This window comes from Halorarum halophilum (assembly GCF_013401515.1).
Classification (GTDB): domain Archaea; phylum Halobacteriota; class Halobacteria; order Halobacteriales; family Haloferacaceae; genus Halorarum; species Halorarum halophilum.
Genome location: NZ_CP058529.1, coordinates 1,828,580 through 1,882,921, shown reverse-complemented (window position 1 = coordinate 1,882,921; position 54,342 = coordinate 1,828,580). Strand labels below are relative to the sequence as shown.

General features: G+C 69.5%; 59 protein-coding genes and 1 tRNA gene (2 of these 60 only partly in view). 46 read left to right on the top strand and 14 right to left on the bottom strand.

Going from position 1 to position 54,342, the window contains the following annotated elements; translation table 11 throughout:
• Positions 1 to 91 carry the 5' end (the start) of an anthranilate phosphoribosyltransferase gene (locus HUG10_RS09630; RefSeq protein WP_179169370.1) on the bottom strand. Its footprint begins 986 nt before the window's first position, so only the first 91 of its 1,077 coding nucleotides appear in the window; it begins with the start codon at positions 89 to 91; its stop codon lies beyond the left edge, outside the window.
• Positions 92 to 207: 116 nt separating this feature from the next.
• Here HUG10_RS09630 and ahbB point away from each other — a divergent pair, with 116 nt between their 5' ends.
• The 6 genes from ahbB (at position 208) to HUG10_RS09600 (ending at position 3,929) form a co-directional block, all read left to right on the top strand.
• Positions 208 to 1,251 carry a siroheme decarboxylase subunit beta gene (gene ahbB / locus HUG10_RS09625; RefSeq protein WP_179169369.1) on the top strand — a complete coding sequence of 348 codons (1,044 nt, stop codon included), beginning with the start codon at positions 208 to 210 and terminating at the stop codon, positions 1,249 to 1,251.
• Positions 1,252 to 1,406: 155 nt separating this feature from the next.
• Complete coding sequence (locus tag HUG10_RS09620; RefSeq protein WP_179169368.1) at positions 1,407 to 2,006, top strand: DUF5789 family protein; 600 nt, start codon at positions 1,407 to 1,409, stop codon at positions 2,004 to 2,006.
• A 290-nt stretch (positions 2,007 to 2,296) separates the two neighbouring features.
• The gene (locus HUG10_RS09615; protein ID WP_179169367.1) at positions 2,297 to 2,638 is read left to right on the top strand and encodes a ferredoxin; all 342 of its coding nucleotides are present in this window, start codon (positions 2,297 to 2,299) and stop codon (positions 2,636 to 2,638) included.
• Positions 2,639 to 2,679: 41 nt separating this feature from the next.
• Positions 2,680 to 2,764 (top strand) — tRNA-Leu (locus tag HUG10_RS09610).
• A 255-nt stretch (positions 2,765 to 3,019) separates the two neighbouring features.
• Positions 3,020 to 3,673: a hypothetical protein gene (locus HUG10_RS09605; protein WP_218780582.1), complete on the top strand. Its 654-nt coding sequence runs from the start codon at positions 3,020 to 3,022 to the stop codon at positions 3,671 to 3,673.
• 67 nt (positions 3,674 to 3,740) lie between these two features.
• Positions 3,741 to 3,929, top strand: a complete 189-nt coding sequence (locus HUG10_RS09600) for a hypothetical protein (RefSeq protein WP_179169366.1) — start codon at positions 3,741 to 3,743, stop codon at positions 3,927 to 3,929.
• 313 nt (positions 3,930 to 4,242) lie between these two features.
• Here the strand turns inward: HUG10_RS09600 and HUG10_RS09595 are convergent, their stop codons facing one another.
• Complete coding sequence (locus HUG10_RS09595; RefSeq protein WP_246310123.1) at positions 4,243 to 5,616, bottom strand: LLM class flavin-dependent oxidoreductase; 1,374 nt, start codon at positions 5,614 to 5,616, stop codon at positions 4,243 to 4,245.
• Between the two features lie 161 nt (positions 5,617 to 5,777).
• Here HUG10_RS09595 and HUG10_RS09590 point away from each other — a divergent pair, with 161 nt between their 5' ends.
• Positions 5,778 to 6,278: an AAA family ATPase gene (locus HUG10_RS09590; protein ID WP_179169365.1), complete on the top strand. Its 501-nt coding sequence runs from the start codon at positions 5,778 to 5,780 to the stop codon at positions 6,276 to 6,278.
• Between the two features lie 128 nt (positions 6,279 to 6,406).
• Here the strand turns inward: HUG10_RS09590 and katG are convergent, their stop codons facing one another.
• Complete coding sequence (gene katG / locus HUG10_RS09585; RefSeq protein WP_179171039.1) at positions 6,407 to 8,590, bottom strand: catalase/peroxidase HPI; 2,184 nt, start codon at positions 8,588 to 8,590, stop codon at positions 6,407 to 6,409.
• A 337-nt stretch (positions 8,591 to 8,927) separates the two neighbouring features.
• Here katG and HUG10_RS09580 point away from each other — a divergent pair, with 337 nt between their 5' ends.
• The 14 genes from HUG10_RS09580 to yqeC all read left to right on the top strand — a co-directional run bounded on the left by HUG10_RS09580 (position 8,928) and on the right by yqeC (position 23,291).
• Entirely contained in the window at positions 8,928 to 10,268 is a 1,341-nt protein-coding gene (locus HUG10_RS09580; RefSeq protein ID WP_179169364.1) for an arylsulfotransferase family protein, read from the top strand.
• Positions 10,269 to 10,358: 90 nt separating this feature from the next.
• Complete coding sequence (locus HUG10_RS09575; protein ID WP_179169363.1) at positions 10,359 to 10,991, top strand: NUDIX hydrolase; 633 nt, start codon at positions 10,359 to 10,361, stop codon at positions 10,989 to 10,991.
• A gap of 105 nt (positions 10,992 to 11,096) precedes the next feature.
• Positions 11,097 to 11,879: a type II CAAX endopeptidase family protein gene (locus HUG10_RS09570; protein WP_179169362.1), complete on the top strand. Its 783-nt coding sequence runs from the start codon at positions 11,097 to 11,099 to the stop codon at positions 11,877 to 11,879.
• Between the two features lie 256 nt (positions 11,880 to 12,135).
• Entirely contained in the window at positions 12,136 to 13,632 is a 1,497-nt protein-coding gene (gene tgtA / locus HUG10_RS09565; RefSeq protein ID WP_179169361.1) for a tRNA guanosine(15) transglycosylase TgtA, read from the top strand.
• 24 nt (positions 13,633 to 13,656) lie between these two features.
• The gene (arcS, locus tag HUG10_RS09560) at positions 13,657 to 15,465 is read left to right on the top strand and encodes an archaeosine synthase subunit alpha (RefSeq protein WP_179169360.1); all 1,809 of its coding nucleotides are present in this window, start codon (positions 13,657 to 13,659) and stop codon (positions 15,463 to 15,465) included.
• A 94-nt stretch (positions 15,466 to 15,559) separates the two neighbouring features.
• Positions 15,560 to 15,835 (top strand): hypothetical protein, encoded by a 276-nt coding sequence (locus HUG10_RS09555; protein ID WP_179169359.1) that lies wholly within the window; start codon positions 15,560 to 15,562, stop codon positions 15,833 to 15,835.
• 120 nt (positions 15,836 to 15,955) lie between these two features.
• Complete coding sequence (locus HUG10_RS09550; RefSeq protein ID WP_179169358.1) at positions 15,956 to 16,249, top strand: winged helix-turn-helix domain-containing protein; 294 nt, start codon at positions 15,956 to 15,958, stop codon at positions 16,247 to 16,249.
• A gap of 334 nt (positions 16,250 to 16,583) precedes the next feature.
• Positions 16,584 to 16,856, top strand: coding sequence for an SHOCT domain-containing protein (locus HUG10_RS22170; RefSeq protein WP_179169357.1), 273 nt, complete (start codon positions 16,584 to 16,586; stop codon positions 16,854 to 16,856).
• Positions 16,857 to 16,880: 24 nt separating this feature from the next.
• Positions 16,881 to 17,306, top strand: coding sequence for a hypothetical protein (locus tag HUG10_RS09540; RefSeq protein ID WP_179169356.1), 426 nt, complete (start codon positions 16,881 to 16,883; stop codon positions 17,304 to 17,306).
• Between the two features lie 81 nt (positions 17,307 to 17,387).
• Entirely contained in the window at positions 17,388 to 19,424 is a 2,037-nt protein-coding gene (locus HUG10_RS09535; protein WP_179169355.1) for a hydantoinase/oxoprolinase family protein, read from the top strand.
• Positions 19,421 to 21,220 carry a hydantoinase B/oxoprolinase family protein gene (locus HUG10_RS09530; protein ID WP_281375632.1) on the top strand — a complete coding sequence of 600 codons (1,800 nt, stop codon included), beginning with the start codon at positions 19,421 to 19,423 and terminating at the stop codon, positions 21,218 to 21,220. The genes HUG10_RS09535 and HUG10_RS09530 overlap by 4 nt, the downstream gene beginning before the upstream one ends.
• Before the next feature lie 318 nt (positions 21,221 to 21,538).
• Positions 21,539 to 22,057: a redoxin domain-containing protein gene (locus tag HUG10_RS09525; protein ID WP_179169354.1), complete on the top strand. Its 519-nt coding sequence runs from the start codon at positions 21,539 to 21,541 to the stop codon at positions 22,055 to 22,057.
• A 196-nt stretch (positions 22,058 to 22,253) separates the two neighbouring features.
• On the top strand, positions 22,254 to 22,550 hold the full coding sequence (locus tag HUG10_RS09520; protein ID WP_179169353.1) for a hypothetical protein: 297 nt from the start codon (positions 22,254 to 22,256) through the stop codon (positions 22,548 to 22,550).
• 6 nt (positions 22,551 to 22,556) lie between these two features.
• Positions 22,557 to 23,291, top strand: a complete 735-nt coding sequence (gene yqeC, locus HUG10_RS09515; protein ID WP_179169352.1) for a selenium cofactor biosynthesis protein YqeC — start codon at positions 22,557 to 22,559, stop codon at positions 23,289 to 23,291.
• 181 nt (positions 23,292 to 23,472) lie between these two features.
• On the opposite strand, the gene HUG10_RS09510 is transcribed toward yqeC, so the two are convergent.
• On the bottom strand, positions 23,473 to 24,117 hold the full coding sequence (locus HUG10_RS09510) for a molybdenum cofactor guanylyltransferase (RefSeq protein ID WP_179169351.1): 645 nt from the start codon (positions 24,115 to 24,117) through the stop codon (positions 23,473 to 23,475).
• 107 nt (positions 24,118 to 24,224) lie between these two features.
• Here HUG10_RS09510 and HUG10_RS09505 point away from each other — a divergent pair, with 107 nt between their 5' ends.
• The 6 genes from HUG10_RS09505 (at position 24,225) to HUG10_RS09480 (ending at position 27,967) form a co-directional block, all read left to right on the top strand.
• The gene (locus HUG10_RS09505; RefSeq protein WP_179169350.1) at positions 24,225 to 25,991 is read left to right on the top strand and encodes an aldehyde ferredoxin oxidoreductase family protein; all 1,767 of its coding nucleotides are present in this window, start codon (positions 24,225 to 24,227) and stop codon (positions 25,989 to 25,991) included.
• Between the two features lie 39 nt (positions 25,992 to 26,030).
• Positions 26,031 to 26,792: a DUF7124 domain-containing protein gene (locus HUG10_RS09500; RefSeq protein ID WP_179169349.1), complete on the top strand. Its 762-nt coding sequence runs from the start codon at positions 26,031 to 26,033 to the stop codon at positions 26,790 to 26,792.
• A gap of 123 nt (positions 26,793 to 26,915) precedes the next feature.
• The gene (locus HUG10_RS09495; protein ID WP_179169348.1) at positions 26,916 to 27,185 is read left to right on the top strand and encodes a hypothetical protein; all 270 of its coding nucleotides are present in this window, start codon (positions 26,916 to 26,918) and stop codon (positions 27,183 to 27,185) included.
• A gap of 28 nt (positions 27,186 to 27,213) precedes the next feature.
• Positions 27,214 to 27,351: a hypothetical protein gene (locus HUG10_RS09490; protein ID WP_179169347.1), complete on the top strand. Its 138-nt coding sequence runs from the start codon at positions 27,214 to 27,216 to the stop codon at positions 27,349 to 27,351.
• A complete protein-coding gene (locus tag HUG10_RS09485; protein ID WP_179169346.1) occupies positions 27,351 to 27,695 on the top strand; it encodes a hypothetical protein in 345 nt (114 codons plus the stop codon). The genes HUG10_RS09490 and HUG10_RS09485 overlap by 1 nt, the downstream gene beginning before the upstream one ends.
• Before the next feature lie 95 nt (positions 27,696 to 27,790).
• Positions 27,791 to 27,967, top strand: coding sequence for a hypothetical protein (locus HUG10_RS09480; protein WP_179169345.1), 177 nt, complete (start codon positions 27,791 to 27,793; stop codon positions 27,965 to 27,967).
• Positions 27,968 to 28,049: 82 nt separating this feature from the next.
• On the opposite strand, the gene HUG10_RS09475 is transcribed toward HUG10_RS09480, so the two are convergent.
• Entirely contained in the window at positions 28,050 to 29,261 is a 1,212-nt protein-coding gene (locus HUG10_RS09475) for a DUF7405 family protein (RefSeq protein WP_179169344.1), read from the bottom strand.
• Between the two features lie 246 nt (positions 29,262 to 29,507).
• Here HUG10_RS09475 and HUG10_RS09470 point away from each other — a divergent pair, with 246 nt between their 5' ends.
• The 3 genes from HUG10_RS09470 to HUG10_RS09460 are packed head-to-tail and all read left to right on the top strand — an operon-like array spanning position 29,508 to position 30,194.
• Positions 29,508 to 29,663 carry a hypothetical protein gene (locus HUG10_RS09470; protein ID WP_179169343.1) on the top strand — a complete coding sequence of 52 codons (156 nt, stop codon included), beginning with the start codon at positions 29,508 to 29,510 and terminating at the stop codon, positions 29,661 to 29,663.
• A complete protein-coding gene (locus HUG10_RS09465; RefSeq protein ID WP_218780581.1) occupies positions 29,660 to 29,950 on the top strand; it encodes a hypothetical protein in 291 nt (96 codons plus the stop codon). Before HUG10_RS09470 ends, HUG10_RS09465 begins: the two co-directional genes overlap by 4 nt.
• Positions 29,943 to 30,194, top strand: coding sequence for a hypothetical protein (locus tag HUG10_RS09460; protein WP_179169342.1), 252 nt, complete (start codon positions 29,943 to 29,945; stop codon positions 30,192 to 30,194). The genes HUG10_RS09465 and HUG10_RS09460 overlap by 8 nt, the downstream gene beginning before the upstream one ends.
• A gap of 47 nt (positions 30,195 to 30,241) precedes the next feature.
• Here HUG10_RS09460 and HUG10_RS09455 read toward each other — a convergent pair whose 3' ends face one another.
• The gene (locus HUG10_RS09455) at positions 30,242 to 30,880 is read right to left on the bottom strand and encodes a TorD/DmsD family molecular chaperone (RefSeq protein ID WP_179169341.1); all 639 of its coding nucleotides are present in this window, start codon (positions 30,878 to 30,880) and stop codon (positions 30,242 to 30,244) included.
• Positions 30,877 to 32,994 carry a hydrogenase iron-sulfur subunit gene (locus HUG10_RS09450; RefSeq protein WP_179169340.1) on the bottom strand — a complete coding sequence of 706 codons (2,118 nt, stop codon included), beginning with the start codon at positions 32,992 to 32,994 and terminating at the stop codon, positions 30,877 to 30,879. Before HUG10_RS09450 ends, HUG10_RS09455 begins: the two co-directional genes overlap by 4 nt.
• Before the next feature lie 209 nt (positions 32,995 to 33,203).
• On the opposite strand from HUG10_RS09450, the gene HUG10_RS09445 reads away from it, so the two are divergent.
• From HUG10_RS09445 to HUG10_RS09430, 4 genes are read left to right on the top strand one after another with little or no spacing between them, the layout of a single operon-like run.
• On the top strand, positions 33,204 to 36,488 hold the full coding sequence (locus HUG10_RS09445) for a molybdopterin-dependent oxidoreductase (RefSeq protein WP_179169339.1): 3,285 nt from the start codon (positions 33,204 to 33,206) through the stop codon (positions 36,486 to 36,488).
• A 2-nt stretch (positions 36,489 to 36,490) separates the two neighbouring features.
• Entirely contained in the window at positions 36,491 to 37,171 is a 681-nt protein-coding gene (locus HUG10_RS09440; protein ID WP_218780580.1) for a 4Fe-4S dicluster domain-containing protein, read from the top strand.
• Entirely contained in the window at positions 37,168 to 37,641 is a 474-nt protein-coding gene (locus HUG10_RS09435; protein ID WP_179169338.1) for a hypothetical protein, read from the top strand. The genes HUG10_RS09440 and HUG10_RS09435 overlap by 4 nt, the downstream gene beginning before the upstream one ends.
• Positions 37,638 to 38,657 carry a cytochrome b/b6 domain-containing protein gene (locus tag HUG10_RS09430; protein ID WP_179169337.1) on the top strand — a complete coding sequence of 340 codons (1,020 nt, stop codon included), beginning with the start codon at positions 37,638 to 37,640 and terminating at the stop codon, positions 38,655 to 38,657. Before HUG10_RS09435 ends, HUG10_RS09430 begins: the two co-directional genes overlap by 4 nt.
• A 104-nt stretch (positions 38,658 to 38,761) precedes the next feature.
• Here the strand turns inward: HUG10_RS09430 and HUG10_RS09425 are convergent, their stop codons facing one another.
• Positions 38,762 to 39,166: a hypothetical protein gene (locus HUG10_RS09425; protein ID WP_179169336.1), complete on the bottom strand. Its 405-nt coding sequence runs from the start codon at positions 39,164 to 39,166 to the stop codon at positions 38,762 to 38,764.
• Between the two features lie 143 nt (positions 39,167 to 39,309).
• On the opposite strand from HUG10_RS09425, the gene HUG10_RS09420 reads away from it, so the two are divergent.
• Genes HUG10_RS09420 through HUG10_RS09410 form a run of 3 tightly spaced genes read left to right on the top strand, consistent with a single transcriptional unit; the run spans position 39,310 to position 40,070 of the window.
• A complete protein-coding gene (locus HUG10_RS09420; protein ID WP_179169335.1) occupies positions 39,310 to 39,498 on the top strand; it encodes a hypothetical protein in 189 nt (62 codons plus the stop codon).
• A gap of 3 nt (positions 39,499 to 39,501) precedes the next feature.
• On the top strand, positions 39,502 to 39,666 hold the full coding sequence (locus tag HUG10_RS09415; RefSeq protein WP_179169334.1) for a hypothetical protein: 165 nt from the start codon (positions 39,502 to 39,504) through the stop codon (positions 39,664 to 39,666).
• Positions 39,667 to 39,686: 20 nt separating this feature from the next.
• Positions 39,687 to 40,070: a hypothetical protein gene (locus HUG10_RS09410; RefSeq protein ID WP_179169333.1), complete on the top strand. Its 384-nt coding sequence runs from the start codon at positions 39,687 to 39,689 to the stop codon at positions 40,068 to 40,070.
• A gap of 297 nt (positions 40,071 to 40,367) precedes the next feature.
• On the opposite strand, the gene cofH is transcribed toward HUG10_RS09410, so the two are convergent.
• A complete protein-coding gene (gene cofH / locus HUG10_RS09405) occupies positions 40,368 to 41,849 on the bottom strand; it encodes a 7,8-didemethyl-8-hydroxy-5-deazariboflavin synthase subunit CofH (protein WP_179169332.1) in 1,482 nt (493 codons plus the stop codon).
• Between the two features lie 249 nt (positions 41,850 to 42,098).
• Between cofH and HUG10_RS09400 the strand changes: the two genes are divergently transcribed.
• From HUG10_RS09400 to HUG10_RS09380, 5 genes are all read left to right on the top strand, one after another.
• Positions 42,099 to 43,493: an FAD-binding oxidoreductase gene (locus tag HUG10_RS09400; protein ID WP_179169331.1), complete on the top strand. Its 1,395-nt coding sequence runs from the start codon at positions 42,099 to 42,101 to the stop codon at positions 43,491 to 43,493.
• A gap of 142 nt (positions 43,494 to 43,635) precedes the next feature.
• The gene (locus tag HUG10_RS09395; RefSeq protein WP_179169330.1) at positions 43,636 to 44,325 is read left to right on the top strand and encodes a TIGR00266 family protein; all 690 of its coding nucleotides are present in this window, start codon (positions 43,636 to 43,638) and stop codon (positions 44,323 to 44,325) included.
• A gap of 157 nt (positions 44,326 to 44,482) precedes the next feature.
• Positions 44,483 to 45,574, top strand: a complete 1,092-nt coding sequence (locus HUG10_RS09390; protein ID WP_179169329.1) for a DUF2891 domain-containing protein — start codon at positions 44,483 to 44,485, stop codon at positions 45,572 to 45,574.
• A gap of 42 nt (positions 45,575 to 45,616) precedes the next feature.
• Positions 45,617 to 46,054 carry a hypothetical protein gene (locus HUG10_RS09385; RefSeq protein ID WP_179169328.1) on the top strand — a complete coding sequence of 146 codons (438 nt, stop codon included), beginning with the start codon at positions 45,617 to 45,619 and terminating at the stop codon, positions 46,052 to 46,054.
• Between the two features lie 144 nt (positions 46,055 to 46,198).
• Positions 46,199 to 47,212 carry a phosphoribosylaminoimidazolesuccinocarboxamide synthase gene (locus tag HUG10_RS09380; protein ID WP_179169327.1) on the top strand — a complete coding sequence of 338 codons (1,014 nt, stop codon included), beginning with the start codon at positions 46,199 to 46,201 and terminating at the stop codon, positions 47,210 to 47,212.
• 70 nt (positions 47,213 to 47,282) lie between these two features.
• On the opposite strand, the gene HUG10_RS09375 is transcribed toward HUG10_RS09380, so the two are convergent.
• The gene (locus HUG10_RS09375; protein ID WP_179169326.1) at positions 47,283 to 48,206 is read right to left on the bottom strand and encodes a formyltetrahydrofolate deformylase; all 924 of its coding nucleotides are present in this window, start codon (positions 48,204 to 48,206) and stop codon (positions 47,283 to 47,285) included.
• Between the two features lie 156 nt (positions 48,207 to 48,362).
• Here HUG10_RS09375 and purS point away from each other — a divergent pair, with 156 nt between their 5' ends.
• Both purS and purQ read left to right on the top strand, forming a co-directional pair.
• A complete protein-coding gene (gene purS / locus HUG10_RS09370) occupies positions 48,363 to 48,614 on the top strand; it encodes a phosphoribosylformylglycinamidine synthase subunit PurS (RefSeq protein ID WP_179169325.1) in 252 nt (83 codons plus the stop codon).
• Positions 48,611 to 49,282: a phosphoribosylformylglycinamidine synthase I gene (gene purQ, locus HUG10_RS09365; RefSeq protein ID WP_179169324.1), complete on the top strand. Its 672-nt coding sequence runs from the start codon at positions 48,611 to 48,613 to the stop codon at positions 49,280 to 49,282. The genes purS and purQ overlap by 4 nt, the downstream gene beginning before the upstream one ends.
• 282 nt (positions 49,283 to 49,564) lie before the next feature.
• Here the strand turns inward: purQ and HUG10_RS09360 are convergent, their stop codons facing one another.
• Together HUG10_RS09360 and HUG10_RS09355 are read right to left on the bottom strand one after the other, a co-directional pair.
• Positions 49,565 to 50,698, bottom strand: coding sequence for an archaeosine biosynthesis radical SAM protein RaSEA (locus HUG10_RS09360; protein ID WP_179169323.1), 1,134 nt, complete (start codon positions 50,696 to 50,698; stop codon positions 49,565 to 49,567).
• A 37-nt stretch (positions 50,699 to 50,735) separates the two neighbouring features.
• Positions 50,736 to 51,119, bottom strand: coding sequence for a VanZ family protein (locus tag HUG10_RS09355; RefSeq protein ID WP_179169322.1), 384 nt, complete (start codon positions 51,117 to 51,119; stop codon positions 50,736 to 50,738).
• A 145-nt stretch (positions 51,120 to 51,264) separates the two neighbouring features.
• On the opposite strand from HUG10_RS09355, the gene HUG10_RS09350 reads away from it, so the two are divergent.
• Positions 51,265 to 53,193, top strand: a complete 1,929-nt coding sequence (locus tag HUG10_RS09350) for an aldehyde ferredoxin oxidoreductase family protein (protein WP_179169321.1) — start codon at positions 51,265 to 51,267, stop codon at positions 53,191 to 53,193.
• A gap of 341 nt (positions 53,194 to 53,534) precedes the next feature.
• Entirely contained in the window at positions 53,535 to 53,849 is a 315-nt protein-coding gene (locus tag HUG10_RS09345) for a hypothetical protein (protein ID WP_179169320.1), read from the top strand.
• Here HUG10_RS09345 and HUG10_RS09340 read toward each other — a convergent pair.
• Positions 53,846 to 54,181: an AzlD domain-containing protein gene (locus HUG10_RS09340; protein WP_179169319.1), complete on the bottom strand. Its 336-nt coding sequence runs from the start codon at positions 54,179 to 54,181 to the stop codon at positions 53,846 to 53,848. The two genes, HUG10_RS09345 and HUG10_RS09340, sit on opposite strands and share 4 nt — an antisense overlap.
• On the bottom strand, positions 54,178 to 54,342 hold the 3' portion of the coding sequence (locus tag HUG10_RS09335; RefSeq protein WP_179169318.1) for an AzlC family ABC transporter permease. Its footprint extends 540 nt past the window's final position; only the last 165 of its 705 coding nucleotides appear in the window; its start codon lies beyond the right edge, outside the window; the stop codon is at positions 54,178 to 54,180. Before HUG10_RS09335 ends, HUG10_RS09340 begins: the two co-directional genes overlap by 4 nt.

Genomic DNA, 54,342 nt, shown 5'->3' with positions numbered 1-54,342 from the left:
TGTCGTCGGCCGACTTCGGACCCGAGCCGCAGACCTCCGTCATGAGGCGTTTGAGGGGCCACTCCCCGAACTCCTCGGTCGCTTGTTCCATGTCGCCGGCTTGGTCCTGTCGGCGCAAAAAGGGTCCCGTTCGGTCGCGCGACCTGGACGCCCGTCCACCCGGCCGACTCCGAAACCGGTAGATAGCCCGACACCCAATTCCCGCTAATGCGCGCACTGGAGGACGAGGGCTGGCGCGAGGGCCTCGACGAGATCGACGCCCGCCTCGTCGACGACTACCAGAGCGGCTTCCCCGTCGTCGAGCGGCCGTTCCGGGTCGTCGGCGAGGAGCTCGGCATCCCCGAGGAGGAGGCGGTCGAGCGCGTCCGCGTCCTGTACGACAGGGGCGTCTTCCGGCGCTTCGGCGCCGTCCTGAACCCGCCGGTCATCGGCTCCTCCACGCTGGCGGCCGTCCGAGCGCCCGAGGATCGGTTCGCCGAGATCGCGGCGGTGATCAACGGCTTCCGGCAGGTGAACCACAACTACCGGCGCGACCACGAGTGGAACATGTGGTTCGTCGTCACCGCGAGCACGCGGGAGCGGCGCGACGGGATCCTCGCGGAGATCGAGGAGCGGACCGGGTGTGACGTGCTGAACCTCCCGATGCTGACCGACTTCTACATCGACCTGGAGTTCCCCGTGTTCAACGACGACGCGTTCGCGCGGGAGTCCATCGAACACACCGAGGCGTCCGCGACGCGGATCTCGGAGGACGCGGTCGGCGGCCTGACGGACCTCGAAGCGAGGGTGCTGCTGGAGATCCAGGACGGGTTCCCGTTGTCGGCGACGCCGTACCGCGACGTCGCGAACGCGGTCGGCGCCGACGTGACCGACGTGCTCGCCGCCGTCGAGCGGCTTCGCGCCGGGGGCTGCATCAAGCGCATCGGCTGCGTGGTGAACCACGTCGTCACGGGCTTCCGGAACAACTGCATGGTCGTCTGGGACGTGCCGGACGACCGGCTGGACGAACTGGGCGAACGGGTCGGGGAGCTCCCGTTCGTCACGCTGTGCTACCACCGGCCGCGCCGGCCCGAACTGGGCTGGAACTACAGCCTGTTCACGATGGTCCACGGCCGGGAGGCGGAAGCGGTGGACGCGAAGATCGACGAACTCGCCGCGGAGTACCTCCCGTTCGACCACGAGCGACTGTACTCGACGGAGACCCTGAAGCAGACCGGCGCCCAGTACGAGGATCTGGTCGGCGCCGAGTGAGGCGATCTGACTCCGTTCCCCCGCGATAGTCGTATCGAACCAGTAACCGATCCGGTCGTGCGGCGTTCCTCGACCCGTTCCGGTATGGCTTTTCCGCTCGGAGAAAACACCGCTCCGGCCACAGGGTTATCCGGCCAGGCAGTCTACAGTCGGGGATGGCAGACGACAAACGCGGCCGGGACAAGCAAGCGCAGGACGCCGAGAGACGCCAGCGTGAGCGCGATATCGCCGCGGAGCTCGAACGCGGGGACGAGACGGAGCCGCCGACCGACGAGGCGGAGCTCGACGAGTTCGAGACGGAACTCGACTCCCTGACGTTCCCGGCGACGGGGAGCGAGGTCGTCGCTGCGGTCGGCGACCGGGAGGTCGAATCGGTCGAGGGGGCCTACACCGTCGAGGAACTCGTTCCGGACACGGACGAGGAGCGGTTCGACTCGCCCGCCGCCGTCCGCGTGCGGGTACAGCGGCCGACGATCGCCGCGGCCATGAAACGGATCGTGGAGGCGAGCGAGACGCTCCGGAACGAGGAGCTCGGCGGGTCACAGCGGGAGGCCTACGAGAAGACGCTCAGGGAACTCAAAGCGATCGACGCCGACGACGAGGACGAGGGGATCGCAGCCACCACCGACTGGATCGTAGAGCGGATCCGCGACAAAGAGAAGCTCCCGGGGTCCCGGGCGGTACGCCGGCAAGCGGCGAAGTTCTGCCGGTCGAACGGATACGAGGTCCGGAACGACGACTGGCTCGGCGTCTAGATCGAAGACCACGGCGACCCGTCGAGGTTTCTCCCCGCCGGAACCGGGTCGGGGGGCGGGTGGTGTGGCGCGATCGGGTATCCGGTGAGTCAGGGCGTCCGTTTGCCGATCCCCTGCCGGAGGCACGACGGTTCCGGGAGTGCGACGAACGGGAGATCGACATCACTCACCACCGACGCGAGGACCTCGTTCCGTCGTCAACGGGTCGTTTCGGAGAATCGGTTCTCCCGCCGAATCCAATGCACAGCGACCGACAGACGAAAGACGGCCCACCGACAACCCGCACACGAATGAGCGACCCGGACGCCAAGGTGCAGACCGCGAGCGACTACGGGGGGGACGGCCCCCCCGTCGAGGAGAAGCCGTACAAGATCATCTTCGAGGCGAACGCCTGCTTCGGCGCCGGCAAGTGCGCCGAAGTGGCGGACAACTGGGAGATGGACATCGCCTCCGGGATGGCCCGACCGAAGTCGTACTACGTCGGCGAGGACGACCTCGACGAGAACCTCCGCGCGGCCGAGGTGTGCCCCGCGAAGAAGGACGTCGGCTGCATCCACGTCGTCGACCGCCGGACCGACGAGGAACTCGCGCCGAACCCCCACGGCGACGGCACCCTGAGCGTCGACTGGTAACCGAAACCGACAAACGGCTCTCCCCGGAAGGGTCTATCCGCGCGAGGGTGGCTGAGCCAGGCCAAAAGCGGCGGACTTAAGATCCGCTCCCGTAGGGGTTCGAGGGTTCAAATCCCTTCCCTCGCAGATTTTCGAGCGGAGCGATAAAATCGAGAAGGAAGGGATTCGAACCAGGGAGGTCGCGCATAGGCGAGCGAAGCGAGCCGAGCACGTCCGACCATGGTTCAAATCCCTTCCCTCGCATGAGTGGGGCCGAAGGCCCCGAGTGCTTCCGGAAGGATTCCGGGTGAGCGATCTCTCGATGCTCGTGGACCCGATATCCACCCATAGACCTTGACACGCAGGCTCTGCCCTTTTCGGCCGCACGACGTAACGGGGGACATGACCACCCACGTCAGTGGCGAGCAGGTCCGACGCTGGATCGACGACAACGCCGTCCGGGAGGTGACGAACCACGACGACGAGGAGACGGAGTTCAACTACGAACTCCGGCTCTCACGGCTGCCGATCCACGTCATCAAGGAGGAGACGTGGGGACCGCTCCGTGTCGTCGGAAAGACCGCGTTCGACACGGACCGGTCGCGGGCGCTCCTGCGCGACGACCAGGACCGGCAGGTGCTGCTCCAGCGCATCGGCCCGATGCTCGCCGCGACGCCCGGCTTCTACACGTTCCTCGACGAGGAGGGGGCCGCCTGCGAGTTCAGGAACGCCGAGGTGATCCAGACGGAGTACCGGATCTACCCGGACGAGGCCAACCAGCAGGCGCTGATGGACGGCCTGATGGGCATCGCCTCCGGGATGCGGTACGTCCGTAACACCCTCGCGGCCATGGTTCCGAACCCGAAGCCGACAGGGGACGAAACGGACGACGATGGAACGGCCGAAGCGGGGCCGGCCGCTGACGGGACGAGCGACGAGACCGATGGCGCCACGGCCGACGACGATACGGAGGCCGCCGAGCCGTCGACGGACGACGGAGGAACGGCCGACGAAGCCGGGGTGGACGACGCCGGGACGGACGCGGAGGGCGGCTGAAACCCCCCGTTCGGATCGACACGTGCAGCCCCAAGATACACAAGCCTCCTAATTAGATATAATTACGATGCTCCCCAGGAACGCGCCGACCCGCGCGGACGCGTTGCTCGCGATCATCGGGGTCTCCCTGGTGGTCGCGCTCCTCGCCGCCAGCCTGGCGGCGCTTCCGTTCGCGGTCGGTTTCGGCGTCGCGGTCGCGATCGCGATCGCGGCGCTCGTGGACGGGATGGTCGTCAACCCGCCGAGCGACGGGTGAGCGGTGGCGCGGACGGTACTCGACGCTGAGTTCCGGTTCCCTCGTTACTACGTCGCCCGACGTCGCTGTCGCTCGGATGTGTCGAAACGAAGGGCGGCACGCACCGCGAAAGAGTAGTGCGGTGCGGGTGCCGCCCCGAATTGGTCCCCGCTGACGCTTCGGCCCTCCAGACGAAGCGTCACCTGAAGCCAGCACCCGGATGTACTTAACGATGGCGCCGCCGGCGGGAACCCCCGCGGTCAACTCTCCGCCGGTTGTGTGTTTCGGGCGCGAGACCGCGGTCGAAATCTGCACGCACCCGGTCGTCGATCCGTCACTGTCGCGCCGGATGGTCGGGCGGCAAGTGCGGCCCGGCGCCGAAGAGGCGTTCGCGCAGCGTCCCGCCGCGTGGCTCCTCCGGGAGCAGGCCGCGCTCGCGGAGCACGGGACAGACCAGGTCGACGAAATCGTCGAGGCTCCCGGTGCGGACGACCTCCTTGACGTTGAGGCCATCGGCGCCGACCTCCCGGTACCAGTGCTCGAGTTCGTCGGCGACCTCCTCGGGCGTGCCGACGACGACGGGGGACGTCGTGCCGAGTCCGGAGAACTCCGCCACCTCGCGGACGGTCCACTCGCGGTCCGGGTCCGACTTCGTGAAGGCGTTCATCGTCCCCTGGATGGCGTCGGTCTCGATGTGCTCGATCTTCCGGTCCGGGTCCAGTTCGGAGAGGTCCATGTCGATGAACCCCGAGAGGAGCGCGAGCGCGGCCTCGACGTCGACGTGCTCGACGAGCGCCTCGTACTTCGCCTCGGCCTGCGCCTCGGTCTCGCCGACCACGGGGACGATGCCGGGGAAGAACGCCAGCGAGTCGGGGTCGCGGCCGAGGGCGGCCGCGCGCTCCCGGAGGTCGTCCATGTACTCCACCACGCCGCGCTCGGTCGGCTGCGAGCAGAAGACGGCCTCGGCGTTGGCGGCCGCGAACTCCCGCCCGCGGTCGGACGAGCCGGCCTGGAAGATGACCGGCGTCCGCTGCGGGGAGGGCTCGCAGCCGTGGGGACCGGGTACGTCGAAGAACTCGCCCTCGTGGTCGATGGCGCGGACCCTCTCGGGCTCCGTGTAGACGCCGCGCTCGGCGTCGCGGACGACCGCGTCCTCGTCCCAGGAGTCCTCCCACAGCCGATAGCAGACCTCCAGGAACTCGTCGGCGCGGTCGTATCTGGTCGCCTTGTCCATGCGCCCGTCCAGCCCGAGGTTCGCCGCCGCGGACTCGAGGTAGGAGGTGACGACGTTGAACGCGACCCGGCCGTCCGTGAGGTGGTCGAGCGTGGAGAACTCGCGGGCGAGCTGGTACGGGTGGCTGTAGGTGGTCGAGCGCGTGACCGCGAACCCCAGGTCCTCGGTCACCTCGGCCATCGCGGGCACGAGGTAGCTCGGGTCGTTCGAGGGCGTCTGCACGCCCTTCCGGATCGCCGTCTCGCGGTCGCCGCCGAACACGTCGTAGACCCCGCGCACGTCTGCGAAGAACACCGCGTCGAAGCCGCCGCGCTCGGCGGTCCGGGCGACGTCGGTCCAGTACTCCTGGTCGGTGTATCGGTGCGACTGGTCACCCGGATACGTCCAGGATCCCGGCGAGACGTGCTCGACCGAGTTCATGGTGAAGAGGTTGAGGTGGAGGTGGTCGGTCCCCGCTCGGTCGTCCCCGTGCATACCCTCCCCTCGCACTCGCGGCCCGTAGGCCCGGCGAAATCGGCCGTCCGTGCCGGCTACCCGCCTCCCGATCTCGCGCTCCGCTGCTCGTTTCCCGCGGCCGGCGCCCGAAACGCAATCGACTATACCCCGCCGGGTCACCGTCCACCCGAGTCCGACCGATGTCACGACAGGAACGGCTCGTGGTGGTCTGCGGGTTGCCGGGCGCGGGGAAGACGACCGTGTCGAGGGAGATCGCGGAGCGGATCGACGCGGAACTCCTCCGTACCGACGTCGTTCGCGAGGACGTCGTGCCGGACCCCGACTACACCCCCGAGGAGACGCGCCGGGTGTACGACGAACTCCTCGACCGCGCCGCCGCGGGCGTAGACGAGCGCGGAGTCGTCGTCCTTGACGGCACCTTCCGCCGGAAGCGCCTCCGCGCGGCGGCCCGCGAGGTGGCCGCCGACGTCGGCGCGACGTTCGAACTCGTGAAGGTCGAGTGCAGCGCGGAGGTCGTCCGCGAACGGATCGCGGCCCGCGAGGGCGACGAGAGCGACGCGGACTTCGCCGTCCACGAACTCCTCGCGGAGGAGTTCGAGGCGGTGGGAACGCCGGACCTGAGGGTGGACAACTCCGGCGACCTCCCGCGGACCCGCGAGCAGGTGGCCGCGCACTACTGATCCGGACACGGATCACGGCGCTCGGCGCTGTCGAGGTCCGCGCTCGTGCGTTTCCGAGGGAAAAGGGTCGCGGGGGATACCGTGGTCGCCGAGGAGCCAGGTGACCTAGTGGAGGTTCACGGCCGAGCTCACTCGAGGTCGAAGCGATCGAGGCTCATCACTTTGCTCCACGCGTCGACGAAGTCGTGCATGAACTCCTCCTCGGCGTCCTCGGCCCCGTAGACCTCGGCGATGGCCCGGAGCCGGGCGTTCGAGCCGAAGACGAGGTCCACGCGGGTCGCCGCCCACTCGACCTCGCCCGTCCCGCGGTCGCGCACCTCGTAGATGTCGTGGTCGTCCGACGGCGACTCCCACTCCATGATGTCCTTGTCCTGGGAGTCCGATGCCGCCTCCCACTCGTAGTCCATGTCGAGCAGGTTCACGAAGAAGTCGTTGGTCAGCGTCCCCGGCTCGTCGGTGAAGACGCCGAGCTCGGTCTCCCCGTAGTTCGCGTTCAGCGCGCGCATGCCGCCGACCAGAACCGTCATCTCCTGGGCCGTCAGCGTCAGCAGGTCCGCCCTGTCCACCAGCAGCTCCTCGGCCGACTGCTCGTGCCCGTCACCGAGGTAGTTACGGAACCCGTCGGCCTGGGGTTCCAGCGCCTCGAACGACTCGACGTCGGTCTGCTCCTGGGAGGCGTCGGTCCGACCCGGCTCGAACGGGACGTCCACGTCGTAGCCGGCGTCCGCCGCGGCCTTCTCGACGGCCACGTTGCCGCCCAGAACGATCAGGTCGGCGAGCGAGACCCGCTTCCCGTCGGACCGCGAGCCGTTGAAGTCCTCCTGGATACCCTCCAGGGTCCCCAGGACCGTCTCCAGCTGCTCAGGCTCGTTCACCTCCCAGCTCCGCTGCGGTTCGAGGCGGATGCGACCCCCGTTCGCCCCGCCGCGCTTGTCGCTCTCGCGGTACGTCGACGCCGACGCCCAGGCTGTCTTGACCAGCTGGGAGACGGACAGGTCCGAGGCGAGGATCTCCTCCTCGAGCTCGGCGATCTCCTCGTCCCCGATCAGATCGTGGTCGACGTCGGGGATCGGGTCCTGCCAGAGCATCTCCTCGTTCGGAACCTCGGGGCCGAGGAACCGGGACGGCGGGCCCATGTCGCGGTGGATCAGCTTGTACCACGCCTTCGCGAAGGCCTCCTGGAACTCGCGGGGGTTCTCCTGGAAGCGCTCGATGATCTCCCGGTACTCCGGATCCCGCTTCAGGGCGACGTCGGTCGTCAACATCATCACGTCCTCCCGCTCCGACGGGTCCTCGGTGCCCGGCGCGACGCCGTCGAGCGAGCCGTCCTTCGTGGTCCACTGCCACGCACCGCCCGGACCCTTCTCGGGCTCCCACTCGTTGTCGAGCAGGTTGTCGAGGTAGCCCATGTCCCACTGGGTCGGCGTGGCGTTCCACGGCCCCTCGATCCCGCTGGTGATCGCATCGCTCCCTTTGCCGGAGCCGTGGCTGCTCTCCCAGCCGAGGCCCTGCTGGTCGATCGGGGCCGCCTCGGGCTCGGTGCCCATGTGCTCGTCGGGGTCGTCGGCGCCGTGGACCTTCCCGAACGTGTGCCCGCCGGCGATGAGCGCGGCCGTCTCCTCGTCGTTCATCGCCATCCGGCTAAACGACGTCCGGATGCGCTCGGCCGACCACTCCGGATCCGGCTCGCCGTTCGGCCCCTCCGGGTTCACGTAGATGAGCCCCATCACGGTGGCAGCGAGCGGTTCCTGGAGCGCGTCCTCGTCGTCGAAGCGCTCGGCGGTCTCCCACTCGGTTTCGGGGCCCCAGTCGACGGCCTCGTCGGGCTCGAACTCGTCCTCGCGCCCGCCGGCGAAGCCGAACGTCTCGAAGCCCATCGACTCCAGGGCGACGTTCCCGGCCAGGACGATCAGGTCGGCCCACGAGAGCTTGCGGCCGTACTTCTGCTTGACCGGCCAGAGCAGCCGGCGCGCCTTGTCGAGGTTCGCGTTGTCGGGCCAGCTGTTGAGGGGCGCGAAGCGCTGGGTACCGCCGGACGCGCCGCCGCGGCCGTCGCTGGTCCGGTACGTGCCGGCGCTGTGCCACGCCATCCGGATGAAGAGCGGCCCGTAGTGGCCGTAGTCGGCCGGCCACCAGTCCTGCGACGTCGTCATCACCTCCTCGATGTCCGCCTTCACGGCGTCGAGGTCGAGTTTCCGGAACTCCTCGGCGTAGTCGAACTCCTCGCCCATCGGATCGGTCCGACCGGCGTTCTGGTCGAGGATCTTCAGGTTCAACTGGTTCGGCCACCACTCGTGGCTGGACTCGCCCATATCGTGCTCGGGGGTTTCCTCGGACATCGCTGTGTACCTGTTCGTGGAAAGCTGCTCGACTCTCATATATTCACCGATACGTTTCCCGTTGACCGTCTTTTGATTGGCCCTCGGGAAGCCGGATGTCCCGGCAAATGAGGTATTTCTTTGCGGTTCGAACAACTTCCATCACGATTTCCAAAAACCCGCCCCTGCCGACGAGGGGGGTCACCCTTGGTCGTCCGCCAGTTCGACACTCCGAGCGATACCCTGCCACGCTCCCAGTCAGCGGCCGACCGCGTGCCCGCACTGCCGGCGATACCGAAAGTTTTTGCCGAAACCCGCGTTGGATTCGCCGATGACCGCAGACCGCGGGACGCGGCTGGTCCTCGCCGGCGTCCTCCTGTTCGTCCTCACCGTCGCCGTGAGCGGCGTCCTCGCGCCCGACCGCGCGGGGACGCCCGGGTTGCCGGGAGATCCGACGGCAGACGGCGCCCGCGAGACCCTCGTCGGGTCGCAGGGCGGGGGTCCCGGCTGGCACCAGTACGGGAGCGTCTACCTGCTGAACGGCGCCGACGTCGTCTGGCAGGAGGACAGCGCGGACAGCTACTTCGACGTCCAGCGGCTGGACGACGGTACCGTCCTCGCAGGGTTCATGCACTCCGGATACGAGGAGTGCGGCCCGTACGAGTCGCCCTGCGCCCGCACTGGGATCCGCATCATCGACCCCAGCGCCGACGGCGGGCCGGAGGTCGTCGAGGAGTACAGCTTCCCCGTCAGGTCCCAGTCCAACAGCGAGATCCACGACGCCGAACCGCTCCCCGACGGGGGGTACGCCATGACCGACATGGACCACGAGCGGGTCATCGTCGTCGAGGACGGCGAGATCACCTGGCAGTGGAACGCCTCGGAACTGTACGACGCGCCCGAGGACCCGACCCGGACCGACTGGCTCCACATCAACGACATCGACCGGATCGGCGAGGACAGATTCCTCGTCTCCGTCCGCAACGCGAACCAGCTCGTGATCGTCGAGCGAACCGACGACGGCGGGAGCGAGGTCGTCGAGATCATCAACGAGGACACGGGCGGGAGCGACGCGTCGTGCACCAAGAACGGCCAGCTCCGCGACACCGACGGCGACGTGCGCTGTGGCGACCCCGACGTCCTGAACCACCAGCACAACCCCCAGTGGCTTGACGACGGCGCCGTCCTCGTCGCGGACTCCGACAACGACCGCGTGGTCGAACTCCACCGGACTGACGACGGGACCTGGGAGCCCGCGTGGGTGCTCGACCGCGCCGAGGGGATGGACCTCCGCTGGCCCCGCGACGCGGACCGGTTACCGAACGGCCACACGGTCGTCACGGACACGCTGAACCGCCGCGTCTTCGAGATCGACGAGAACGGAACGGTGGTCTGGAGCTACGCCACCGACCGCATCCCCTACGAGGCCGACCGCGTGCCGCGAGAGCTGACGGGCGACGCGTCGGCCGACCTCCCGCGCTCGGACGGCGACGGGACCGGCGTCGAGCGCGCGGGGGGAATCCCGGTGCTCTCGACGCTCGTCGTCGGCCTCCGGGCGGTCGCTCCCTGGGCGCCCGTCTGGTTCGCCGAGACGCAGATCGGCCTGACGCTCGTCGCGCTCGCGCTGGTGCTCGCCGGCGCGGCCCTCCGCGCCCGTTCGTGGCTCGACTAGGCCGACTCGGGTCTCGAACGGATCGACTCGAATCTGTCTCGTCGCCGCGCCGACCCCCCGATTTTTCCCCGCCGCCGGCGACCGGGGCGCATGGACGCGGACGACCCCGATGACGACGACGGCCCCGCAAGCGATCCCGAGAACCCGGACGATACTCCCCTCGACTGGGAGACCCTCGGGTCCGAGGTGGACTACACCTGCCCGGGCTTCGACGTGCGCCGCGACGACGTGCGGCTCCCCGACGGCACCGAGACCGACTTCCACTACGTCGACGAGCCGCCCGCGGTCGTCGTGCTCCCGTTCACGCCCGAGGGCGACGTGGTGCTCGTCGAGGAGTGGCGCCAGGCGGTCGGCCGCGTGAACCGCGGGCTCCCCGCCGGAACGGTCGAGGCCGGCGACGACGTCGACCTGGAAGCGGCCGCTCGCAGGGAACTCCGCGAGGAGACCGGCCACAAGGCCGACTCGCTGACCCACCTCGTCACGGTCGAACCGGAGAACGGGATCGCGAACTCCATCCACCACCACTTCCTCGCGCGCGGCTGCCGCCCGACCGCCGAGCAGGACCTCGACTTCAACGAGAGCATCCGCCCGGTCGTCGCCGACTACGACGCGTTTCGGACGGCCGTGTTCGACGGCGAGATCCGCGACGGCAGGGCGATCCTCGCCGTCTCGCGCTACGAGGCCCACCCCGAGGAACTCGACGACGAACCGGCTGACGGGTAGCCGACCGCGCTCCTCCTCGTACTCCGGCTTCCGTTCAGGATACTCATCCGACTGCACGTCGTGGGAGTGGCAAGCGTCTTGGGCCGGGCCGTCGTGCCATCCGGTATGGTCACGCTCTCCCCCCGTTCACGCTCGCTCGCCGTGGGATACGGTCTGGGGATCGGCGGCGGTGTGCTCGCATTTCTGTTGACGCTCCCGGCTGCCCTCGGACTCGCGCTCGTCGGCGTCTCCTCGACGGCAGTCCTCCTCGTCGTCAGCTTCGTGTTCGGACAGTACCTCCCGTTCATGGGGCTTCCGCTCGTCTATTTCCGCCGAATTAGGGGAATGAGCTGGGTGCGGATTCGATCATACCTCGGGGTTCGCGTCCCGTCGCTCAGCGAACTCGGCGTCGTCGTGGCGGGATTCTTCACCATCCTCGGGCTCGCGCTCGGCACCATCTACCTCGTCACCCAAGTACTCGGGCTGACTCCGGCGGAGAACTCCGCCGGACAGCTCGCCCAGGAGCAGTCGCGACTCATCCCGCTGTTCATCGTCGCGTCCCTCGTCGTCATCGGTCCGTGCGAGGAGACGCTGTTCCGCGGTACGGTCCAGAACCGCCTTCGAGAGTCGTTCTCCGCGCCCGTCGCCATTACGCTCACTGCGATCCTGTTCGCCTCTATCCACGTAATGGCACTCGTCGGCGGGCTGGAGGCCATCGCAGTCAGTATCGGCATCCTCCTCGTTCCCAGCTTCGTCTTCGGGATCGTGTACGAGTACACCGAGAACCTCGTCGTCCCGGCGCTCATCCACGGAATCTGGAACGCGTTCATCTTCACCAGCCTGTACATCTCGATCGAGTTCGGCCAGGAGGGCGGCGCGGCGGCCGTCCTGCTCTCATTGCTGGGCTGACCTGAGGCCCCGAGAGTTCAAGTACGGGAACGAGACCACCCCGTGGCGTGACGTAACCGCCACCGCGCGACGTTCAGCGGTAGTGTCCTCGCGCCGTCGACCGTCTCGGCGCGGGGTGCGACACAGCGCCGCGCGTCCCGGCCGCCGCGGGCGTCCCCTCCCCGGTTCGGCCACCTCGTGTCGCCTGTCAACCCGACCGAGAGCGGACGCACCGCCGAACGCAACCCTTACCGACGGGCCAGCGGAACTCCCGGCCATGCGCGAGCACTTCGAGGTCCGGGCGGCCGACGTCGCGGGCCGCATCGGGGAACTGACCGTTCCCCGCGCGGGGGTCACCGTCGAGACGCCCGCGCTGCTGCCGGTCATCAACCCGAACCTCCTCACCGTCGAGCCCGAGCGCCTGGCGTCGGAGTTCGGCGCCGAGATCCTCATCACGAACTCCTACATCATCCGCAACGACGAGGACCTCCGCGAGCGGGCCGAGCGCGAGGGGCTCCACGAGCTGCTCGGCTTCGACGGCGCCATCATGACCGACTCGGGGAGCTTCCAGCTCGCGGAGTACGGCGAGATCGACACGACGACGCGCGAGATCCTCACCTTCCAGCGCGACATCGGGAGCGACATCGGCACGCCGGTCGACATCCCGACGCCGCCGGACGTCCCCCGCGAGGAGGCGGAGGCGGACCTCGAGACGACGGCCGAGGCGCTCGCCGACGCCGCCGCCGTCGACGTCGGCGACATGCTCGTGAACGCCCCCGTCCAGGGGGCGACGTATCCGGACCTCCGCGAGCGCGCCGGCCGCGCGGCCGCCGCGACCGGCCTCGACGTGTTCCCCGTCGGCGCGGTCGTGCCGATGATGAACGCCTACCGCTACGACGACATGGTCGACGCCGTCGCCGCCGCCAAGCGCGGGCTGGACGTCGACTGCCCGGTCCACCTGTTCGGCGCCGGCCACCCGATGATGTTCGCGGTCGCGGTCGCGCTCGGCTGCGACCTCTTCGACTCGGCGGCCTACGCGCTCTACGCCCGCGACGGGCGGTACCTGACGGTGTCCGGGACCGAGCACCTGGAGGACCTCGAGTACCTCCCCTGTTCGTGCCCGATCTGTCACGAACACTCCGCCGAGGCGCTTCGCGCGGCGGGCACCGCGGACCGGGAGCGGCTGCTCGCCGAGCACAACCTCCACGTCACCTTCGAGGAGATCAGGCGCGTGAAGCAGTCGATCCGCGACGGCGACCTGCTGGAACTGGTCGACCAGCGCGCCCGCGCCCACCCGGCGATGCTCGACGGCTACCGCGCGCTCCTCGATCACGCCGACCAGCTCGAGCGGGAAGACCACGCCAGCAAGGGGTCGTTCTTCGCCGTCTCCCACGAGTCGGCCCGACGACCCGAAGTCCTCCGACACCACGAGCGACTGGACCGGCTCGCCGTCCCCGACCGCCTCCTCCTCTCGGAGTACGGCGCCCCCTCGAACCACGAGTACGACGAGGTGTGGCGCGTGGTCCCGCCACTGGGCCCGTTCCCCCGGTCGCTCTCGGAGACCTACCCGCTGACCGCGGAGACTCCCGAGCGAACCGACGAGGCAGCCGAACGATCGGCCGCCGACGGCGTGGCCGCGCTCGCGGCCGCCAACCCGGACGCCGAGATCACGCTCGCACACGACGGCTGGCACGCGGCCGCGCTCTCGCGGGTGCCCGAGTCGGTGACGCTGGAGGACCTCTCCGGGCTGGGCGGCGGGAACGAAAGCGCCTAACCCGTCCCCCTCGCACGCTCGGCCATGACCGACTACTTCGAGGTCCACGAGCGGGACGCGGCTGCCCGCCTCGCGGAGCTCCGTCTCTCCTCGCCGGTAATCACGCCGGCACTGGTGGGCGGGGAGGCGCACAGCGCCTCCGAGAGCGGGTCGGAGTCCCGCGTTCAGCTCCGGGACTCGGGCTCGCTCTGGAGCGCCGACCGAGAGATCCCCGACGGCGACTCGAACGCGCTGACGGTGCTTCCCCACCGAGCGTTCCCGAGCGGTACCAGGGACCCCGTCGTGGAGTCGTTCGCCGCCGAGTACCCGGACGTGGACGCGCCGACCGCGGCGGTCGTCAAGAGCGACGCCGCCGACGCGGCGGGCGCCGCCTCGGCACCCGTCGACGCCTACGCCCTCTCGGACGCCCAGGGGTTCGTCGGCCACGCGTCGGCGTTCGTCGACGCCGTCGTCGAGGTCCGCGAAACCGTGCCGGCCGACACCGCGCTGTACCTCCCCGGCGTCGCCACGCCCGCGAACGTCGCGACGCTCGTCTACGCCGGCGTCGACCTCCTCGACGCCAAGCGGGCGCGGATCAGGGGCTCGCAGGGGAAGTACCTCACCACGGACGGCGAGCGGTTCCTCGAGGACCTGGACGAACTCCCGTGCTCCTGCCCGGTGTGTCAGGTTCCACGGGCGGAGTTCGACCGGGTCGACTGCGAGGAGCACAACGTCAACGCCCTCGCTGCCGAACTCCGGCGGGTCCGCCAGCGGATCCGCGAGGGCCGCCTGCGCGACTACATCGAGGGACAGGCCCGCCACGAGCAGTGGCTCACCGCGACGTTCCGCGAACTGGACCAGCAGTACGGCTACCTGGAGGAGCGGACGCCGCTCGTCCGCGACTCCGAGGTGACGGCGGCCACGGAGGACACGCTCCGCCGCGTCGAGATCCAGCGGTTCGCCGAGCGCGTGACGAACAGGTACGTCAACCGATTCCGGAACCCGCTGGTGCTGGTTCCCTGCTCGGCCGTGAAACCGTACTCCGAGAGCCAGAGCCACTCGCAGTTCCACGACGCGATCCAGTACCGCGCCCACCTCGCGTCGATGACCTCGCCAATCGGCGTCGTCCCGCAGGAACTCGAACTCACCTACCCCGCCCAGCACTACGACACCGTCGTCACGGGGCGCTGGAGCGAGGACGAGAAGGCGTTCGTCGCCGCGGTGCTCCGGCGCTACCTCGAGCGGAACAAGTACCCCCGCGTGATCGCGCACGTCCCCGGCGAGGGCTACCGCGACATCTGCGAACGCGTCGAGGGGGAGGTGGACGTGCCGTTCGAGTACACAGTCGAGGAGCACCCGACGACGACCGACTCCATCGCGAACCTGATGTCCACGCTCGACGGCGAACTGAAGTACGGCAAGCGCGAGCGCCAGCACAACACCGTCCGGGCGCTGGCGGACTACATGCTCGGCGACGGCGCCGGCGACGATCTGTTCGACGAACTGAACACGACCAGCCGGTACCCCAAGCTCCAGGTCCGCGACGACGAGGGGGAGCAACTGGCGACGATGGTGCCGAACTACGGCGTGCTCGCGTTCACGCTCGCCGGCGCCCGGCGATGGGTCGAGAGCGATGCCCCGACCAAGCGGGTGGAGATCGACGGCTTCGTCCCGCGCGGGAGCGTCCTCGCCCCGGGGGTCCTCGACGCGGACGACGACATCCGCGTCGGCGACGAGGTCGTCGTCGAGGGGCCGAAGGCGTTCGCGGTCGGGCGAGCGACGATGTCGGGACCGGAGATGCGCTCCTCGACGCGTGGCGAATCCGTGCAGGTCCGCCACTCCGAGGAGCGCTGAGCGCCCTTTCTTTCACCGAGATCGGGATCCGCCGAGCCGGACGGAGTTGACAGGCATCCAAGGTTTAAGTCTCACCAACAGGTTTCAACTACCAATGGTAGGTTCCCGGATCGGTTCCGAGGCTCAGGAGGGGCCGGGAGCCTCCGACGAGATGGACTGGGCCGTGATCAACTCCCTGATCCAGGCGCAGGACTACACGTCGCGTGCGCTCCAGGCGTACCTCCTCAGGACGCGGTATCGGGAGGGGTCGGCGCCGGAGAACGCGGCCCAGCACATTGAGGAGGCGATCGAACGCCACCGGAAGATCATCGAGGACCTCTCCCTGGCGCGGGACTGCGTCGAGGAGATCGTCGAGGAACCCGACGAATAGTTCCAAAACTCGGCACACGAGGGGCCGTTCCCCGTTTTATCCGCCGTAATCGTTCGCCTATCTTATATTTGATTTCCCAACCGTCGGTATTTTAGTTGGTACGGTTCGTTTACACCGACAATGAAGCTCACGTCCCCGACGGATTTCGAGATCCTGGAGGCGCTCGCGGACGGGAATCGGAACAACGCGGCGAACCTCTCGTACGAACTCGACAAGAACCGCTCGTACATCAACACGCGCCTCCCCATCCTGGCCGACTACGGGCTGGTCGAGCGGGTCGGCCCGGCGCCGAACAGCGGCCTCTACGAGATCACCGACCGGGGAGCGGCGGCCGCCGAACTCCGGGAGGAGTACGGCGAGCGCGACTTCGACGAGCAGATCGACGACCACCTCGACGGCGTCGTCGAGGCCTGAACGGGACCGAACCCACGGAACGGGGCGAGCTTCTCGGCGGCAGTTCATTCGCTCGTGAGATTACCGGGGACCGCCGGCGTCTCCACGTTCCGCCTTCATCCGGGGACTCTCCTTCCTCGTGCTTTCCCGTACTCCCGCTCCTCCTTCTGACCTCTTCATCGCACTCGTGCGCCCATGCGGCAGTGACAAATCGATGCCGTACGTGCGCCGAGAGGGCCGCGACGTCCGGGAATGTTCGGTGTCGGAACGGGCGGCCCCGACTCCGGAACACCGCGCGTAGCAACGTTTTCATACCATTAGTATATGCTGTTGGCTATGGAACTGGCGAGTGGGCATGGAAGCAGGGGTCGGGGAGCGCGACGTCGCCGATGGCGACGGAGCGGACGGGGACCGGCCGGTCGACGTGCCAAACCCGTGGTGGGGGACCTGGGAGACGCGGGAACCCGACCCGAGCGACCCCCTCGATCGCCTCTGCGAGCGCTACGCCGAGGGCGAGATCGACGAGGCCGAGTTCGAACGCAGGCTCGGCCTCCTGCTCGACACCGAGGACACGGACCCGGCGACCGCCCGCGAGCGGTTGCGCGAGCACACCGGTCGAAACGACTAACGGGCTCGCTCCGACCTATCGGGCATGGTTCCCACCAGATACCCCGCGCTCGCCGGCCTGCTGGCCGGACTCGTCACGCTCGGAAACCTGGTCGTCACCTACGTCCACGCTTGGGTCGACGGCGGAGTGACCGTCGTCGCCGGCTACTACACCGCGACGGCGTGGCTCTCGCTCTTCCTCGTCCCCCTCGGCACGGCAGTCGTCGGCTACGCGGGCGGTCGTGCGTCGATCGGCGAACCCGACCTCGAACGGACGGGGCTCGTCTGCCTCGCGGTCGGCGTCGGTGCGAGCCTGGCCGCGGTGGGTATCGCCCTCGCCGTGAGGCCCGACTCCGTCGGCACCGGTGCAAGTTCGCTGATGGAACTCGCCGGCTTCATGCTGACCGTGATCCGTCCGGTCGTCGTCGCCACGGTCGCGGCCGTGGCGGGGGCGGCGCTCGTCCGGAACTGACCGCCGGTCCTCCGCCCCCGACCTCTCGCCCCGACCGTCCGCGAAGCGAACGCATACAGTCCTCCCGGCTGACCCTCGGACATGGACGACACCGGAACCCGCGTCGGCGTCGACGTCGGCGGCACGTTCACGGACCTCGTGACGGTCCGGGACGGCCGCGTCCGCGTCGACAAGACGCCATCCACCCCGTCGGCGCCCGAGGAGGGCGTGCTGGCCGGCCTCGGCGATCTCGACGCCCCGCTCGCGGACGTGGGATTTCTCGGTCACGGGACGACCGTCGCGACGAACGCGGTCCTGGAGGGAGAGTGGGCCGACACGGCGCTGCTCACGACGGCCGGCTTCCGCGACGCGCTCGAGATCGGCCGGCAGAATCGCCCCGACATCTACGACTTCGCCGCCGAGAAGCAGACGCCGGTGGTCGAGCGCGACCGCCGCTACGGCGTCCCCGAGCGCGTGGACGAGCGCGGTGAGGTGCTGACGCCCCTCGATGAGGACGCCGTCCGCGGCGTCGCCGCCGAACTCAAGGAGACAGGCGTCGAGAGCGTCGCCGTCTCCCTGCTGTTCTCCTTCGAGCGTCCCGACCACGAGCGCCGGGTACGCGACCTCCTGCGGGACGCGGGAGTAAACGCCTCAATCTCGCTCTCCTCTGACGTGCTGCCCGAGATCCGCGAGTACGAGCGAACGCTCGCGACGAGCCTGAACGCCGCGCTGAAGCCGGTGATGGACGACTACCTCGGCGCGCTCTCGGACGGCGCGGCAGAAATGGGACTCGACGCGCCGCTCCGCGTGATGGGCTCGAACGGGGGGCTGATGGCCGCCCCCGCCGCGCGTGAACGCCCCGTGAACACCCTGCTCTCCGGCCCCGCGGCGGGCGTCCGCGGGGCGACCCACGTCGCCGGCCGACGCGGGGTCTCCGACCTGATCACCATGGACATGGGCGGCACCTCCTGCGACGTCTCGCTCGTCCGTGACGGCGACCCGCTGGTGACGACCGACACCGAGGTCGGCGACTACCCCGTGTCCGTCCCGACGGTCGACATCCACACGGTCGGCGCCGGCGGGGGCTCCATCGCCTCCCTCGACGCCGGCGGCGCGCTCCGCGTCGGCCCCCGGTCCGCCGGCGCACAGCCCGGACCCATCTGCTACGGCCGGGGCGGCACCGACCCGACGATCACGGACGCGCACCTGCTCCTCGGCCGCATCGACCCGACCGGGTTCCTCCCTGACGCGCTCTCCCGCGAGGCGGCGGCGGTGCAGGAGGCGTTCGAATCGCTCGCCGACGCCGTCGGCGGGAGCGTCGAGGACGCCGCGGCCGGCGTGCTGGACGTCGCCAACGCGAACATGGAGCGGGCCCTCCGCGTCGTCTCCGTCGAGCGCGGGTACGACCCGCGGGAGTTCGCCCTCGTCGCGTTCGGCGGGGCGGGGCCGCTCCACGCGACCGCGCTCGCCGAGGCGCTGGACATCCCCGAGGTGGTCGTGCCCCGCGCGGCGGGCGTGCTCTCCGCGCTGGGGCTGCTCATCAGCGACGTCACCTACGACTACTCGACATCGATGGTCCGCCGGTGGGAGGAGGTGTCCCCCGGCAACCTCGAATCGACCTTCGCCGAGTTCGAGGCCGAGGGCCGGGAGGAACTCGCGGCCGCGGGCCACGACGAGGCGGACCGGCGGTTCGAGCGCGCCGTGGACCTGCGCTACGCCGGCCAGTCGTTCGACCTCCGCGTCCCGGTCGGCGACGTGGGGAACGCGGAACTCGACGCCGTCGCGGAACGCTTCCACGAGGCCCACGGGCGCCGGTACGGCCACGCCTACCGCGACGAGCCGGTGGAGCTGGTGACGGTCCGACTGCGCGCCCGCGGCGTCGTCGAACCCCCGGAACTGGCCGTCGAGGACCGTGCGGGCGACCCGGCCGACGCGGTGGGAGCGACGCGCGAGGTGCTGTTCGACGGCGACGAGCACGGGACGCCGGTGTACGACCGAGAGCGCCTGCCCACCGAGGCGGCCTTCGACGGGCCGGCGGTCGTGGAGGGCTCGGAGAGCACCGTCGTCGTGCATCCCGACCAGCGAGCGCGGGTCGACGGCGACGCGAACCTCGTCGTCGAAACCGGGGGTGAGGTATGATGGCCGACGACGCCGACGGCGGTGGCGCCGACGCCGGAGACGCGGGTGAGGCCGACGACCGCGGCGTCGACTCGGTGACGCTGGAGGTCATCCGCAACGCCTGCGAGGCGGTCGCGGAGGAGATGAACGCGAACCTCGTCCGGACGGGCTACTCGCCGAACATCAAGGAGCGGCGCGACTGCTCGACGGCGCTGTTCGACGCCGGCGGCGAGATGATCGCGCAGGCCGAGACGATGCCCGTCCACCTCGGCGCGATGCCGTTCTCGGTCGCCGCCGCTGTCGAGGCGTTCCCGCCGGAGACGCTCTCGCCCGGCGACTCCGTGCTGCTGAACGACCCGTTCCGCGGCGGCGCCCACCTCCCGGACCTGACGCTGGTGACGCCGGTGTTCGACGAATCGGGGGAGGAGCTGCTCGCGTTCGCCGCGAACCGGGCACACCACGCCGACATCGGGGGCTCCACTGCGGGCAGCGTCGCGGCCGACTCGACGGAGATCTACCAGGAGGGCTTGCGGATCCCGCCAGTCAAGTTCGAATCAGCTGGCGAGGTCCGCGACGACGTGCTCTCGATGATCCTCGCGAACGTCCGCACGCCCGAGGAGCGCCGGGGCGACCTCCGGGCGCAGACCGCCGCGAACGCGACCGGTCGGCGGCGGTTCCGGGAGGTCGCGGCCGAGCACGGCGACCTGCTCGGACCCGCACTCGAGGAGATCAAGGACTACTCCGAGCGCCGGATGCGGGCGGAGATATCGGACCTGCCCGACGGGACCTACGAGTTCGCCGACCTGCTCGACGACGACGGGCGCGGGAACGAGGACCTGCCGGTGGAGGTGGCGGTCGAGGTCGACGGCGACTCGGTGGTCGTGGACTTCGAGGGCACCGCGGAGCAGACGGACGGCCCCGTCAACGCCGTCTTCGCCGTCACCGCGTCGGCGACGTACTACGCCGTGCGCTGCGTGACGGATCCGGACATCCCCCCGAACCACGGCTGCTACCGGCCGATCGAGATCCACGCGCCCGAGGGGACCATCGTGAACCCCGACCCTCCGGCGGCCGTGGTGGGCGGGAACCTCGAGACGTCCCAGCGCATCACCGACGCCGTGCTCGGCGCGCTCGCCGAAGCCGACCCGGAGGCGGTCGTCGCGGCGTGCCAGGGGACGATGAACAACGTCACCTTCGGCGGGACGGACCCCCGGACGGACGGCCCGTACGCCTTCTACGAGACCCAGGGCGGCGGGTTCGGCGGCCGGGCGACCGGCGACGGGATGGACGGCGTCCACGTCCACATGAGCAACACGATGAACACGCCCGCGGAGGTGCTCGAGACCGCCTATCCGCTCCGCGTCGAACGCTACGCCTACCGGCCGGACTCGGGCGGAGCCGGCGAGTTCCGCGGCGGCCTCGGTCTCCGGCGCGACATCCGCGTCCGCGACCACGAGGCGCGGTTCAGCCTGCTCGCCGAGCGCCACGAGTCCCGACCGTACGGCCTGGCGGGCGGCGAACCCGGTGGAAACGGCGCGGCCTACCTGGTCGACTACGCGGAGCAAAGCTCCGCGAGCAGCCGGACGCAGTCCGGCGATGAAGATGGCGAGGAACTCGAGAAACTCGCGGCCAAACACACCCGCGACCTCCCGCCGGGGTCGGTCGTCAGCATTCGCACACCCGGCGGCGGCGGGTACGGCGACCCGGCCGACCGTGACCCCGAACGAATCGAGCGGGACCTCCGCCTCGGGAAACTAACGCCTACCGCCGCTAGCGAGGCGTACGGCTACGCCCCCGACGGCGACGACGGGAACTGACCGCGGACGACGTCGACTGAATCGCTTCCGCGGTACTCCAACACTGCTTCAGGCGATGCTCGGCCGACTACCCGCGGTCGTCAACGCGGTAGTCCGGGCCTTCGCTGGACCGGATCTCCCTCGAGTGGGACTGAAAGGGGCCGGTTTCTGCGCGAAGCACGGTACCTCAAGCACCGCAGGCGAACGAAGTGAGCCGGGAGCGCGGAGCGTGCCGCGCGAGCGCAGAAACCGGGGCTTTCGGGTTGGTCTCCGGAGTCCTGCTGTCGGTGCTCCTGAAGCGCCACCAAGCCTTATCGCGCCGGAATCCAACCCCGAACCATGCTGACCGAAGGAGACCCCGCACCGAGCGTCACTGCGCCGATGGCGACGCCGGAAGCGGCACGAGACGCCGAACGGGGGAACTACACCAGCGACGACGTGGCCGAGTTCGACCTCGAGACGGTCCTCGAGGACGGCCCCGTCGTCCTGGCGTTCTACCCCGGCGTCTACTCGCGAACCTGCACCCGGGAGCTGTGCGAGCTGCGCGACTGGCGCGCGGAACTCGCGGAGCTGGACGCGAACGTCTACGGCGTCAGCGCCGACACGCCGTGGTCGCTGCTGGCGTTCATCGACGAGTACGACCTGAGCTACCCGCTCGTCTCCGGGTTCAACACCGACGTCATCGCGGAGTTCGGCGTCCAGCGAGAGGACGGCCCCCTCCGGGGCATCGCCAACCGGGCGGTGTTCGTCGTCGACCCCGACGGCACGGTCACCTACACCTGGAGCGCGGACCAGCCGCTGACGTTCCCCGACACCGACGAACTCGCGACGGAGATACGGGCGGCCGGCGACCCGTAGCAAGCGTTAGGTGTCCGCCTTTCGACGGACAACACGTGCCCTCCACGTCCGATCCCACAACCCGTGAACGACGGTTCCTGCTCGCGCTGCTCGCCGGGGAGTCGCGGTCCTCCTCTCGATAGCCCGGAGCCTCGTCATCTCCTCCGTCGGAGTTACCGCCGAAACCATCTGGCTCGTCGTCGCTGGAGGCGCGGTCGTGCAAACGTTCACGCTCTGTGCGGCGATGGCAGCAGGGTACGCCGCCGCGACGGCCGGGGCGCTGACCGACTCGCTGGGGAACACGGTCGCGTCGTTCGCGGTTGCCGGGCTACTCGCGTTCTGCGTCGGCGCGGTCGTAATCCCGCCGCTCACCGACGGCGGGGCGATCGCGATCGAGACAGTCGGCGCGGTGAGCGCCGTCTCCCGGACCGCTTCGTTCGTCGTCGCCGGTATCGCCGGCACCGGCCTGAGGCTCGTCCGCGGCGGAAGCTTCTCGGCGGCGGCCGACGATTGATCCAGCATGACCCCGGCCGAGGCGCTCCCGTCCGACGGTCTCGTGGCGGTCGTGGGCGCCGGCGGGAAGAAGACCACGCTGTACGCGCTCGCCGGAGCCACGGATCGCGCGGTCGTCACCGCGACGGTCCGCATCCCCATCTTCGACGAGCACGTGGCGCGCGTCGAGGCGACCGACGACCCGATCGCGGCGCTCGCGGACGCCGACGCCGGGGATTTCCCGCTCGGCCTCGTCCCTGAGCAGGAGCGCCCGGACCGCTACAGGGGGTACGACCGCGACGTCGTGGACGGCCTCGCGGCGGCCCACGACGACCCCGTGTTCGTGAAGGCCGACGGCGCCCGGATGCGGGAGTTCAAGGCGCCGAGCGACCGCGAGCCGCAAGTTCCCGACGGCGCGGACGCCGTGATCCCCGTCGCGTCGGTTCACGCCGTCGGGAAACCGCTGACCGGTGAGGTGGTGCACCGGCCCGAGCGCGTCAGCGCCATCACCGGAATCGACGTGGGCGAGGAGATCACCGCCGAGGCGGTGGGAGCGGTGCTCGCCTCGACCGGGGGTGGATTGAAGGGCGTCCCGGAGGGCGCGACGGTGGTTCCGCTGGTGAACAAGGTGGACGACGAGGGGGACGAGCAAGTCGCCCGGGAGGTCGCGGAGGCGGCGATGGCGGCGGACGAGTCGGGGCGGATCGATCGAGTGGTTCTGGCGCGGATGCTGGACGGCACGGTCGTGGACGTGATTCGGTAGATCCGGTTTTCGGTGAGCGGGGTTTGCGCCGACTCCTACAGCGCCGACCGCGAAAGCCCCCGCGGCCCCTTTCAGTCCCACCGTTGGACGTTCGCCCGAGTGTCACCGGCGGGCGGTAATCAGATGCAACCGGCCACGGATACGGACGTTCACGAGGGTATCCGGCCGTTCGTCGCCGAGTTCACCCCAGTCGCCTCTCGGCCGCCTCGAACTCCTCCTCGGTGTTGATGTTCTCGAAGGTCGACTCGTCGGCGTACTCCAGCGCCTCGTCGTCCTCGACCACGACGTAGTCGAGTTCGAACAGCGGCGCGATGATCTTCCCTTCGCCCGCCGCGAGCGCGTCGTCGCAGGCGTCGGCCATCGGGCCGGCGCGGTAGGCCGCCTGGGTCGTCTGGAACCACTCGTCGTCGAGTCGCGGCACGGCCGCGTCGTGGTCGGCCGCGCGGTCGAACAGGTACTCGACCAGCGAGGGCTCGACGAACGGCATGTCGCAGGCGACGACGAACGCGAGCGCGTCCGGCCCGCCCCAGCCCTCGACGCCGCGGAGCCCCGTGCGAATGCCGGCCATGGGCCCCAGATCGGGGTCCTCGTCCTCGGCGTACTGGACCGGGTTCGGGTAGCTGTCGAGCGCGTTGGCGATGGCGTCGCGCTGGTCCGGCCGGCAGTTAACCACGAGGCGGTCCGTCGCGTCGAGGAGGCGGTCGGCGACGCGTCGGATCATTGGCGTCCCGGCGAGGGGGGCGACCGCTTTGTCGCGGTCGCCGAACCGGGTCGAGCGCCCACCGGCGATCACGACGGCGTAGCGGTGGTGCTCCTCCGCTTCCATGGCCGGGACTGGGCGGGCGGCGCGGAAAGCGTTTGTCGTGCCGAGTACTGGACTACCCCTTCGCCGCCGGGCGAACCCTTTTGCCTGCGAGGGACTCACTAGCACCGATGGATGGACGCACGCGGGTCCTTCGGGTGGACCTCACCGCGGGCGAAGTCCGATTCGAGACGGTTCCCGAGGCGTGGCGTCGTCGCTACGTCGGCGGGAAGGGACTCGGCGCGCGCTACCTATACGAGGAGCTCCCGGCGGGGACGGACCCGCTCGGTCCCGAGAACCTGCTCTGTTTCCTTCTCGGGCCGCTGTCGGGTTATCTCCCCGGCGAGTCGCGCTACGCCGCGGTGACGAAGTCGCCGCTGACGGGCGCGTTCCTCGACTCCTACTCCGGCGGGACGTTCCCCGACCGCCTCGCCGGCTCGCTCCCGGACTGCCTCGGCGTGATCGTCGAGGGCGAGGCCGCCGAGCCCACGGCGCTCGTCGTCGGCGACGGCGACCCCCGTCTCGAATCGGCGGCGGACGTCGCGGGCGCCGACACCGTCGAGACAGCGGCGGCGTACCCGGACGCCGCGGTCGCCTGCGTCGGCCCCGCGGGTGAGGCGGCGGTCGCGTTCGCGACGATTGCCTCCGACGGCGGCGAGCACCACGCCGGCCGGGGCGGCGCGGGCGCCGTCATGGGGTCGAAGAACCTGAAGGCGGTCGTCGCCCGCGGCGACCCGCCCGAGGTCCCAGACGCGCTGGCGGACCTCCACGAGCGGGACGCCGCCGCGTTCGGCGACGACGACACCGGCCGGTGGCAGGCGGCCGGCGAGACCCTGGAGTCGGTCGACTTCGCCGCCGAGGTCGGCGTGTTGCCGGCACACGGCTGGCGCGAACAGGCGGACGAGGTGGACGACATCGGCATCGAGGCAGCGACCGAGGCCGCCGTGGGTCGGGAGAACCCGGAGGCGGCAGTCCCGGGCGGCTTCCGCGTCGAGACCGACGATGGCGAGACGGTCCCGCGCGGCGCGGCGCCGATGACCCTCGGCGCGGGGCTGGGTCTTGACGACTTCGACGCCGTCGCGGCGCTCGGCGGCGCGTGCGACCGGCTCGGCGTCGACGTCATCACCGCCGGCAACGCCGTCGCCTGGGCGGTCAGAACCGGCGAGGTCGACTTCGGCTTCGGCGACGAGGACGCCGCCAGGATGCTCATCGAGCGCATCGCCCGGCGGGAGGGCGACCTCGCGGACGCCCTGGCTGACGGCGTGGACGCGGCCGCGGTCCGGTACGGCGGCGACGACTACGTGCCGACCGTGAAGTCGATGGAACTCCCGGCGTACGACCCGCGCGGCGCGCTCGGGATGGCGCTCGCGTACGCGACGTCGGACCGCGGCGGCTGTCACCGCCGGGCGCGACCCATCGAGGAGGAGGTGTTCCGCGAGGACGCCACCGCCGCCGACCGCGTTCGAGCGGTCGTGGGGGCGCAGAACGCCCGGTCGGTCCTCTGGAGTCTCGTCGTCGACGACTTCGCCGGCGAGACGCTGTGGGCCGACCGCGGCGCCGAGTGGCTCGACGCGCTGGGCGTCCCGCACGACGACCTCTCGACGGTCGGGGAGCGGGTCTGGACGCTCGTCCGCCTGTTCAACGCCCGCGAGGGGTTCGACCGAGCGGACGACGCGCTCCCGGAGTGGTTCGACGAGTCGCTCCCCGAGGGTGACACCCCGGCCGCCGGTCGCGCTGTCGACCCTGCGGCGTTCGGGCGCCTGCTCGACGCCTACTACGACGCCCGCGGCTGGGACGCCGACGGCCTCCCGACGCGGGAGACCTGCGGTCGACTCGACCTGCCGACCGACGCGCTCCCCGCGACCGCCGACCGCACACGCGTGGACACCGATGACTGACCACTCGCCACACCGACCACGACTGATGCCCGAACGACCATGACCGACCGAATCGACCTCGACGAACTGGACGCGCCAACCGAGAACGAGGAGGAGACGCCGAACCGGGGCGACTGGTTCTGGCGGAACGACGGCGACGACGACTGGGTCGAGTCGGCGTCGGCGTCCTCGTCCACCGACGACTGGGCGACCTCGGCCGAGCAGTCCTCGGACCCGGCCGACGGTACCGACCGGAACGCTGACGGAGGTGCGGACGCGGGTTCGGTCGACACCGGCCCCTCCACCGACACCGCGACACCGAGAGTGCCGTACGCGAACGACGACAAGCCGGTCGGTATCCCGATGGAGTCGGGCGGCGCGGGGGGCGTCCCGGCGGACGAACGCGAGGAGGAGACACAGCAGCAGCCCGAGGCCTCGGGTCCCCACGGCGGCGGGGCAGACGAGATGACGATGGCCATCTCGTACGAGGCCATCCGACGGCTGGAGAACCTCCACGCCGCCCTCGCGGACGCCGAGACGTGGACCGACTGGGTCGGCATCGTCGGCGACGTAGACGCCCACCGCATCAACAAGTACCAGCGGGACAACCGGCTCGACCTCGACTTCTTCAACGGCACCGGGACCGGCCCCGGGGAGCGGCTCGCGGAGATTGACGAGCACTCGATGTTCTACGCGGAGCGGATGGTGCTCGTCGGCGTCGAGTCGGCGGGCGAACGGGCCTGGGCAGAGGCCGCCGGCTGGGAGTTCGTCCCGCTGGCCGACGCGGCCGCTGACGCCGGTTGGTCGCTCTCGGAGGAGTGAGTCTCCAGCCCGACGTAGAGTGGACCGGCACGGCGTCGACGGCCGACGCTCGGCCGGAGAGCGGGCCGATTCCCCGACGGCCCCTGGGGTAGATTTTTCACGTCTCCCGCGTCAGACGTTAGCATGGGAATTCGTGACGCAGTCCGAACGAGTCCGCCGCTGACCGCCATGGTCGTGGCGATCGGCGCGTGGTTCGTCGTCATCGCGACCCGCACGTTCAACAGCATGGACTCCGTGTGGACCGCTTCCGAGTTCGTCGGTCGTACCGCCATCTCGGGGCTCGTCGGCCTCGCAGTCATGCTCGGGGTCATCATCATGCTGTTCGTCCTCCTCGGCGAACTCGAGGAGTCCGAACCCGGCCCGGAGCCCTGGGTGCCCGAGGAGGAACGCTGAAACGCGTCGCGTCGTTCACATCGACCCAATGCAGTACGAGTGCACGGAGTGTGGACAGTTGACCCGCGTCGGCCACGCCGAGGGAGCCGTGGAGCGTGAGTGCCCCGTCTGTGACGCGCTCACCCGCTGGGAACCCGCGTTCGAGGGTGAAGGGGTGTCGTTCTGATGGCCATCTCGTTCCCCGTGAGCGACCGGCTGGCGGCGGCCGCGGGCGAGTGGGCGGACCAGCGTCTGATGGAGGACGAGGAGGCGCTGGAGGTGAAAGTCGAGCAGGCCCTCCTGGAGATCGAGCACCTCATCTCGGGCGCCACGGAGGTGACCTTCGAACTGGAGGAAGACGGCGAACGGGTTCGGTTCGCACCGAGCGACGACCTCGACGCGTTCCTCGCCGAGCAGTCCGACGCCGCGGGCCTTCCCCCCGAGAAGCTGCTCGCGCTCCACGTGGACCTGTTCGCGTCGGTGTTCCTCGAGGGGGACACCCAGCGGCCGTCGAACGCGCCGCCCGAGTAGGCGGTCACGACGGACGCCCGTGGGGAGCCGTCCGTGACGGAGTTTCGGGCGCTGCCGGGGGAAAGTCTAAGGGGTCGGACGCGGTCTGTTCACACATGACGAACCAGGACACCGGCTGGCGACCGAAGGGCGTCGGGCAGCGATACGGCGGACACGACGTCTGGGACCACGATAGCGGCCCTCACCAGCTGAATCCCGGCGAGGTCGACGGCGTCGTCGATCTCGACCTGGACGACGTCGCGGACGACGCGGACGCCGACGCGGAGGAGTAACTCGGCGCGTCCGGGCGTCGCCGCGTCGCGAGCGACGTCTTCGTCCGGCGGATCCACTGTTCGGCTCCGTCGGTGAGCGTCGCTACGTCACGGTGAGCGGGAAGGCGCGTTTCTCCCGCGGCGGGACGACGAAGTTCGCCCGCGAGCGGACCCTGATCACGTCGAGGATGCCGTTGTTCTCGCTGTCGGTGATGTCCGGCGAGTCGTCCCGCAGGTACCAGCCGTTCATCGACTTCCGCGTCCGCCGGAAGTCCTTCCCGGCCCGCTGGAAGGCGAGGAAGTGGACGCCCGGGTGACCGCCGTCTACGGTGTTGAAATCGCGACGCAGGAGCAACGGCTCGCCGTCCCGTCGCACCCGGGCGACCTTCTCGTGGTGACCGACCATGCCGTGTTCGCTCGCGTGTTCCTCGACCCTGTCCGCGAACGGCACGTCGTCCGTGAACCCGGCCTCGTCGTCGGGCGTCGTCTCCGGGTCGAACATCCGCTTCACTCGGCTGGCCTCGGAGAAGGCGTACCACCGCTTCAGGTTCAGCGTCAGGTGGCTGAGGTGCATCGTCGTCCCCCCTTCGAGCGGACCGTCGTCGATGGTCACGCGGTCCTCGCTCGCCTGCGTCTTTTCGCGGCCGGACTGGAAGCCGGTGAACATCGGCGCGTCCTCGGGGATCGCGTCGGCGGGGACGCCCTCCGCGTCGGCGTGAGCAGCAGGGAGCCCTTCGCCGATGAAGCCCGTCCGGCGTTCGCGCCGGGCGAAGGTGTCCAAGAGCCGGTGGTCCACGGCGACGCCGTTCAGCTCCGCGCGGTCGCCGAAAAGCGCGCTCTCGGCCGCCGTGAGGTGGGAGGGCACGTCGGATTCGAGCACCAGCGCTGCGTCGAACCGCAGGAGTTCGGGCGTGTCGACCCGGGAGAGGACGGTCGGGTGGTCGGTTGGCACGCGGTTCAGCACGCCGTGGTCGTCGAGGTAGTTCGTCCCCCACGCGAGGAGGTGGAACAGCCCGTCCGGCGACCAGTCGTACGCGTCTTCCAGCGTCCGGAGCGCCCGCTCGACCGTCCGTCCGGCCTCGGCCGATGGCTCCCGCTGGAGGTCGAGGAGGAGCACCCGGCGGAACCGCGTCCCGAGGGGGTTCCCGTCCGCGTCCTCCCGGAGGTGCGCCCGCTGGGCGAACTGGCGACGCGGGACGTCGTGGGGGTTCGCCGGCAGGTCAAGCCCCGGCGGCGGCCGGAGCCCCGCACAGCCCGCGGCGGCTACCCCCACCGCTGCGGACAGCCTCCCGAGCAGGCTCCGTCTCGACGGCATCACTTCGTACCCTGGACGTACGCGGCAAAAAGGGGTTCGCCGAACGGTTCGAGTGGGACCGGTGGTTCGAGTGGACGTCCCGGTTCAAGTGGACGCTCTGGTTCGGGTGGAACTGCTGGTTCGGGTAGACCTGCCGGCCCGATCTGGGCGGTGAGTCGGGTTGGCCGGGGGCCACGGCGGGTCGCGTCAGCTACCCGACTCCTGCGGGCGCAATCCCTTTGGTCACGCGAGACTTGCACTCCATGAATGGCCGTCCCGCTGCACGTCCTCTCGGACCTGCCGCTGGCCCTCGGTCCCGCACTCGCGCTCATCGTCGCGGGGACGGTGGCGCTCGCCATCGCGGCCTACGACGCCTACCGGTCGTACGTCGCCGGCCTCCCCACCGGGGGTGAGGAGCGATGAGCAACGAAACCGCCCCGGCGATCGGGTCGGACTCGCCTGACCGGACCCGGCGCCGGGCGCTGTACTACCTCCGGGCGGCGGAGTTCGTCCTGGCGACGCTCGTCGGCCTGTCGGTGCTCGCGGTCGGCACGGTCGCGGTCATCGCGGAGGTGAAGGGCACCTGGCACTGGGCGATCCACCTCGAATCGACGATCAGCTACATGGGGATCTTCATCGGGGCCCTGACGGCGCTGCTCGTACCGCTGGTGGTGACGTCGCTGATCGTCCGGGGGTTGTTCGATGCGTAGCCCCAGCGTCGCTTCGTTCGCCCGAGGCTTCGCCGCGCTGTCGTTGCTGGGGCTAGTGCTCTCGGTCACCGCTGTCGCGGTCGTCGCGGTCGGCGCCGAGTCGGTGCAGACGTGGGGGACGTACTTCCTGATGGAGCAGGCGATGGCTGTGGGGACGCCGCTGGTGCTCGCGTTCGCCGGGTGCTCGCTGGTGGCGGGGTTCCTGCTCGTGTGGGTCGCTGGTGATGGGGAACGGGGCGCGTGAACGAACCGACCTCGTGACCGCCGGCTTCGAACGTCATCGATCCGAACTCAGACCAGCTGTGCGACCAGTTCGTCCTCGAACTCGCAGAACCCGAGGAGCACGTCGGCGGCGGCCAGGTACAGATCCGAGTCGGCCTCCGCCTCGACGTCCGCCGCGGCGTCGTCTCCCCACGTCAGCAGGTGCTCGTCGAGGAACACACGCTCGTAGCCGAACGTCTCCTCGGCGCCCTCGCGCTGACGCCCGATGAGGTGGCGCAGGAACGCCAGCTCGACCGCCAGGAAGTCGTTCTCCTCGCCGTACTCCTCGGGCGGGGTCCAGCCCGCGGCCGAGTAGCTCGCCTCCACCTGCGCGAGCCCCTCCCCGATGAAGTCCGTGTCGTCCCGGTAGTACGTCTCGTGGAGCAGGACCGGCGGGCGCGGGCCGACGAACATCCGACTGTACTCGGCCGCCAGTTCCTCCCGGACAGTCTCGGGGTCGCGTCCCTCGATCCCGTCCACGAACGTTCGGATGCGTTCGAACCCCCTGTCGAGCGGGTCGTTGACCGGGTCGGTCGGCGTCACGACCTCGCCGGAGCCGAGGCGCTCGACGAACGCCACGGACGGCGTGTCGTGGAACACCTCGATGAGGAAGTCGGCGAGTTCGATGCGGGCGTCGTATATCGCGAGTTGGGTGTCGTCGGTGCTCATGAGTGTTCGAAGACGAGTTCCGCACGGCAGTCGCCGCAGTACTCGAAGATGCTGTGCTCGGCACCGGGGGCGACGCCCTCGACGAGGTCGCCCACCTGTTCCCGGATGTGCTCTGCCGACGCCGCGCTGGTGAACGGTTTGCCACACAGGGCGCACTCCAGCATCTCGCCCTCGTACACCGTCTCCCAGCGCTCGCCGTCGCGCGCCTCCGGGAGCCGGCCGAGGTCGAGCCCCGTCGACATCGTGATGGCCGTCTCGGGGCAGCCCTCCTCGCAGAGCCCGCAGTTGACGCAGTCCTCGTGGGCGAACTGGAGGTCGCCGTCGTCGGTCCGCCGGATGGCGTCCGTCGGACACAGCGTCGAGCACGTCGGCGTGAGGTTGCACGCGTCGGTCACGTCCATCAGGCCGAAGTCCTTCAGCCCGCGGATCACCTCGCGCTCCGGTTTGGCGAACTCGACGATGCGCCGAACCGACTCCAGCGTCCAGTCGTGGCTGTTGAACTCGGGGTTGGGCTTGTCGGCCCGAATCACGCCGGTCGAGCGGTGCTCGCCCTCCGGAATCGGGGTCGCGTCGAGCCCCGAGACGAACGCGTCGAGTTCGGCCGCGAAGCCGTCCGGGTCGCCCGGGTCCGGCGCGAGGAAGGCGAGGCGCTCCCCGAGTCCGAGGTCGGTCGTGGCACGGTTCAGTCGCTCGACGAGTTCCGCCTTCGGGTCAGGGCCGGAGTGGAGACACGCGTCGCCGCAGCCGACGACCGCGACGCCGTCGGCGCCGGCCGCGAGCGCGTGCATCGCGTGCGCCTCCCCCACCGTGTCCGTGCAGTTCACGCGGACGGGGAGGATGGGCGCGTAGGAGAACTCCTCCCCGGAGGCGGCCCGGCGGCCGTACGCCCGGAGCGCCTCGGCGGCCGACTCCGAGCAGACGAACGCGACGACGGGCGTCTCGATCCCGTCGCCACCGCGGTCGAACAGCCAGCCGCCCTCGTCGGTCTCCGCGTCCAGGAGCGCCTCGACCTCGCGGGCGAGCCGTTCGTTCGACGGTTCGGCGAGTTTGGTCGCGCCGGTCGGACACGAGGACGTGCACGCCCCGCAGTTCTGACACGCGACGAGGTCGAACTCGACCTCGTCCACGGCGGGTCGGTCGACCGCGCCGTGCGGGCAGGCGTCGACGCAGGCGGTACACCCCTGCTGGCTCGACTCGCCGGCCGCACAGACGTCCATCTCCAGGTCGAGGAACCGCGGCTTCTCGACGCCGCCGAGCAGGGACTCCACGGCCGCGATCGTGGCCCCGTCGACGGGGCCGGTGTAGTAGCCGACGCGGCCCCCCCTGGCCGAGTCCGTCCCGGCGGGGTGGATCACCTGGTCGGCATCGATACTGCGCTCGACCCCGGAGAGGTCGATGGCGTCGGTCGGACAGCAGTCGGTCCACCCGCCGTCGGGCGCGTCGGGGTGGACGTCCACCGGACGGCGCGTCACCATGCCGTCCGGGCCCTCCCGGACGCACTTCATGCAGGAGATGCAGTCCTCGGTGACGCGGGCCACGAGCGTGACCTCGAACTCCCCGAAGGCGCCCTCGACGTCGACGAACCGGCCCCGTTCGATCTCCACGTCCGAGAGGTCCGCGTCGACGTCGGCGTACTCGGCCCCGTCCGCGACGAGGGTGACGTCCGCGGTGTCGGCGAGCGCGGCGGCCGTCCCCGCGTCGCCGACTACCACCACCGACTCGCCGGCCTCCCGCGACACGGAGCGCGTCGGCGCCTCGTACTCGAGGCCGGTCCGTCGGGCGTTGACCAGGCGGGCCGTCTTGTCGGTCGCCTCGGGTTCGGAGTGGACCCAGCCCGCCTCCTCCCGGTGGTCGACGAACGCGGCCGCGTCGGGATGCAACCCCTTCTCGGCGACGAGGTCGTCGAAGCGCGCCCGGCAGCCGTCGTCGCACGCGCCGACGACGAGCTGGTCGAGCTCGTACTCGTCGATGAGCCCGTCGACGGCGGGAAGCGCGTCCCGGCACAGCGTCTCCGAGGACGCGACCACCTCCACGTCGCGGACCCCGTCGCGGACCGCCTCGAGGTCCACGTCGCAGGTGCCGCCGCACGAACAGACGAATGCCCCGACGTTCATCGCGTCTGTGAAGCGGCGACACGCGAATATACCTTACGCCGATCGAGGAAAACCGAGTCCTCGGTTCGGCTGGAATAACCGGAGGTACGCCGGCCGGAACGTTAGGTCGGCCTAATTAGTTCGGTCCTACCGTGCCGAAGATTAATGAGGATTCGGAGGGGTATGTTTCGTGTTAGCAGACGAACAGCGGCGAATGCTACCATGGACCAATGAGCACGGAACCAGCATCACTCGACCTGGACAGGCGGTCGTTCCTGAAGGCGAGCGCGCTGGCGGGGGCGGTGGCGCTCGGCGGCGGCGGCGCCGGGCAAGCGCTCGCGCAGGACGAAGGTGAGACCGACGGCTCCGACACGGACCACACGGAGCTCACGAAGACCATCTGCAACTTCTGTGCGGTGGGTTGCGGATTCCACGGCGAGCGGCGCGGCAACGCGTTCGTCGGGCAGGAATCGTGGGAGGAACACCCGGTGAACAACGGCTCGCTCTGCTCGAAGGGCGCAGCGATCTACGGCAGCGAACACTCCGAGAAGCGGCTGAAACACCCGCTCCGGAAGACCGGGGACGGCTGGACGAAGATCTCGTGGGATCGGGCGTACAGCACCATCTCGGACGAGCTCCTCCGCATCAAGGAGGAGGTGGGCGCCGACGGCACGATGTGGCTCGGGAGCGCGCACCACTCCAACGAGGAGGCGTACGCGTTCCGGAAGCTCGCGTCGTTCTACGGGACGAACAACTGCGACCACCAGGCGCGTATCTGTCACTCGACGACGGTCGCGGGCCTCGCGAACACGTGGGGATACGGGGCGATGACGAACACCATCAACGATTATCGGAACTTCAACATGGACCTGATAATCGGGCAGAACCCCGCCGAGGCCCATCCCATCGCGATGCAGCACATCCTCGAGGGGCAGAAACGCGGCGGGACCATCGTCGTCGTGGACCCGCGGTACACGAAGACGGCGGCCCACGCCGACTACTTCTACCGGCTCCGACCGGGGACGGACGTCGCCCTGATGATGGGGCTCATCCGGTACCTCCGTGACCAGGGAGAACTGGACGATGACATGCTGGGGAACCGGGTCCAGGGCTGGCCCGACGTCGAGGACGACCTCGAGCAGTACGACCTGGAGACGGTGTCGGACATCACCTGGCTGTCGGTGGAGGAGCTCCGGGAACTGGGCGACCTCATCATCGAGAACAAGCCCCAGATACAGATCGAGTGGGCGATGGGCGGGACCCAGCACAACAACGGGACCCAGAACATCCGCTCGTACGCGCTCACCTCGCTGGCGTCCGGGAGCGCGGCGCGCTCGGGCGGCGGCCTCCAGGTGATGCGCGGGCACGCGAACGTCCAGGGGGCGACCGACCTCGCGGTCGCGAGCCACATCCTGCCCGGCTACTACTCGGTGTCCTCGCCCGGCTCCTGGGAGTACTGGGCGGACGTGTGGGACAAGAGCCCGTTCACGTCCGGGTCGGTCACGTTCGACGACCTGTACCAGCAGTACGGGGAGCTCCCGCAGGACCTGTACGATCAGGCGGGGGCGTACGTCGACTACAGCGATAGCGGGGATGCGGCCGACAGCGAGCGCCCGAGTCCGCGCTCGATGATGTTCCAGATCGGGCTCAGCGTCGCGCGGTGGTTCGAGGCCGCGCTCCCGCAGGAGCGGCGGCTGAACAAGACGCCGCTGTACCAGCCGAACCGGCTGAAGGCGGCGTTCATCTGGGGACACTCGGTGAACTCCATCTCCGAGATGGAGAAGATGAAGGAGGCGATGGAGAACCTCGACCTCATCGTCGTCGTCGACGTGTTCCCGTCGGTCGCCTCGGTGCTCCCCGACCTGGACGACACGGAACTCATCCTGCTCCCGGCGTCGAGCCAGTACGAGCACCCGCGGTCGCTGACGAACTCCCACCGCGCCGTCCAGTGGTCCGAGCCGGTTCGTCCGCCGAGCCACAACTCGAAGCCGGACCTGCAGATCATGCAGGAACTGGCCGACAGCCTCGGCTTCGGCGACCACTTCGACTGGGGATCGGGCTCGGAGCTGTACAACGGGAAGACGACGTACGAGCAGTGTCTCCGCGAGGTGAACCTCGGTGTCCGGACGATCGGCTACTGTCAGGACCCAGAGCGCCTCCAGCAACACCTCGAGTACGACCACGCGTTCTCGAAGGAGGACCTGAAAGCCGATTTGCCGGGCTCGCCGGTCGACGGCGAGTACTGGATGCTCCCGTGGCCCTGCTGGGGAGAGGGTCACCCGGGGACGCCCATCATCTGGAACGACGACCTCGACCCGCGCGAGGGCGGGCAGGACTTCCGCGCCCGCTGGGGCATCGAGGCGCCGAACCCGTCCCAGTGGGAGCAGATGGACACCTCCGGCAAGGAGTACCCGATGCAGAAGACGTTCGACGAGCAGGGTCAGGAGGGCATGAACCTGCTCAGGGCCCCGTACAACCCCGACTGGTGGAACGGTCAAGGACCGATACGCGGGGTTCCGCAGTACCCCGGCTTCTCGACGACGCTGCCGGAGGACCCGACGAACCCGGACGCGCTCACGATCCCGTACGAGTACGCGCTCCGCGCGGACAAGTCGGTGTACGACACGGCCGTCGCGATGAACCAGCGGTACGACTCCGGCTTCGACGAGGAGTTCTACCAGCAGTACGACTACAAGCAACCGGACGCGCCGACGGGGCGCGGGCGGGCGCGGGCGGTCACCTGGAACTTCATCGATACGACGCCCGTCCACCGCGAACCGATCGAGAGCCCGCGGCCGGACCTCGTCCAGGACTGGCCGGCCAACGGCGAACAGACCAACTTCTACCGCCTGAACCAGAACAACGCGGCGGTCCAGCAGCGGGCGATGCAGAGCCTCGTCGACAAGGGCCTCGGAGCGGACGGGAACGACAAGCGCTGGACGATCATGACGACCGGACGCCAGGTCGAACACCAGGGAGGCGGCGCGGAGACGCGCTCGAACATCTACACGGCCGACCTCCAGCCGCACATGTACGCCGAGATCCACCCGGAGATGGCCGAGGAACTCGACGTCGTGGGCGGCGACCTCGTCGTCGTCTCGACGACCGACCGGGGGTCGGTGCTCGTGAAGGCGCGGGTCACCCACCGGCCGAACCCCCAGGAGACGTTCCTGCCGTTCCACTGGGGCGGTCTGCTCCGCGGCCGGTCGCTCGAGGAGAAGTACCCCGACGGGCTGGTTCCCCACGCCATCGGCGACTCGGTGAACATCATCACCTCGCGTGGGTACGACGTGGAGACCCAGATGCAGGAGACGAAGGCGGCGATGGTCCGCGTCCAGAAGGCCACCCAGGACGTCGTCGACGAGCTGTCGATGAAGCCGGTCGGCGAGGGCGGCCTCGCAGACGAGGTCGTCGACATCTCCAACTACGAGTTCCCGCAGGACCGGAACGGTATCGGCCAGCAGAAGGACTTCGACGTCCGTCGGAAGTACTCCGGTAGTTCCACGGTGCAATAACAATGGCAACCAACGAATCCAGCGACCAGGTCATGGGTCAGGGGGTGATGAGTACCGGAGAGGGTGCTCGCATCTTCCCCGACGTCGAGGCCTGCATCGACTGCGGCGGGTGCGTCGTCGCGTGCAAGCGCACGTGGGACGTGCCCCACGACGAACAGCGCATCAGCATTTCGACGATGCTGGAGGGACAGCCGGCCGACCCCATGGAGTTCAACGGGAACAGCCCGGGGGCGCTCGGCCAGGCGAACGCGAGTCCGGGCGAGACGTCCATCCCGATGCAGTGTTACCACTGCGAGAACGCGCCGTGCGTGTCGGTGTGTCCGGTGGACTCGCTCGTGAAGAAGGAGAACGGCTTCGTCGAGGTCCGCGACGACCTCTGCGTCGGCTGCCAGTACTGCCTGTCGGCCTGCCCGTTCGGCGCGCCGCAGTTCCCCGCCGAGGACGAGGGGGCGGCGTCGCTGTTCGGGACCGGCGGCACGATGGACAAGTGTACGATGTGCGAGGAGCGCCAGGACGTCGGCAAGGGGCCAGCCTGCGCCGAGGAGTGTGCGACCGACGCGCTCCTGGTGGGCGACGCGACGGAGATCGCCGACGAACTCGACAAGCGCGGCACCGACCCGTTCTTCAACGACCGGGCGATGGAGATCGTGTTCGGCGACGACGCCGGGGAGTTCGAGAGATGAGCTACCGCAAGCACCTGCCGGAGACGAGCGGGTACAGCAGCGTCGCCATCGCGGTGAACGCGGTCATCGCGATCGCGGTGACGCTCGTCGTCCTCTGGTGGGCGAGCGGGTTCGGCCCGTTCTACGAGACGATCTTCCGCATCGACCCGGCCGTCTCGGGGGCGAACGCAGGCGTCGGCGCCGACTGGACGAGCGGGAACCAGATCGTCTGGCTCGACTTCGCCATCGCGATCACCCACGCGGCCGACGTCATCATGGGCGTGTTCATCCTGTTCATGGTGTTCCTCCACTGGGGAGCGTTCCGCCGGCTCGCCGCCCGGATGCGGCCCCCCGGCGCGACGCGGGAGTCCGACGAGACGGTCGCGGCCGACGGCGGTAGCGTCGCCGGCGACGCGGACGACCGGCACGGCCGGACCGGCAGGGACGGACCCGGAGACGACACCGCCCCTGGCGGCGGGGGTGAGCGATGACCCAGCTCGACCACGGGAAGTTCACCCGCATGACGACCACGTTCCACACGCTGCTCGCGCTGGACGTGTTCGTCCTGTTCTTCTCGGGCTACAGCATGATGTTCAACGACGAGCTGTGGTGGCTCGTCGGGTTGATGGGCGGCTCCACCGGCGTCGCGGCGGTCCATCGGATCGCCGGCGCGGGGCTGCTCGCGCTCATCGTCTTCTGGATGCTCATGATGGTCACGACCGGAACCGGGAGGGGGAACTTCCGGGAGGTCCTCCCGACTCGGGGTGATATCGAGGCGATGGTCCAGGACGTGAAGTTCCTGCTCGGGAGCGCGGACGAGCGGCACCCGAACGCCCGCCAGTTCGCCGGCGGTACCGCCGACGAGATCCCCCTGCTCACCTACATCGGGAAGGGCGTCGTGTTCATCTTCTCGGTGGAGCTGGCGCTGCTGTCCCTCTCCGGCGTGCTCATCTGGACCAAGACGGGCGTTATGGGGATGCTGGCGAGCAAGACCGCCGCGATGGCGTTCGTCACCTTCCACGGGCTGCTCGGGGTCATCATGCTGATGGGCGTGATGTTCCACATCTTCGAGCACGGGTTCCACCCCGCCTTCTACCCCGTCGAGGTGAAGGCGTTCATCCCGCGCTCGATGATTCCCGAGTACCACGACGAGGAGGGCGACGGGGACGGCGGGACGGGCATCGAACGGCTCGAACTCGCACCGTCGTGGAACACCGCCTCGACCGTCGTCGGCGCGCTGACGGTGATCGGCATCGTCTCCGTGCTGCTCGCGAGCGTCTTCGACGAGGGCTACCCGGTGCCGCGCGAACTCGTGATCGGCGGCGGCCCGACGAACACCCTGCTCGCGGTCGGCATCAACGCGGGCATCTTCGTGCTGTTCCTCGGGCTCGTGCTGCAGATGTACGGGAACCTCCTCCGCGTCCGCTGGGAGCGCCAGCTGGAGTCGGAGGCCGAGGAGCCGCCGACCACGGCGACCGACGGCGGGCGAAGCGAGACCGAGCGGTAGCGGCCAGTCGGGGAGGCGGCGAGGCCGTCGGGCCGAACCGCCGAACGGTCCCCGACCAGACCGCGAGAAGGGAGGCGATGCGAACCGACTTCGGGGGTTCTCGACTACTGGCCGACGCCGAGCGCGAGGCTCTCCTCACTGAGCTCCACGCTCACGTCGTTGTTCGTGTGGGTGTTCGCCTGCTGGACGTTCCGCGTGAGTACCTCGAGGATGTCCGCCGGCTCGGGGTACACGAGCATGTTGCCGTCGTCGTCCTCCATCACGAGCTGGGTGTCGGACAGCTGAATCTCGTTGCCGGAGATGGAGGCGACGATGACGGGGAGCGCCTCCGCGCCGCCTGCGTCGCCCTCCCCGACCTTCGTGATGTAGATTGAGTCGAGCCCGATGAGGTCCTTGTACTCGCGGGCCGTCTCGGCGCACGCGACCATGTCCCGCGTGACCGCCGTCTTGTCGGGGTTGCCGTGCTCGCCCTCGTAGCACTGCTTGCAGACCCGAAGTTCCATTCGCATGAGTGCGAGTCGGTGACGCCCCCGGAAATACGTTCGGTCGGTTCTCCGACGCGGCCGAAAGAACTGGACTCCGCTGGGGGCGGGCCCGCGCCAGCCAGCAATCGCCACCGAAGTTTAACACTCCCTGCCGTGTACTCACTAGCATGGCAGGAGCTCTCAACATCGCGTACAGCATCGTCGTCCTCCTGGCCGCCGTCGCCGGCATGGCCGGCGTCGTCTACGCGGCCCGGGAGACGGGTGACGCCGCCACGACGCGGCTCGGGCTCACCGGCGCCGGGGTCCTGCTGTTCGTCGTCGCGCTCGTCGTGACGCTGCTCCAGTTCGGAGCGTAGGGCGTGCTCCGGCGTCCACACGAGTGCGTCCGCTGCGGCGGGACGATCCGGCCGGGCGAGGAGTACGGCGCCGTGGACGTGCTCGACCCGCAGGGCGACCTGCGGGTGCTCCTGTGCCGGCCGTGTGCGGCCGACCACCGCGCGTTCCTCGACGGCGAACTTTTGTGACCGGCGCCGAACCGGACCGTATGGACGAGACGATCGACCTCGGCGTGCCCCGCGGCGTGCTCGAGTCGCTCCCGGACGAGGACGACGGCGCCCGACAGGACATGCACCGCGCGGTCGCCGGCTACGAGGCGGCCCTGGAGTCCGCCTTCGAGGCCGCCGCCGACGAGGGGGAGGCCGCGGGGGCGGCGGTCGACCTGCTCGAACACCTGGAGGACCGGATGGAGACGTACGACGACTTCGTCCCGGAGCTCCGCGCCTGGGGCCAGTCGCCGATCTACGCGATCGCCTGGCGGAACCTCTGTGCGGAACTGGCCGCGCAGGTGTACGAGGTCGAGTGGCTGGCAGAGCGCATCGACAGGGAGCGGAACTTCCGGATGGTCGACGACGGGATTCGGTTCGGGTAGTAATCGTACTGCACTGGTGCTGGTTCGTCCGGAGGGCGGATTCCGAGACCCGCAACGAGAACCCCGTGAAAGCCCCCGGCATCTCGACTCGGGGGCCTCGCTGCGCTCCTCGCCTCGGTCGCTCACTCCGTTCGCTTCCTCGGCTGCGGTGCTTACGTCGTCCGCCTTCGTCGAGATGCCGGCCCCTTTCAGTCCCACCCCTGGTCGGTCGGGCCGAGCGTCGGATTCAACTGACGCGTGTTTCCGCCTTCGTCAGTTGGTCGGTCGTCGCCGACGGATGGTCGCGGTCGTCGCGGTTCAGTCGTCGGCCACCGCCGTGGAGTCGCCGCCTCGATCCGCGCGTTCCTCCGGGGTGAGCAGCGGCGTCCCGTCGGCCTCCGGGCCGAGCGTCGGGCCGAAGGGGCCGCCCTCCGCCGGGTCGATCTCGCGGGTCGTCCGGTAGTCGGTCGAACGCTCGACGGGGGTGCGGCCGATTGACGAGATCATCTCGACGTAGTCGTCGAAACTGCGGAACTCGCCGAACTGCCCGCCCGCTCGCTTGGTGATCTCCTCCGAGAGGATGGTGCCCATGAAGTCGTTCGCCCCGCACGAGAGCGTCTTCAGTGCCTTCTCGTCGCCGTACTTCACCCACGAGGTCTGGACGTTGTCGACGTTGTCGAGGAACAGGCGGGCGACCGCGATGAGGAGTTCGTCCTCGTCGTCGCTCGCGCCGCCGGAGACGACGCCGTGCTCGAACAGCGGCGTGCGCTCGTGGACGAACGACAGCGGGACGAACTCGGTGATGCCGCCGGTCCGGTCCTGGAGGGCCCGGATGCGCTCCAGGTGCATCGCGCGGTGCATCTCGTTCTCGACGTGGCCGTACATCATCGTCGAGGTCACGTCGAGGCCGGCGTCGACGGCCCCCTCCATCGCCTCCAGCCACCCCTGCGTATCGATCTTCCCGGGGCAGATCACGTCCCGGACCTCGTCCACGAGGATCTCCGCGGCGGTGCCGGGCGCGGAGTCGAGCCCCGCGTCCCGGAGTTCGGCGTACACCGCCTCGTAGCTCCAGTCGGTGCCGCGGCGGGCGTGGTACGCCTCCTCGGGCGTCATCGAGTGGAGGTGGACCCCGCCGACGCTCATCGCCTCCATCTGCTCGACGTACGTGCCGGGGTCGGTGACGTACCGCTCGGGCGGCTTGTAGTTCACCTCGCGGGCTGGGTTCTCGAACCCCTGAAGGATCTCGTGGTGCTCGTCGTTCAGCGCGAACGCGGGGTGGAGTCCCGAGACGGACGTCACCTCGTAGATGCCGCGCTCGACGCCGGCGCGGACCGCCTCCCTCGATTCCGCCGGCGTTTGGGTGAACCCGCCGTGGCCAGTTGGTCGCGACGGCCCTCCCTCACCCTCGCGATCGCCCCCGTGGTCGGTGCGCCGCGACGGCCCCTCTCCGCCGTCGCGGTCGGCCTCGAACTGGTGGGCGGTGTCCTTGAAGTTGCAGAACAGACAGCCCGTGTTGCACGCCGTCGTGACGTTGTTGTTGAGGTTCGCGACGAACGTCACCTCGTCGCCGACCGTCTCGGCGCGCCGGCGGTCCGCCGCCTCCAGTACCGCCTCCTTCCGCTCGCGGTCGATCCCGTCGCGGTCCGTGCCGGTCGTCAGCAGTTCGACCGCGTCGTCGACCGTCAGGCGCTCGCCGTCGCGCGCCTTCGCCAGCGCGTTCTCGAACGACTGGTCGGTCTCGGGGACGTGGTCGAAGCCGAGGTCGTCGGGGTCGAGGTCGGCCGCCGACGGGGTGGTCATTGCTAGCAGCATCACGACCGGGGAGTAAAAGCGGGGCGGTACCCGACGCCAGTTGCCGACGCGGGCCCGCTCGTCACCACGAACGGACCGACCGTCGAGCGCTCGTCGAACAGGATTCCCGAACGCGACTTCCAAAACAGGACTCCCGAACCCGACTTCCGAACGGAACGGCCGAACGCGACACCGAAGGAGTCCGCCGCGACCTCGGGGACCGGTGACCTCTTGTTCGTCCACGTGTCCCTTGTACACATGAGCCACGGAGCGACCGAACGCGACGTCGGGTTCCTCGCGGACCTCGACCTCGACGGCGAGGTGTCCCGCGGCGAGTCCGACCGGGGCACCCACGCCGGCGGGTACGCCACGGCGCCCGACGAGGAGGTGCCGCCCGACGCGGTGGTGTTCCCGGAATCGACGGCGGACGTGTCGACGGTGCTCGCGGCGGCCGACGAACGCGGCGTCCCGGTGACGCCCTACGCGGCCGGAACGAGCCTCGAGTCGCACGTCACCCCGATCGACGGCGGTATCAGCCTCGACCTGACGCGGATGGACAGCGTCCTGGAGGTCCGCCCGGACGACCTCACGGTCGACGTCGAGCCGGGCGTCATCGGGACGGACCTGAACGAGCGCGTCGCCCGCCACGGCCTCACGTTCCCGCCGCTCCCCTCCTCGGGCGCCATCTCCACGATCGGCGGCATGATCGCCACCGACGCGTCCGGCATGGGCACCGTGAAGTACGGCGAGGTCGGCGACTGGGTCCGGAAACTGGAGGTCGTCATGGCCGACGGGACCGTCGTCGAGACCGGGACCAGGGCGGCAAAGACCTCCAGCGGCTACAACCTCACCGCCCTCTTGGTCGGCTCGGAGGGGACCCTCGGCGTGGTGACGCGGGCGACGCTCGGACTGGCGGGCATCCCCCAGCAGATCCGCGGGGGCCGCGCCGTCTTCCCGACGCTCGACGACGCGACCGCCGCGGTCCGCGACGCGGTGACCTCCGGCGTCGACGTCGCGAAGATCGAGCTGATGGACGCCGACTCGGCCGCGCTCGTGAACAACTACTCGGGGACCGAACTGCCCGAGCGACCGATGGCGTTCGTCGAGTTCCACGCCGACCACGGCGTCGAGGAGGAGATCGCGTTCTGCGAGGCGGTGTTCGCGGCACACGACGTGGAGTCGTTCGAGGTGGGCGAGGGCGACGAGATGGACGAGCTCTGGACCGCCCGGAAGGACATCACGTACGCCGCCGACGAGTGGCTCCCCGGCGCGTCGATGGGACACCCCGGCGACGTCACCGTCCCCATCTCGAACTACCCGGCGATGATCCGCGACGTGAAGGAGGTCGCCGACGAGTACGACCTGTTCATCCCCGCGTTCGGCCACGCCGGCGACGGCAACCTCCACTACTTCGCCGTCTACGACCACGAAGACCCGGACGCGGTCGATCGCGCCGAGCGCGCGTACGCCGAACTCGTCGACCGGGCTCTCGAACTCGACGGCACCGTCACGGGCGAGCACGGGATCGGCGTCGGCAAGCAGCAGTACCTCCGGCGCGAGCACGGCGCCGCGGTCGACGTGATGCGGTCGATCAAGGACGCGCTCGATCCGAACGGCACCCTCAACCCGGGGAAGGTGCTGCCCGAGGAGTAGCCCCGTATTTCCGGACGAACGACGCCCGTGAACGTGCATTCCTGATCCGTCGAGATCGCCGGCGACGATTCGTCGCACCTCCGAGGGACCGCTCCCCGGTTCCCGCGCACCCTTATTTCTGCCGCACCGCGTAGTTACCTCCGTGGAACACGAGATCACGCACCGTCCGTCGTTCGCGATGGCCGAGGTGTCCCTGGAGGAGGGAGAACAGGTCCTCGCGGAGTCGGGGGCGATGGTGAGCTACAGCGAGGGCATCGAGATGGAGACGAACGCCACCGGGGGGTTCCTGAAGTCGATCCGTCGGGGGCTGTTCGGGGGCGAAAGCGTCTTCCAGAACACTTTCACCGCCAGCAAGCCGGGGTCGGTCACGTTCGCGCCACCGCTACCGGGGGACGTCGTCCACCACGAGCTCGACGGGGACACCGTCTACGTGCAGTCGGGGTCGTACATCGCCTCCGACCCGGCACTCGACGTCGACACCGAGTTCGGGGGTGCCAGAACGTTCTTCGGGAGCGAGGGACTGTTCCTGCTCAGGATCGAGGGGAGCGGGCCGCTGTTCATGTCCAGCTATGGCGCTATCCGGGAGATCGACCTCGCACCCGACGAGACGTACACCATCGATACAGGCCACATCGTCGCCTTCGAGGACACCGCCGACTTCACCGTCAGGCGGATGGGCGGACTGAAATCGACGCTGCTCAGCGGCGAGGGGCTGGTCGCCGAGTTCACCGGCGAGGGACGAATCTGGCTCCAGACGCGCAGCCAGGACTCGTTCCTGGCCTGGCTCGTCCCAAAGCTTCCCACGCAAACCCCCCAAGGATCGACAACCTGAACTGCGCGTCGGTGGCGTAGGATGGTGTTTATCCGTACGTGAAGCCGGTTTCCGGAGTGCCGGTGGAGCCGGATTACACAGGCCCGACCCACGGCCGCGTCCCCCGGTCACACACCACCACCCGATTCATTACGGAGGGCGCGAACGGTCCGCCCGAATGGATACACTCGCTGACATCGAGACGGACACGGTTCTGTCGGGCGAGGCCGACCGGCTCCGGGCGGACGTCGCGGAGACCCTCTCGCGCTACCCGCTCGATTCGATCGAGACCGAGTTCCCCCACTTCGTCGGTTTCGTCGACTCCCCGGACGGGGTCGAGCGACCGAAGGAGCAGCACCCGGTGTTCTACGGCTGTTTCGACTGGCACTCCTCGGTCCACAGCCACTGGGCGCTCGTCCGTCAGCTTCGACTGTTCGACGACCACCCGGCGGAGTCGGAGATCGTCGGGAGTATCGACGCCCGGCTCACCCCCGAGAACGTCGACCGGGAGGTCGCGTACCTCGAGGGGAACGAGTCGTTCGAGAAGCCGTACGGGTGGGCGTGGTTCCTCCACCTCGCCTCTGAGCTGTCCCTGTGGGACGACGAGCGGGCGAACGAGTGGAGGTCGATCCTCGAACCGCTGGAACGGGCGATCGTGAGCCTCGTCGAGACCGAGTTCCTGTCCCAGGAGCGCCCGTTCAGGGTCGGGACCCACGGGAACACGGCGTTCGCCCTGCACTGCGTCCTCGACTACGCGAGGACGGTGTCCGACGACTCGCTTGAGTCCGCCGTCGTGGAGACGGCGTTGGAGTTCTTCGCCGAGGACCGCGACTACCCCGTCGCGTACGAACCGCTCGGCTGGGATTTCCTCTCCCCGTCGCTGACTGAGGCGGACCTCATGCGGCGCGTGTACGGCCGGGAGGAGTTCGCGACGTGGCTCGACGAGTTCCTCCCGGACGTCACCTCGTCCCCGCACGACGCGATCCTCGAACCAGTCCGCGTGGACGCCGACTCGGACGAGGGAGTCGCGCTCCACCTGGTCGGTCTGAACGTCTCGAAGGCGTGGTGTCTGGCGGGACTCGCCTCCGCGCTCGACGGTCACCGGTACGCCGAGCCGTTCGAACGGAGCGCGGAGCGGCACGCCGAGCGCGGCCTTGCCGGGGCGTTCACCGACGACTACGCCGGATCGCACTGGCTCTCCTCGTTCGTGCTGTACCTCCTGACGAGGAACGAGGGCGGCATCGCGCCGGCGCGAACCCGGTCGGATTGATGCCCAAGCTTTACGGCAGTGAGGTGACGTATCGGTTCACGAATGACTTCGCCGTCCGTCGACGACCACCTCCGGCCGACCGACGCCGACTACCCGGACGGCACGTACCGGGTCGTGGGCACCGACGGGAACGGCGTCACGGCCCTCCGCGTCGGCGCGGCCGACGGTCGACGGGTCCACACCGGCGAGCTTCACGCGATCGCCCGAGAGGACCTCGCCGGGTTCGAACCGGTCGGGAGCCCGGACGGGAACCGGCCGCTCGGGGTCGCCGTCGCGTCGATGCTGGAGACGGGCTACTGGTCGGTCAGGGTGTTCGGTCAGCAACTGGCCGCACACCCGCTCCCCGCCGCCGTCGCGCTCGCGCTCGTACTGGTCGGATTCGTCGGCGAGGACGTACTGCGACTCCCCGAAACCGTCGCGGGGGTCGTACTCCTCGTCGGGAGCCTGGGACTCGTGTACGTCGGCAGCGGTCGGCTGTAGGCGGGCCCTTCGGGTCGACGGTCCGGGTTTAGGTCGGTGGTGTGCCCCGATCCAATCCACGAACGTGCACAACTAGGGCGGGACGACGACATCGATGGGCACGGAAATGAAAGATTCATACGGCCCGCGCCCGCCCTCCCACCCATGACGAGCGTCAAGGAGTTCCGCGTCGAGCGCGCGCCCACCGACGCGGCCCCCGGCGTCGGCAGTTTCGTCTTCACCGACGACTACTCCGTCTTCGACTGGGGGAAGATGCCCGACGAGATCCCGGGCAAGGGCGCCTCGCTCTGCACGATGGGGTCGTTCAACTTCGAATTGCTCGAGGACGAGGGCGTCCCGACACACTACCGCGGCGTCGGGCCGGACGCGACGCCCCTGGCCGAGGCCGAGGGCCCGCCCCGGGAACTCGCCATCGACCTCGTGAACGTCCCCGACCTCCCCTTCGCCGACGGCGCGTACGACTACGACGCCTTCCACGCGAACGCCGGCTCGAACTACATCGTCCCCCTCGAGATCGTGTTCCGCAACACAGTGCCGGTCGGCTCGAGCCTCCGGAAGCGCATCGAACCGCGCGACGTCGCCCTCGACCGCGACGAGTGGCCCGACGAGGCGGTCCCGCTACCCGGTCCGATCGTCGAGTTCTCCACGAAGTACGAGGAGCAGGACCGCTACCTCACGCGCGAGGAGGCGGACGCCGTCGCGGGCGCCGCCGACGTCGACGACTTGGAGGCGGTCGCGCTGCGCGTGAACGAACTCCTGACCGAGCGAGCGGCCGGGACGGGGTTCGTCCACGAGGACGGGAAGATCGAGTGCCTGTACGCCGACGGCGAGGTCCGCATCGCCGACGTGGTCGGCACGTTCGACGAGAACCGCTTCGCCTACGACGGCCAGGAGGTGTCCAAGGAGGTCGTCCGGCAGTACTACAAGCGCGAGCATCCGGAGTGGGTCGACGCAGTCGGCGAGGCGAAGGCACGGGCGGACTGCGAGGGCGTCGCCGACTGGCGCCCGCTCTGCGAGGTGGAACCGCCCGAGCTCCCGGCCGACGTCGTCGAGGCCGCCGCGGACATGTACGCCGCCGGCGCGAACGCCTACACCGGGCGGGACTGGTTCGACGCGCCCGACTTGGCGGACGCGGTCGACCGTGTTCGGGGCCTGTAGTCGGAACGGTCGGGAGAACATCGGTATCACGTCGAGCCGGCACCTGTAGTCGAGTCCGCGAGCGACCGCGCTACTCGACGGGTGGCGCCGGCGCGGGCGCTTCGGGGGCGGCCACGGCGCCCAGGTCGTACTCCGCCGGATCCACGCCCTCCCGAAGGTGCGTCCGCCCGCGACGGATCACCAGCGCGTCGTCGAGGTGCGCGCGTAGCGCCTCGACGAGCGCCTCGGCCTCCAGCGGCTGGCCGCTCTCCTTCAGGTCCGCGGCGTCGGCGCGCGCGGGGACCGAGAACGCGCGCTGGGCGACGACCGGCCCCTGGTCGAGGTCGGTCGTCACGTAGTGGGCCGTCACGCCCGCGACGCGGGCGCCGCCCTCGACCGCCTGGCGGTACGCCTCAGCGCCCGGGAACGCCGGAAGCAGCGACGGGTGGACGTTGATGATGCGGCCCTCGTACCGGAACACGACCTCGGGCGAGAGGATGCGCATGAAGCGGGCGAGCGCGATGCAGTCCACGTCGTGCTCGGCCAGCAGGTCCAGCAGCTCCGACTCGTCGTGCGAGCCGTTCTCGTCGCCGACGTCGAAGAAGGGGACGCCGAACTCCTCGGCCAGCGGTTCGAGCGCGTCCCGGTTGCCGGCCATCACCCCCACGTCGGCGTCGAGCGTGCCGTCCGCGCAGGCCTCCAGCACCGCCCGGGGCGCGTGCTCCTCCTTCGTGACGAGCAGGCCGATGCACCGGCCGTCGCGCTCGTCCGGGAAGCGGACGCGCACGTCGACGCCGAGGTCGTCGCCGAGCCCTTCGAGGTCCTCGCGCAGCGTGTCGGGCTTGCAGACCATCCCCGCCGTGTCGGCGTGGAGACGCATCCGGAACACGCCGTCCCGGACCGCCTGGTCGAGGTCCTCGATGTTGCACCCCCGCTCGAACAGCAGGGAGGTGACGCGGGCGACCAGTCCCGTGTCGTCGTCTCCGACGACGACGATCTCGGTCAACTCGCTCATCGGTCGCTCACCGCCTGCGCGTCCGGAGGGGACATGGACACGCCTTCCTCGCTCACGGTCATGCCTCTATCGCTTCCCGCGACCGTTACCTTCCACGAACGTGCACACCAGACGCGACCCAAAACCGTTTTTGGGCACGACCGCGCAGTACCCTCAATGACCGCCTACACCGCCACGGTGACCGTGCGGCTGAAGCACGGGGTGCTCGATCCCGAGGCCGAGACGACGAAGGGGGCGCTCGAGCGCCTCGGGTTCGAGGTCGAGGCGCTCCGCTCGGCCGACCGCTTCGAGGTCGATCTCGACGCCGTGGACGCCGACGCGGCGCGCGAGCGGGCCGACGAGATGGCGAAACGACTGCTCGCGAACCCGACCATCCACGACTACGACGTCGACGTCGTGGAGCGATGATCTCGGTCGTCCAGTTCGGCGGCTCGAACTGCGACCGCGACGCGGTCGCCGCGCTCTCCCACCTGGGCATCGACGCCGAGCGCGTCTGGCACGCCGACGGCCTCCCCGAGGATACCGACGGCGTCGTGATCCCCGGCGGCTTCTCCTACGGCGACTACCTCCGGGCCGGCGCGATGGCCGCCCGGACGCCGGTGATGGACGAGGTCCGGGCGCTGGCCGAGGAGGGGACGCCGGTGCTCGGCGTCTGCAACGGCGCGCAGATCAGCTGCGAGGCGGGCCTCACGGAGGGCGCGTTCACGACGAACCGTTCGGCCCGCTTCCAGTGCGAGGCGGTCCACCTCCGCGTCGAGCGCGCGGACACGCCGTGGACGGAGGCGTACGACGAGGGTGCCGTCATCGAGGTGCCCATCGCGCACGGCGAGGGGCGCTTCGAGATCGCCGACGAGCGGCTGGCCGCGCTGAACGACGAGGACAGGGTGCTGTTCCGCTACTGCGACGCGGACGGGAACGTCACCGAGGCGGCCAACCCCAACGGATCGACGGGGAACGTGGCGGGCGTGCTCGGCGCGCGCGAGACTGTCGCGGTGATGATGCCCCACCCCGAACGGGCGACGCTGCCGGACGTCGGCGGGACGGACGGGCAGGGCGTACTTCGGGCGTTCGCCTGAGCGACACGACTAGTTCCGCGCCAGCGTCACTCCCGACACTCGACCGGCGAGTCGGTCGCGATCCACTGGCCCGGACGCGCCGCGTTCCGAAGCTCGATCCACCCCGACGGACAGAGGACGCACTCGACTGATTCCATGATGGGTCTCGACCGGACAAAGGCGGACCTACTGTTTGGTTAGTCGCCCGCTATCGGAGGTGTGAGCGCTCAGCAGGGCGGTTCTGGTCGAGCGGGGCGAAGTGGTCCGTGACGGACGGAGGAACCCTTCAGGACCGGTTCGGCTTCAGCGAGTGAGCGGCTGGGCGAAGCCCGTCTCCTCCTCGAGGACGAGTTCCCACGTCCGCTCGCACTCGCAGGACACCTGCTCGAACACCGAGGGGTCCTGTCGGAGGTCGAAGTCCTTGATGGCGGTCTGGACGCGGTCGTCGCACTCCTTGCAGTTGTGGGCGCCGCGGTCGGAGCCGTGGCCGACGGGGTCGGAGACGACGATGGCGTCGACGTCGGCGGTGCGCCGGAGCACCTCCGCGACCGACCAGAGCCACGGCGGGCGGTACCCACCGCGGAAGTGGAGTTCGTCGACCATCGTGTACCGCTGGACGTTGCAGGGGTTCATCGAGACCGTGTGGCAGTTCTCGACGTCCGCGCAGCGCTCGATGGACGAGACCATGTCCTCCAGCGCCTCGGACTCCGAGAGGAACGGCGGCTTCATCAGGAGGTACGCCTTCACGCCGGCGCTGGCCTCCCCCGCCTCGTCGGCGTCGCCCGCTCGCCCGTCCGAGGCCGACGCCTTCCCCGCCTCCGCGCAGGCGCCTTCGAAGTCCGCGAAGTCGAAGTACTTGTTCACGCAGTCGTGGCGCACGCGGTCCGTGGTGGTCTCCAGGCCAACGGCGACGTCCGTCTCGAGGCCGCGGCCGGTGAAGTCACGCAGTTTCCCCGCGGAGACGAAGTCGGGGAGCGACTCGACGACGATGCGCTCCCGGTCCGCGAACGTCTCGGCGATCGCCTCGCGCGTCTCGGCTGGCACCTCGCGCTCGTCGAGGAACGACCCGGAGGTGTAGATCTTGATCAGCGGGGCTGGCCCCTCGCCCTCGTCGGTGTTCTCCGCTTCGTGGTCGAGACAGACCTGGATCTGGTCCATCAGCGCCTCGTGGGCGACGCTGCCGCCCTCGACGGACTCGGCGACGTAGCCGCACATCGTGCAGCCGCCGGCCCGCGCCCACCGGCACCCGCCGGTGTTGAGGATGATGGTCAGCGATCGCTTGACGCCGTCGGGCGTGTTGTCCTCGTCGAGCCACACCCGGGTCGGCTCGTGGGGATCGTACGTTGCGTCCTTCTCGGACCGGATGTCGCGCATCACCTCGTTGTGCGCGTCCATCCCCCGCCCCCGCTCGGACGGTTCGGGGCTCGGCTTGCTCATTGGCGTGTCTGGGTGCCTCCCGGGGAAAACGGCTTCGCTAGCGCCGGGCGGCGAGCCACGCGGCGCCGCCGATGACGGCACCCACGGCGTTCGCCCCGGCGTCCGCGACCGACGCCGTCCGCGTCGCCAGCGGCGCCTGGAGGAGTTCGACGCCGGCGCCGACCGTGAAACCGACGACGATTGCGCTCAGGACGACGCCAAGCGGGCCGGTCGAGCGGGCACGCCGATCCGGTGCGGCCGCGCTTCCACGGGACCGCGCGAACGTCAGCGAGACGGCGGCGTAGCCCAGGCCGTGTGCCCACTTGTCGAGGCCGACGCCGAGGAGGAACCGCTCGGGGCCGCCGCCGGAAACGGGGAGGAGCGAGGCGACGACGACCGCGGTTGTGACCGCGGCAAACGTCGCCCATCGCCGATCCGACACTATCACGCCTGCAGGTGGGTCCCCGACGAGCGTAAAGTCGCCGGCTTCCGGCGTTTTTGGCCGACCAAATCAGTAATGAACTTCGGTTACGTTACTTTGCCAACCGCTAACACGCTCGAGCCCTTACTAATGGATGTACGTTACCATGACCGATCTCGGCGGCTTCAGGGACAACGTGGGTCACGTCGACCTCTCCTCCGGCGACGTGGCCTACCACGGTATCGACGACGAGGACGCGCGCAAGTACATCGGCGCGCGCGGCCTCGGCGTGAAGTACGTGTTCGAGGCGGGCCCCGACGTGGACCCGCTCGGACCCGACAACCGGCTTTGCTTCATGAACGGCCCGCTCACCGGCACCCAGACCGTGATGAGCGGCCGCATCGCGGTGACGACCAAGTCGCCGCTCACTAACACCGTCACGGACAGCCACCACGGTGGCTGGTCCGGCGCCCGGCTGAAGTGGGCCGGCTTCGACGGCCTCGTGTTCGAGGGGCAGAGCGAGCACCCCGTGTACGCCGTCGTGGAGGACGGCGAAGTGGAACTGCGCGACGCCCGGCACATCTGGGGCTACGGCGTTCACGACACGATCGAGGAACTCGGCGATGAGGTCGACGGCTCGGTCGGGAAGAACCTCTCCGTGATGGCCATCGGACCGGGTGGTGAGAACGAGGTGAAGTACGCCTGCATCGTCAACGAGGACGACCGCGCGTCCGGCCGGGGCGGCACCGGCTGCGTGATGGGGAACAAGAACCTGAAGGCGGTCGTCGTGAAGTCGGGTACGAAGATGCCCAAGCCGGCGGACCCCGAGACGTTCCAGGAGGGGTACCAGCAGGCGATGGAGGTCATCCGCGAGTCCGACGTCACCGGGCCGAACGAGGGCGGCCTCTCGCTGTACGGGACGAACGTCCTGATGAACATCACCGAGGAGATGGACGGCCTCCCGACGAAGAACGGGAAGTACACCTCCACGGGCTCGTACGGCGACCACTCGGGCGTCGACATCGACGCCGAGCGCGTCTCCGGCGAGAACGTCCGCGAGAACATCCTCGTCGACGAGCCGACGTGTCACTCCTGCCCGGTCGCCTGCAAGAAGGAGGTCGAGGTGGACGTGACCCACAAGGGCGAGGACATGAACGTCCGCACGGAGTCCTACGAGTACGAGTCGGCGTTCGCGCTCGGCCCGAACTCCGGACACACCGACCGCGACGAGATCGCCCTCATGATCCAGCGGTGCAACGACATGGGCCTCGACACCATCGAGACGGGGAACATGATGGCGATGGCGATGGAGATGACCGAGGAGGGCAAGCTGGACGAGCTCGGCGAGGGGCTCGACTGGGGCGACTCCGAGACGATGATCGACCTCATCGAGGACATCGCGAACCGCGACGGCGACCTCGCGGACGCGCTCGCGGAGGGCTCGAACGGCCTCGTCGAGAACTTCCACGCCGCCGACAATTCGCTGGCGGTCAAGGGCCAGACCATCCCGGCGTACGACCCGCGCTGCATGAAGGGGATGGGCATCGGCTACGCGACCTCGAACCGCGGCGCCTGCCACCTGCGGGCGTACACGCCGGCCGCCGAGATCCTCGGCATCCCGCAGAAGGTCGACCCGTACGAGTGGCAGGGGAAGGGCGAACTCGCGGCCGCGTTCCAGGACCTCCACGCGGTGTCGGACAGCTTCGACATCTGCAAGTTCAACGCCTTCGCGGAGGGGATCGAGGAGTACGTGCTCCAGTACAACGGCATGACCGGCCTCGACGTGACCGAGGACGAGCTCATCGAGGCGGGCGAGCGCATCTACAACCTGGAGCGCTACTACAACAACCTCGTCGGCTTCGACGGCGCCGACGACTCGCTGCCCGAGCGCTTCCTCGAGGACGGCATCCCCGGCCAGGGCGCCAGCGAGGGCGAGTACTGCGAGCTCCCTGAGATGAAGGAGGAGTACTACGAGCACCGCGGCTGGGTCGACGGCGTCGTCCCGGACGAGAAGCTCGACGACCTCGGCATCGACCTCGGCCCCGGCACGGGCGTCAGCAGCGGCGGGAGCGGTACCGCACCGGCTGACGACTAAACACGAACCTCTTTTTCACGGGGGCCTCCTCGCTCGCTCACTTCGTTCGCTCGCTCGTCGACCCCCGCGAAAACCCGTTCATGCTGTCGGATTCCCGTGGAATCCGACTGCTGACGGCAAATCTTCGATTTCCCGTAATGCTGCCAGAAACCGTCGGTTTCTGGCCGCAAGACGAGCTTCGCTCGTCAGTGCCAAAACGCCGCGAGCCACGGTCGGCCTTCGGCCTCCCTCGCTCGCGGTACGACTGCTGGTGACTGCCGGCTGGTTCTCGAGGCGTTCCGGCGCCGGATTTGACACATCAACCACCTATCCTTATCACTCACTGCTTCGCGTAGCAAACCATGAGCGAGTCCCCGCTCGGCGACCGGTCCGGTCTCGTCAAGGTCCTCCTCGGCGTCGTCCTCCTGCTCGGCGTGGCGTACAGCCTCCTGGTACTCGGGAACGTCCTGCTGGGGATCTTCCCCGTACTCGTCATCGTGTTCATCTGGCTGTTCTACCGGCTCCTCGTGCTGTTCGGCCGGTTCGTCTCCGCGCACGAGCGCATCGCGGACGCACATGAGCGGCGCGCGAGGGCGGCGGAACGCCGGGCGGGGATCGCCGAGGGCGTGCCCTCCCGGGAATCGAACGCGACCGACGCGGACGAACCGACCAGCTAGAGCAGGAACCGCGCCACGTGGAGCCCTGCCATCCCGGCGGCCACCGTCCACAGCACGTCCTCGGTGTACCAGGCGGCGACGACGGCGGTCGCGCCGCCGCCGATCGTCGGGTCGGCGAGCGCGCCGAGCGTCGCCGAGGCGGGCACGAAGTCGGGGGCGACCAGCGCGGCGAGCACCGCGGGTGGGACGAACGTCAGCGCGCGTTCGAGCGCCGGCGGCACGCCCTCGATGCGGCCGAACAGGTGGATGAACGAGAGCCGGATGGCGTACGTCGCGATTCCGGCGAGGAGGATGACCGTCCAGACGGCGGCCGGGCCGTAACTGGTCGTCACGCCCCACCACCGGCCGCGAGGCCGAGCCGCTTGGCTCCGATTCCGGCGACGACGCCGACGACCGCGCCGACGATGAGCCCCGCGTTGAACGGGAGACCCGCCGCGAGCACGGCGACCGCCGCGGCAACGAGGCCGGCGACGATCCGCGGCCGACTCGAGAG

Excerpts from the sequence above, each read along its gene's own strand:
- ahbB (WP_179169369.1), top strand. The coding sequence starts at position 208 with ATGCGCGCACTGGAGGACGAGGGCTGGCGCGAGGGCCTCGACGAGATC.
- HUG10_RS09620 (WP_179169368.1), top strand. The coding sequence starts at position 1,407 with ATGGCAGACGACAAACGCGGCCGGGACAAGCAAGCGCAGGACGCCGAG.
- HUG10_RS09615 (WP_179169367.1), top strand. The coding sequence starts at position 2,297 with ATGAGCGACCCGGACGCCAAGGTGCAGACCGCGAGCGACTACGGGGGG.
- HUG10_RS09605 (WP_218780582.1), top strand. The coding sequence starts at position 3,020 with ATGACCACCCACGTCAGTGGCGAGCAGGTCCGACGCTGGATCGACGAC.
- HUG10_RS09600 (WP_179169366.1), top strand. The coding sequence starts at position 3,741 with ATGCTCCCCAGGAACGCGCCGACCCGCGCGGACGCGTTGCTCGCGATC.
- HUG10_RS09595 (WP_246310123.1), bottom strand. The coding sequence starts at position 5,616 with ATGCACGGGGACGACCGAGCGGGGACCGACCACCTCCACCTCAACCTC.
- HUG10_RS09590 (WP_179169365.1), top strand. The coding sequence starts at position 5,778 with ATGTCACGACAGGAACGGCTCGTGGTGGTCTGCGGGTTGCCGGGCGCG.
- katG (WP_179171039.1), bottom strand. The coding sequence starts at position 8,590 with ATGGGCGAGTCCAGCCACGAGTGGTGGCCGAACCAGTTGAACCTGAAG.
- HUG10_RS09580 (WP_179169364.1), top strand. The coding sequence starts at position 8,928 with ATGACCGCAGACCGCGGGACGCGGCTGGTCCTCGCCGGCGTCCTCCTG.
- HUG10_RS09575 (WP_179169363.1), top strand. The coding sequence starts at position 10,359 with ATGGACGCGGACGACCCCGATGACGACGACGGCCCCGCAAGCGATCCC.
- HUG10_RS09570 (WP_179169362.1), top strand. The coding sequence starts at position 11,097 with ATGGTCACGCTCTCCCCCCGTTCACGCTCGCTCGCCGTGGGATACGGT.
- tgtA (WP_179169361.1), top strand. The coding sequence starts at position 12,136 with ATGCGCGAGCACTTCGAGGTCCGGGCGGCCGACGTCGCGGGCCGCATC.
- arcS (WP_179169360.1), top strand. The coding sequence starts at position 13,657 with ATGACCGACTACTTCGAGGTCCACGAGCGGGACGCGGCTGCCCGCCTC.
- HUG10_RS09555 (WP_179169359.1), top strand. The coding sequence starts at position 15,560 with ATGGTAGGTTCCCGGATCGGTTCCGAGGCTCAGGAGGGGCCGGGAGCC.
- HUG10_RS09550 (WP_179169358.1), top strand. The coding sequence starts at position 15,956 with ATGAAGCTCACGTCCCCGACGGATTTCGAGATCCTGGAGGCGCTCGCG.
- HUG10_RS22170 (WP_179169357.1), top strand. The coding sequence starts at position 16,584 with ATGGAAGCAGGGGTCGGGGAGCGCGACGTCGCCGATGGCGACGGAGCG.
- HUG10_RS09540 (WP_179169356.1), top strand. The coding sequence starts at position 16,881 with ATGGTTCCCACCAGATACCCCGCGCTCGCCGGCCTGCTGGCCGGACTC.
- HUG10_RS09535 (WP_179169355.1), top strand. The coding sequence starts at position 17,388 with ATGGACGACACCGGAACCCGCGTCGGCGTCGACGTCGGCGGCACGTTC.
- HUG10_RS09530 (WP_281375632.1), top strand. The coding sequence starts at position 19,421 with ATGATGGCCGACGACGCCGACGGCGGTGGCGCCGACGCCGGAGACGCG.
- HUG10_RS09525 (WP_179169354.1), top strand. The coding sequence starts at position 21,539 with ATGCTGACCGAAGGAGACCCCGCACCGAGCGTCACTGCGCCGATGGCG.
- yqeC (WP_179169352.1), top strand. The coding sequence starts at position 22,557 with ATGACCCCGGCCGAGGCGCTCCCGTCCGACGGTCTCGTGGCGGTCGTG.
- HUG10_RS09510 (WP_179169351.1), bottom strand. The coding sequence starts at position 24,117 with ATGGAAGCGGAGGAGCACCACCGCTACGCCGTCGTGATCGCCGGTGGG.
- HUG10_RS09505 (WP_179169350.1), top strand. The coding sequence starts at position 24,225 with ATGGATGGACGCACGCGGGTCCTTCGGGTGGACCTCACCGCGGGCGAA.
- HUG10_RS09500 (WP_179169349.1), top strand. The coding sequence starts at position 26,031 with ATGACCGACCGAATCGACCTCGACGAACTGGACGCGCCAACCGAGAAC.
- HUG10_RS09495 (WP_179169348.1), top strand. The coding sequence starts at position 26,916 with ATGGGAATTCGTGACGCAGTCCGAACGAGTCCGCCGCTGACCGCCATG.
- HUG10_RS09490 (WP_179169347.1), top strand. The coding sequence starts at position 27,214 with ATGCAGTACGAGTGCACGGAGTGTGGACAGTTGACCCGCGTCGGCCAC.
- HUG10_RS09485 (WP_179169346.1), top strand. The coding sequence starts at position 27,351 with ATGGCCATCTCGTTCCCCGTGAGCGACCGGCTGGCGGCGGCCGCGGGC.
- HUG10_RS09480 (WP_179169345.1), top strand. The coding sequence starts at position 27,791 with ATGACGAACCAGGACACCGGCTGGCGACCGAAGGGCGTCGGGCAGCGA.
- HUG10_RS09475 (WP_179169344.1), bottom strand. The coding sequence starts at position 29,261 with ATGCCGTCGAGACGGAGCCTGCTCGGGAGGCTGTCCGCAGCGGTGGGG.
- HUG10_RS09470 (WP_179169343.1), top strand. The coding sequence starts at position 29,508 with ATGGCCGTCCCGCTGCACGTCCTCTCGGACCTGCCGCTGGCCCTCGGT.
- HUG10_RS09465 (WP_218780581.1), top strand. The coding sequence starts at position 29,660 with ATGAGCAACGAAACCGCCCCGGCGATCGGGTCGGACTCGCCTGACCGG.
- HUG10_RS09460 (WP_179169342.1), top strand. The coding sequence starts at position 29,943 with ATGCGTAGCCCCAGCGTCGCTTCGTTCGCCCGAGGCTTCGCCGCGCTG.
- HUG10_RS09455 (WP_179169341.1), bottom strand. The coding sequence starts at position 30,880 with ATGAGCACCGACGACACCCAACTCGCGATATACGACGCCCGCATCGAA.
- HUG10_RS09450 (WP_179169340.1), bottom strand. The coding sequence starts at position 32,994 with ATGAACGTCGGGGCATTCGTCTGTTCGTGCGGCGGCACCTGCGACGTG.
- HUG10_RS09445 (WP_179169339.1), top strand. The coding sequence starts at position 33,204 with ATGAGCACGGAACCAGCATCACTCGACCTGGACAGGCGGTCGTTCCTG.
- HUG10_RS09440 (WP_218780580.1), top strand. The coding sequence starts at position 36,491 with ATGGCAACCAACGAATCCAGCGACCAGGTCATGGGTCAGGGGGTGATG.
- HUG10_RS09435 (WP_179169338.1), top strand. The coding sequence starts at position 37,168 with ATGAGCTACCGCAAGCACCTGCCGGAGACGAGCGGGTACAGCAGCGTC.
- HUG10_RS09430 (WP_179169337.1), top strand. The coding sequence starts at position 37,638 with ATGACCCAGCTCGACCACGGGAAGTTCACCCGCATGACGACCACGTTC.
- HUG10_RS09425 (WP_179169336.1), bottom strand. The coding sequence starts at position 39,166 with ATGCGAATGGAACTTCGGGTCTGCAAGCAGTGCTACGAGGGCGAGCAC.
- HUG10_RS09420 (WP_179169335.1), top strand. The coding sequence starts at position 39,310 with ATGGCAGGAGCTCTCAACATCGCGTACAGCATCGTCGTCCTCCTGGCC.
- HUG10_RS09410 (WP_179169333.1), top strand. The coding sequence starts at position 39,687 with ATGGACGAGACGATCGACCTCGGCGTGCCCCGCGGCGTGCTCGAGTCG.
- cofH (WP_179169332.1), bottom strand. The coding sequence starts at position 41,849 with ATGACCACCCCGTCGGCGGCCGACCTCGACCCCGACGACCTCGGCTTC.
- HUG10_RS09400 (WP_179169331.1), top strand. The coding sequence starts at position 42,099 with ATGAGCCACGGAGCGACCGAACGCGACGTCGGGTTCCTCGCGGACCTC.
- HUG10_RS09390 (WP_179169329.1), top strand. The coding sequence starts at position 44,483 with ATGGATACACTCGCTGACATCGAGACGGACACGGTTCTGTCGGGCGAG.
- HUG10_RS09385 (WP_179169328.1), top strand. The coding sequence starts at position 45,617 with ATGACTTCGCCGTCCGTCGACGACCACCTCCGGCCGACCGACGCCGAC.
- HUG10_RS09380 (WP_179169327.1), top strand. The coding sequence starts at position 46,199 with ATGACGAGCGTCAAGGAGTTCCGCGTCGAGCGCGCGCCCACCGACGCG.
- HUG10_RS09375 (WP_179169326.1), bottom strand. The coding sequence starts at position 48,206 with ATGAGCGAGTTGACCGAGATCGTCGTCGTCGGAGACGACGACACGGGA.
- purS (WP_179169325.1), top strand. The coding sequence starts at position 48,363 with ATGACCGCCTACACCGCCACGGTGACCGTGCGGCTGAAGCACGGGGTG.
- purQ (WP_179169324.1), top strand. The coding sequence starts at position 48,611 with ATGATCTCGGTCGTCCAGTTCGGCGGCTCGAACTGCGACCGCGACGCG.
- HUG10_RS09360 (WP_179169323.1), bottom strand. The coding sequence starts at position 50,698 with ATGAGCAAGCCGAGCCCCGAACCGTCCGAGCGGGGGCGGGGGATGGAC.
- HUG10_RS09350 (WP_179169321.1), top strand. The coding sequence starts at position 51,265 with ATGACCGATCTCGGCGGCTTCAGGGACAACGTGGGTCACGTCGACCTC.
- HUG10_RS09345 (WP_179169320.1), top strand. The coding sequence starts at position 53,535 with ATGAGCGAGTCCCCGCTCGGCGACCGGTCCGGTCTCGTCAAGGTCCTC.